This window comes from Rhizobium sp. NLR22b, assembly GCF_019685295.1.
Classification (GTDB): domain Bacteria; phylum Pseudomonadota; class Alphaproteobacteria; order Rhizobiales; family Rhizobiaceae; genus Rhizobium.
In genome coordinates this window covers 229,489-285,481 of the sequence record NZ_JABDWM010000003.1, presented here as the reverse complement: position 1 = coordinate 285,481, position 55,993 = coordinate 229,489, and the positions used below count along the sequence as shown (strand labels likewise).

General features: G+C 61.8%; 54 protein-coding genes, 1 other RNA gene and 1 pseudogene (2 of these 56 running past the window's edge). 35 read left to right on the top strand and 21 right to left on the bottom strand.

Annotated elements, in window-relative coordinates:
* The 6 genes from HJC00_RS07460 to HJC00_RS07435 form a co-directional block, all read left to right on the top strand.
* Positions 1 to 1,050, top strand: partial view of an NAD-dependent epimerase/dehydratase family protein gene (locus HJC00_RS07460; protein ID WP_210629936.1) — the 3' portion only. Its footprint begins 171 nt before the window's first position; only the last 1,050 of its 1,221 coding nucleotides appear in the window; its start codon lies off the left edge, out of view; the stop codon is at positions 1,048 to 1,050.
* A 202-nt stretch (positions 1,051 to 1,252) separates the two neighbouring features.
* Entirely contained in the window at positions 1,253 to 2,077 is an 825-nt protein-coding gene (locus HJC00_RS07455; protein ID WP_210629935.1) for a glycosyltransferase, read from the top strand.
* Entirely contained in the window at positions 2,074 to 2,970 is an 897-nt protein-coding gene (locus HJC00_RS07450) for an NAD(P)-dependent oxidoreductase (RefSeq protein ID WP_221163815.1), read from the top strand. Before HJC00_RS07455 ends, HJC00_RS07450 begins: the two co-directional genes overlap by 4 nt.
* A 155-nt stretch (positions 2,971 to 3,125) precedes the next feature.
* Complete coding sequence (locus HJC00_RS07445) at positions 3,126 to 3,713, top strand: 5-formyltetrahydrofolate cyclo-ligase (RefSeq protein WP_210629933.1); 588 nt, start codon at positions 3,126 to 3,128, stop codon at positions 3,711 to 3,713.
* A 3-nt stretch (positions 3,714 to 3,716) separates the two neighbouring features.
* Positions 3,717 to 4,541 (top strand): TIGR00282 family metallophosphoesterase, encoded by an 825-nt coding sequence (locus HJC00_RS07440; protein WP_088677967.1) that lies wholly within the window; start codon positions 3,717 to 3,719, stop codon positions 4,539 to 4,541.
* A 100-nt stretch (positions 4,542 to 4,641) separates the two neighbouring features.
* Positions 4,642 to 5,487 (top strand): MBL fold metallo-hydrolase, encoded by an 846-nt coding sequence (locus tag HJC00_RS07435; RefSeq protein WP_210629932.1) that lies wholly within the window; start codon positions 4,642 to 4,644, stop codon positions 5,485 to 5,487.
* A 37-nt stretch (positions 5,488 to 5,524) separates the two neighbouring features.
* Here HJC00_RS07435 and HJC00_RS07430 read toward each other — a convergent pair whose 3' ends face one another.
* Positions 5,525 to 6,028: a pyridoxamine 5'-phosphate oxidase family protein gene (locus HJC00_RS07430; protein WP_210629931.1), complete on the bottom strand. Its 504-nt coding sequence runs from the start codon at positions 6,026 to 6,028 to the stop codon at positions 5,525 to 5,527.
* Positions 6,029 to 6,169: 141 nt separating this feature from the next.
* Here HJC00_RS07430 and HJC00_RS07425 point away from each other — a divergent pair, with 141 nt between their 5' ends.
* Complete coding sequence (locus HJC00_RS07425) at positions 6,170 to 6,916, top strand: YebC/PmpR family DNA-binding transcriptional regulator (RefSeq protein ID WP_210629930.1); 747 nt, start codon at positions 6,170 to 6,172, stop codon at positions 6,914 to 6,916.
* A gap of 73 nt (positions 6,917 to 6,989) precedes the next feature.
* Here the strand turns inward: HJC00_RS07425 and HJC00_RS07420 are convergent, their stop codons facing one another.
* Both HJC00_RS07420 and HJC00_RS07415 read right to left on the bottom strand, forming a co-directional pair.
* On the bottom strand, positions 6,990 to 7,991 hold the full coding sequence (locus tag HJC00_RS07420; protein WP_210629929.1) for an LLM class flavin-dependent oxidoreductase: 1,002 nt from the start codon (positions 7,989 to 7,991) through the stop codon (positions 6,990 to 6,992).
* A 123-nt stretch (positions 7,992 to 8,114) separates the two neighbouring features.
* Entirely contained in the window at positions 8,115 to 10,430 is a 2,316-nt protein-coding gene (locus HJC00_RS07415) for a methyl-accepting chemotaxis protein (protein ID WP_221163814.1), read from the bottom strand.
* 242 nt (positions 10,431 to 10,672) lie between these two features.
* Between HJC00_RS07415 and ruvC the strand changes: the two genes are divergently transcribed.
* From ruvC to HJC00_RS07375, 8 genes and pseudogenes are all read left to right on the top strand, one after another.
* On the top strand, positions 10,673 to 11,182 hold the full coding sequence (gene ruvC, locus HJC00_RS07410; protein WP_221146455.1) for a crossover junction endodeoxyribonuclease RuvC: 510 nt from the start codon (positions 10,673 to 10,675) through the stop codon (positions 11,180 to 11,182).
* A 56-nt stretch (positions 11,183 to 11,238) separates the two neighbouring features.
* A complete protein-coding gene (locus HJC00_RS07405; RefSeq protein ID WP_184455063.1) occupies positions 11,239 to 11,490 on the top strand; it encodes an AbrB/MazE/SpoVT family DNA-binding domain-containing protein in 252 nt (83 codons plus the stop codon).
* Entirely contained in the window at positions 11,490 to 11,903 is a 414-nt protein-coding gene (locus HJC00_RS07400; protein WP_210629926.1) for a type II toxin-antitoxin system VapC family toxin, read from the top strand. Before HJC00_RS07405 ends, HJC00_RS07400 begins: the two co-directional genes overlap by 1 nt.
* Before the next feature lie 13 nt (positions 11,904 to 11,916).
* Positions 11,917 to 12,531: a Holliday junction branch migration protein RuvA gene (gene ruvA, locus HJC00_RS07395; protein WP_210629925.1), complete on the top strand. Its 615-nt coding sequence runs from the start codon at positions 11,917 to 11,919 to the stop codon at positions 12,529 to 12,531.
* Positions 12,532 to 12,613: 82 nt separating this feature from the next.
* Positions 12,614 to 13,654, top strand: a complete 1,041-nt coding sequence (gene ruvB, locus HJC00_RS07390; protein WP_184455061.1) for a Holliday junction branch migration DNA helicase RuvB — start codon at positions 12,614 to 12,616, stop codon at positions 13,652 to 13,654.
* Positions 13,655 to 14,557 (top strand): metallophosphoesterase, encoded by a 903-nt coding sequence (locus HJC00_RS07385; protein ID WP_210629924.1) that lies wholly within the window; start codon positions 13,655 to 13,657, stop codon positions 14,555 to 14,557.
* Positions 14,558 to 14,564: 7 nt separating this feature from the next.
* Positions 14,565 to 14,953 (top strand): annotated as a pseudogene (locus HJC00_RS07380) (DNA mismatch repair protein MutT).
* Between the two features lie 35 nt (positions 14,954 to 14,988).
* Entirely contained in the window at positions 14,989 to 15,552 is a 564-nt protein-coding gene (locus tag HJC00_RS07375; protein WP_210629923.1) for a DinB family protein, read from the top strand.
* Between the two features lie 77 nt (positions 15,553 to 15,629).
* On the opposite strand, the gene HJC00_RS07370 is transcribed toward HJC00_RS07375, so the two are convergent.
* The 5 genes from HJC00_RS07370 to HJC00_RS07350 form a co-directional block, all read right to left on the bottom strand.
* On the bottom strand, positions 15,630 to 17,012 hold the full coding sequence (locus HJC00_RS07370) for a virulence factor family protein (protein ID WP_221146454.1): 1,383 nt from the start codon (positions 17,010 to 17,012) through the stop codon (positions 15,630 to 15,632).
* Entirely contained in the window at positions 17,009 to 19,612 is a 2,604-nt protein-coding gene (gene mprF / locus HJC00_RS07365) for a bifunctional lysylphosphatidylglycerol flippase/synthetase MprF (protein ID WP_210629921.1), read from the bottom strand. Before mprF ends, HJC00_RS07370 begins: the two co-directional genes overlap by 4 nt.
* Before the next feature lie 223 nt (positions 19,613 to 19,835).
* On the bottom strand, positions 19,836 to 21,944 hold the full coding sequence (locus HJC00_RS07360) for a mechanosensitive ion channel family protein (RefSeq protein ID WP_221122997.1): 2,109 nt from the start codon (positions 21,942 to 21,944) through the stop codon (positions 19,836 to 19,838).
* A gap of 208 nt (positions 21,945 to 22,152) precedes the next feature.
* Positions 22,153 to 23,184: a phosphogluconate dehydrogenase (NAD(+)-dependent, decarboxylating) gene (gnd, locus tag HJC00_RS07355; RefSeq protein ID WP_210629920.1), complete on the bottom strand. Its 1,032-nt coding sequence runs from the start codon at positions 23,182 to 23,184 to the stop codon at positions 22,153 to 22,155.
* A gap of 114 nt (positions 23,185 to 23,298) precedes the next feature.
* Entirely contained in the window at positions 23,299 to 23,781 is a 483-nt protein-coding gene (locus HJC00_RS07350; protein WP_210629919.1) for an SRPBCC domain-containing protein, read from the bottom strand.
* Between the two features lie 55 nt (positions 23,782 to 23,836).
* Here HJC00_RS07350 and HJC00_RS07345 point away from each other — a divergent pair, with 55 nt between their 5' ends.
* The 4 genes from HJC00_RS07345 (at position 23,837) to HJC00_RS07330 (ending at position 27,541) form a co-directional block, all read left to right on the top strand.
* Positions 23,837 to 24,160, top strand: coding sequence for a helix-turn-helix transcriptional regulator (locus HJC00_RS07345; protein ID WP_210629918.1), 324 nt, complete (start codon positions 23,837 to 23,839; stop codon positions 24,158 to 24,160).
* A gap of 88 nt (positions 24,161 to 24,248) precedes the next feature.
* On the top strand, positions 24,249 to 24,785 hold the full coding sequence (locus HJC00_RS07340) for a helix-turn-helix transcriptional regulator (protein WP_210629917.1): 537 nt from the start codon (positions 24,249 to 24,251) through the stop codon (positions 24,783 to 24,785).
* A gap of 98 nt (positions 24,786 to 24,883) precedes the next feature.
* Positions 24,884 to 25,867, top strand: a complete 984-nt coding sequence (locus HJC00_RS07335; RefSeq protein ID WP_221122995.1) for an NAD(P)-dependent oxidoreductase — start codon at positions 24,884 to 24,886, stop codon at positions 25,865 to 25,867.
* A gap of 201 nt (positions 25,868 to 26,068) precedes the next feature.
* On the top strand, positions 26,069 to 27,541 hold the full coding sequence (locus tag HJC00_RS07330; RefSeq protein WP_210629915.1) for an esterase-like activity of phytase family protein: 1,473 nt from the start codon (positions 26,069 to 26,071) through the stop codon (positions 27,539 to 27,541).
* Between the two features lie 79 nt (positions 27,542 to 27,620).
* Here HJC00_RS07330 and ssrS read toward each other — a convergent pair.
* The 3 genes from ssrS to HJC00_RS07315 form a co-directional block, all read right to left on the bottom strand.
* Positions 27,621 to 27,779: non-coding RNA, 6S RNA (gene ssrS, locus HJC00_RS07325), on the bottom strand.
* A 69-nt stretch (positions 27,780 to 27,848) separates the two neighbouring features.
* The gene (locus tag HJC00_RS07320) at positions 27,849 to 28,226 is read right to left on the bottom strand and encodes a cell division protein ZapA (RefSeq protein WP_064811285.1); all 378 of its coding nucleotides are present in this window, start codon (positions 28,224 to 28,226) and stop codon (positions 27,849 to 27,851) included.
* A gap of 16 nt (positions 28,227 to 28,242) precedes the next feature.
* Positions 28,243 to 28,518 (bottom strand): DUF4164 domain-containing protein, encoded by a 276-nt coding sequence (locus HJC00_RS07315; protein WP_184455048.1) that lies wholly within the window; start codon positions 28,516 to 28,518, stop codon positions 28,243 to 28,245.
* A 333-nt stretch (positions 28,519 to 28,851) separates the two neighbouring features.
* On the opposite strand from HJC00_RS07315, the gene tkt reads away from it, so the two are divergent.
* From tkt to HJC00_RS07275, 8 genes are all read left to right on the top strand, one after another.
* The gene (tkt, locus tag HJC00_RS07310; protein WP_210629914.1) at positions 28,852 to 30,825 is read left to right on the top strand and encodes a transketolase; all 1,974 of its coding nucleotides are present in this window, start codon (positions 28,852 to 28,854) and stop codon (positions 30,823 to 30,825) included.
* Positions 30,826 to 30,908: 83 nt separating this feature from the next.
* Positions 30,909 to 31,919 (top strand): type I glyceraldehyde-3-phosphate dehydrogenase, encoded by a 1,011-nt coding sequence (gene gap / locus HJC00_RS07305; RefSeq protein WP_210629913.1) that lies wholly within the window; start codon positions 30,909 to 30,911, stop codon positions 31,917 to 31,919.
* A 127-nt stretch (positions 31,920 to 32,046) separates the two neighbouring features.
* Entirely contained in the window at positions 32,047 to 32,361 is a 315-nt protein-coding gene (locus HJC00_RS07300; protein WP_210629912.1) for a hypothetical protein, read from the top strand.
* Between the two features lie 143 nt (positions 32,362 to 32,504).
* Positions 32,505 to 32,681, top strand: coding sequence for a hypothetical protein (locus HJC00_RS07295; RefSeq protein ID WP_176439455.1), 177 nt, complete (start codon positions 32,505 to 32,507; stop codon positions 32,679 to 32,681).
* 326 nt (positions 32,682 to 33,007) lie between these two features.
* On the top strand, positions 33,008 to 34,882 hold the full coding sequence (locus HJC00_RS07290) for a potassium/proton antiporter (protein WP_210629911.1): 1,875 nt from the start codon (positions 33,008 to 33,010) through the stop codon (positions 34,880 to 34,882).
* A 70-nt stretch (positions 34,883 to 34,952) separates the two neighbouring features.
* Complete coding sequence (locus HJC00_RS07285; protein ID WP_210629910.1) at positions 34,953 to 36,155, top strand: phosphoglycerate kinase; 1,203 nt, start codon at positions 34,953 to 34,955, stop codon at positions 36,153 to 36,155.
* 223 nt (positions 36,156 to 36,378) lie between these two features.
* On the top strand, positions 36,379 to 37,404 hold the full coding sequence (locus HJC00_RS07280; RefSeq protein ID WP_210629909.1) for a class I fructose-bisphosphate aldolase: 1,026 nt from the start codon (positions 36,379 to 36,381) through the stop codon (positions 37,402 to 37,404).
* A gap of 364 nt (positions 37,405 to 37,768) precedes the next feature.
* Entirely contained in the window at positions 37,769 to 38,692 is a 924-nt protein-coding gene (locus HJC00_RS07275; protein WP_221163813.1) for a PhzF family phenazine biosynthesis protein, read from the top strand.
* 28 nt (positions 38,693 to 38,720) lie between these two features.
* Here HJC00_RS07275 and HJC00_RS07270 read toward each other — a convergent pair whose 3' ends face one another.
* Positions 38,721 to 38,885, bottom strand: a complete 165-nt coding sequence (locus HJC00_RS07270; RefSeq protein WP_210629907.1) for a hypothetical protein — start codon at positions 38,883 to 38,885, stop codon at positions 38,721 to 38,723.
* Between the two features lie 173 nt (positions 38,886 to 39,058).
* Here HJC00_RS07270 and HJC00_RS07265 point away from each other — a divergent pair, with 173 nt between their 5' ends.
* From HJC00_RS07265 to HJC00_RS07255, 3 genes are all read left to right on the top strand, one after another.
* Positions 39,059 to 40,339, top strand: a complete 1,281-nt coding sequence (locus HJC00_RS07265) for an MFS transporter (protein ID WP_221163812.1) — start codon at positions 39,059 to 39,061, stop codon at positions 40,337 to 40,339.
* 157 nt (positions 40,340 to 40,496) lie between these two features.
* Positions 40,497 to 40,688, top strand: a complete 192-nt coding sequence (locus HJC00_RS07260; RefSeq protein ID WP_003582172.1) for a DUF1192 domain-containing protein — start codon at positions 40,497 to 40,499, stop codon at positions 40,686 to 40,688.
* 391 nt (positions 40,689 to 41,079) lie between these two features.
* Entirely contained in the window at positions 41,080 to 41,595 is a 516-nt protein-coding gene (locus HJC00_RS07255; RefSeq protein ID WP_004679442.1) for a DUF1465 family protein, read from the top strand.
* 135 nt (positions 41,596 to 41,730) lie between these two features.
* Here HJC00_RS07255 and rpmE read toward each other — a convergent pair whose 3' ends face one another.
* Positions 41,731 to 41,952, bottom strand: a complete 222-nt coding sequence (gene rpmE / locus HJC00_RS07250; protein ID WP_009990270.1) for a 50S ribosomal protein L31 — start codon at positions 41,950 to 41,952, stop codon at positions 41,731 to 41,733.
* A gap of 192 nt (positions 41,953 to 42,144) precedes the next feature.
* Here rpmE and HJC00_RS07245 point away from each other — a divergent pair, with 192 nt between their 5' ends.
* The 5 genes from HJC00_RS07245 (at position 42,145) to HJC00_RS07225 (ending at position 47,245) form a co-directional block, all read left to right on the top strand.
* Positions 42,145 to 43,944, top strand: a complete 1,800-nt coding sequence (locus HJC00_RS07245; RefSeq protein ID WP_221122994.1) for an ABC transporter transmembrane domain-containing protein — start codon at positions 42,145 to 42,147, stop codon at positions 43,942 to 43,944.
* Positions 43,945 to 44,082: 138 nt separating this feature from the next.
* The gene (locus HJC00_RS07240) at positions 44,083 to 45,075 is read left to right on the top strand and encodes a tripartite tricarboxylate transporter substrate binding protein (RefSeq protein WP_221163811.1); all 993 of its coding nucleotides are present in this window, start codon (positions 44,083 to 44,085) and stop codon (positions 45,073 to 45,075) included.
* A 144-nt stretch (positions 45,076 to 45,219) separates the two neighbouring features.
* The gene (locus HJC00_RS07235; RefSeq protein ID WP_064694384.1) at positions 45,220 to 45,408 is read left to right on the top strand and encodes a YegP family protein; all 189 of its coding nucleotides are present in this window, start codon (positions 45,220 to 45,222) and stop codon (positions 45,406 to 45,408) included.
* Between the two features lie 247 nt (positions 45,409 to 45,655).
* A complete protein-coding gene (locus HJC00_RS07230) occupies positions 45,656 to 45,994 on the top strand; it encodes a YciI family protein (protein ID WP_221122993.1) in 339 nt (112 codons plus the stop codon).
* 6 nt (positions 45,995 to 46,000) lie between these two features.
* The gene (locus HJC00_RS07225) at positions 46,001 to 47,245 is read left to right on the top strand and encodes an RNA polymerase sigma factor (protein ID WP_221163810.1); all 1,245 of its coding nucleotides are present in this window, start codon (positions 46,001 to 46,003) and stop codon (positions 47,243 to 47,245) included.
* 6 nt (positions 47,246 to 47,251) lie between these two features.
* Here HJC00_RS07225 and HJC00_RS07220 read toward each other — a convergent pair whose 3' ends face one another.
* The 8 genes from HJC00_RS07220 to HJC00_RS07185 all read right to left on the bottom strand — a co-directional run.
* Positions 47,252 to 48,283 (bottom strand): peptidoglycan -binding protein, encoded by a 1,032-nt coding sequence (locus HJC00_RS07220; RefSeq protein ID WP_210629902.1) that lies wholly within the window; start codon positions 48,281 to 48,283, stop codon positions 47,252 to 47,254.
* Positions 48,284 to 48,286: 3 nt separating this feature from the next.
* Positions 48,287 to 49,390 (bottom strand): MotA/TolQ/ExbB proton channel family protein, encoded by a 1,104-nt coding sequence (locus HJC00_RS07215; protein WP_221146442.1) that lies wholly within the window; start codon positions 49,388 to 49,390, stop codon positions 48,287 to 48,289.
* A 112-nt stretch (positions 49,391 to 49,502) separates the two neighbouring features.
* Positions 49,503 to 50,303: an inositol monophosphatase family protein gene (locus HJC00_RS07210; protein ID WP_210629900.1), complete on the bottom strand. Its 801-nt coding sequence runs from the start codon at positions 50,301 to 50,303 to the stop codon at positions 49,503 to 49,505.
* A gap of 199 nt (positions 50,304 to 50,502) precedes the next feature.
* On the bottom strand, positions 50,503 to 51,600 hold the full coding sequence (locus HJC00_RS07205) for a chemotaxis response regulator protein-glutamate methylesterase (protein ID WP_210629899.1): 1,098 nt from the start codon (positions 51,598 to 51,600) through the stop codon (positions 50,503 to 50,505).
* A gap of 8 nt (positions 51,601 to 51,608) precedes the next feature.
* On the bottom strand, positions 51,609 to 52,466 hold the full coding sequence (locus HJC00_RS07200; protein WP_221163809.1) for a protein-glutamate O-methyltransferase CheR: 858 nt from the start codon (positions 52,464 to 52,466) through the stop codon (positions 51,609 to 51,611).
* A 29-nt stretch (positions 52,467 to 52,495) separates the two neighbouring features.
* On the bottom strand, positions 52,496 to 52,978 hold the full coding sequence (locus tag HJC00_RS07195) for a chemotaxis protein CheW (RefSeq protein ID WP_171049239.1): 483 nt from the start codon (positions 52,976 to 52,978) through the stop codon (positions 52,496 to 52,498).
* A complete protein-coding gene (locus tag HJC00_RS07190; protein ID WP_210629896.1) occupies positions 52,975 to 54,792 on the bottom strand; it encodes a methyl-accepting chemotaxis protein in 1,818 nt (605 codons plus the stop codon). Before HJC00_RS07190 ends, HJC00_RS07195 begins: the two co-directional genes overlap by 4 nt.
* Before the next feature lie 169 nt (positions 54,793 to 54,961).
* Positions 54,962 to 55,993: the 3' portion of a methyl-accepting chemotaxis protein gene (locus HJC00_RS07185; protein WP_221163808.1), read on the bottom strand. It continues 894 nt past the right edge of the window; 1,032 of the gene's 1,926 nt are visible here — the last part of the coding sequence; its start codon lies beyond the right edge, outside the window; the stop codon is at positions 54,962 to 54,964.

Sequence of the window (55,993 nt, the reverse complement as noted above, 5' to 3'; positions counted from 1 at the left end):
CGCATCTGGCATGCCGAAACCGGACGCCGTATCCACTTCAATCTGATCGATCTCGCCAAGGATTACGAACTTCTGAAGAAATGGCTTTCGGAACACCGGCCGGATGCCATCATCCATTTCGCCGAACAGCGCGCCGCGCCCTATTCGATGAAGAGCGACCGCCACAAGAACTACACGGTTAACAACAATGTCAGCGCCACGCATAACCTGCTGAACGCGCTGACCGAGCTCAATCTCGACGCCCACCTCATCCATCTCGGCACCATGGGCGTCTATGGCTACTCGACGGTCGGCGCGGCAATCCCTGAAGGCTACCTGCCGGTTGGCATCGAAACGCCGACGGGCGAGACGGTAAGCCAGGAAATTCTCTACCCTTCCAATCCGGGCTCGATCTACCACATGACCAAGTGCCTGGATCAGCTTCTGTTCCAGTTCTACGCCAGGAATGACGGCTTGCGAATCACCGACCTGCATCAGGGCATCGTCTGGGGAACGCATACCGAGCAGACGCGCCGCCACGCTCAGCTGATCAATCGTTTCGATTACGACGGCGATTACGGCACGGTGCTGAACCGTTTCCTCATTCAGGCAGCGATCGATTATCCGCTGACGGTGCATGGCACCGGCGGCCAGACCCGCGCCTTCATCCACATCCAGGATTCCGTGCGCTGCATCGAGCTGGCGCTGAAGAACCCGCCCGCCCGTGGCGCCCGCGTCGAGATCTTCAATCAAATGACGGAAACCCACCGGGTGCGCGACCTCGCCGAGATGATCGCCAGGATGAGCGGCGCCAAGATCGCCTGGCTGCCCAACCCGCGCAAGGAGGCCGCCGAAAACGAGCTGATCGTCCGGAACGAAAAGTTCCTCGACCTTGGCCTCGAACCGACCACGCTGGAAGCCGGGCTGCTGGGCGAAATCGTCGACGTGGCGAAGAAATTCGCCTATCGCGTCGACCGCTCCCGCGTGCCGGCCGTCTCCGCCTGGACCAGGGACATAGCCGCGACGATTGATCACGATCCGGAAGGCAAGCGGCTGAAGTCGGTATCGTGAGTGAGGGCTTACTATTGAAGCCCTGCCAGTCCCACGATCTCCCCCTCATTCCCTTCCTCGGGCTTAGCCCGAGGGACGTCACAGGAATCCAGCGCGCCCAGGTCATTGGGCGCAGGAGAGTCATTCACGGCGCGGACGCGCCGTGGCTGGATTCCTGTGACAGGCACAGGAACGAGGGCGTGGGTGGAAGCGGCCGACGCCGATGACTTCTACCTCGAAACTAGCCTACGTCACCCTCGTCACCAACGCCGACTATGCCATGGGCGCCACCGCCCTCGCCCGCTCCCTGCGCCGCACCGGCACCGGCGCCGATATCGTCGTCCTCCACACCGGCGGCGTTGACGCGGCCGCCCTCGCCCCGCTCAAGACCCTCGACTGTCGCCTGATCCAAGTCGAGCACCTGCCCCTCTCCGATACCTTCAACGAGCGCCACGCCCGTGGCCATCTCCATGCCGCGGCCCCCTTCACCAAAGGCCGCAAGCCGGACTTCCATTCGCCACTCGACAATTTCTGCAAGCTCAGGCTCTGGCAGCTGGTGGAATATGAGCGCTGCGTCTTCATCGACGCCGACGCCCTCGTGCTGAAGAACGTCGACAGGCTCTTCCTCTATCCGGAACTTTCTGCCGCTCCCAACGTCTATGAGAGCCTTGCCGATTTTCGCCGCATGAATTCCGGCGTCTTCGTCGCCACGCCCTCGCGTGAGACATTCCGGCACATGCTCGAACGCCTCGACAGGCCGGAGGCCTTCTGGCGACGCACCGATCAGACCTTTCTTGAGACGTTCTTCCCCGAATGGCACGGCCTGCCGGTTTATTTCAACATGCTGCAATATGTCTGGTTCACCATGCCGGAGCTTTGGGACTGGAAGAGCATTTCGATCCTGCACTACCAGTATGAGAAACCGTGGGAAAAGGATCATTCCAAGGCAAAACAGCTACAACCTTTAATCGATCTATGGCACCGTATACACGAGAGCGGCGATATGCCCGAGATCACGGCGCTGAGAAATCCGGAAGGGACGGCATGAAAGTATTGGTATCCGGGGGAACGGGTCTCGTCGGCCGGTACGTCGTCGAGGAGCTGCTGACCGCCGGCTATCACGTGATTGTCGGCGGGCGCCGGGCGCCGCTGCCGCGCTTCTTCTCCCGCCCGGTCGAATTCACAGCACTCCCCCTCGACCCCGAAAAGGATCAGATCGACGTCTTCGACGACGCTTATTTCTTCGTCCACGCCGCCTTCAGCCATGTTCCCGGCAAATATCGCGGCGGCGAGGGCGACGATCCCAAGAGCTTCCAGAGATTGAACCTCGACGGCACCGTCCGACTTTTCGAAGCGGCCAAACGCGCCGGCACGCGCCGTTGCGTCTTCCTGTCCAGCCGCGCTGCCTATGGCGACCACCCACCGGGAACCGAGCTTGTCGAAACGATGCTGCCAAAGCCGGAGACGCTCTACGGCCAGATCAAATTCGACGCCGAAGGTGCGCTTAGCCATCTCTTGACGCCGGGTTTTGCCGGCGTAAGCCTGAGGGCGACCGGTGTCTATGGCGATCTCACGCCGAACAAATGGGATGGTCTCATCGCCGATTATCTCGCCGGTCGGCCGGTTGCTGCGCGCGCCGGGACGGAGGTTCATGGCCGCGACATCGGCCGCGCGGTGCGACTGATGCTGGAGACGGAAAGCACCCGCATCTCGGGCGAGGTCTTTAACATATCGGACATATCGGTAGACACACGCGACATTCTTGCGCCTATCCGCCGTGAAACGGGCTGTCGTCACGCGTTGCCGCCTCCCGCCGACAAGGCTGCCCTTAATCCGATGAGCACTGCAAAAATCCGCGCTCTCGGCTGGATGCCAGGTGGAGCCCCCTTGTTCGAGGAAACGATGCGGCGGCTGGCGGCTGCCTTGCCGGTGTCGCCGTGACACGAATCTGCGCCGAGTCGATGGACATCCTCGTCTGACGATCGGCAACCGCAGACCGATACGACGTGAAACGGGCGCAGCCCTGTCGCAGCCGGCATTTGCATCGGGTCTCCGGCCGGTTATGCTCGGTCGAACCTCTCAATCCGGCAGATCGTATGACCGCAAAAGAACTGAAAGCGCAGCTGCGCAACGAACGCCTGGCCGCCCGCGATGCCGTCACTCCTGAAGAGCGCACCGCCAAAAGCCTCGCAATGGCCGATCACGCCGGCGAGGCGGTTGCTTTCGAGCCAGGCACCATCATCTCCGGCTTCCTGCCGATCCGATCGGAGGCCGATCTCAGGCCGCTGATGGCGCGCTTTGCAGCACGCGGTGCGCGGCTCTGCGTGCCGGCGATCCTCGACAAGCAGACCATCGTCTTTCGCGAACTGGCGGAAGACGCACCGCTTGTCGCGACCGGGTTCGGCACGGTCGGCCCCACCGAACACGCGGCCGTCCTCGATCCCGAGATCATGCTCGTGCCGCTTTCGGCCTTCGATGTCAGAGGCCATCGCATCGGCTACGGCGCCGGCTACTACGACCGCGCCATCAGCCGGCTAAGAGAGAAAGACCTGCATCCCAAGCTGATCGGCATTGCATTCGACTGCCAGGAAGTGGCACATGTGCCCGACGAGCCGCATGACATAAGCCTGGATGCCATCCTGACAGAAAGCGGCCTTCGCTTTTTTGCCTCTTGGATTGGATAGGGAATGCGGCTGCTTTTTTTGGGTGACATGGTCGGCAAGACGGGACGCACGGCGGTCTGGGACCGGCTACCCGGTCTGATCTCCGACCTCAGGCTCGATTTCGTCGTCGTCAACGGCGAGAATGCCGCCGGCGGTTTCGGCATCACCGAGGACATCTTTCTCGAAACGATCAATGCCGGCGCCGATGTGGTGACGACCGGCAATCACGTATGGGACCAGAAGGAGGCCGTCGCTTTTGCCGGGCGGCATGATCAGTTCCTGCGGCCGGCCAATTATCCGCAAGGCACACCCGGCCGCGGCTCCGGACTTTTCTATGCCAGGAACGGCGCGCGCGTGCTCGTTGCCAATGTCATGGGCCGGGTGTTCATGCATCCGGAGCTCGACGACCCCTTCAAATCGGCCGAAGTGATCCTCGACGCCTGCCCGCTGAAGGAGCAGGCCGATGCGATCATTTTCGATTTCCACGCGGAAGCGACCAGCGAGAAGCAATGTTTCGGACATTTCGTCGATGGCCGCGCCAGCTTCGTCGTCGGCACCCACACTCACGTGCCAACCGCCGACGCGCAGATCCTGAACGGCGGCACCGCCTATATGTCGGATGCCGGCATGTGCGGCGATTACGATTCCTCCCTCGGCATGGACAAGGAGGAGCCGCTCAACCGCTTCATCTCCAAGATGCCGAAGGGCCGCATGGAAGCGGCGAGCGGGCCGGCGACGATCTGCGGCGTCGGCGTGGAGATTTCCGATGCCACCGGACTGGCCGAAAAGATCGCGCCGCTGCGGCTCGGGCCGCGGCTGGCGGAGACGGTACCGGAGTTCTGGAGGTAATCCAGCCGCTCCAACACGCAATTGTGAGCATCGCTGCTCTGGACCGCTGCGACCTCATGACGCATCCTCCGCCGCTAAATGAAAGCGCCGGAGGGGTGGCATGAAGCCGCATTATCTTATCCTCGCTATCACATGCCTGGCGGCCTTCCCCGCATCAGATCCTGCCCAGGCACAGGAGCAGCGCCAGCGAGCCAGCCAGTGCCACGCGATCGCCGAGAAAATGCCCAATGTAACCTTCGCCAGTTTTTCTGGCGTCCCGGCGCTGGTGCCGGCCGTGTCCGAGGGCGAGGATGTTAGATTCACCTATCTCGGCCATTCCACCTTCGAAATCGAGACACCCGGCGGCATCATCATCGCGACGGATTATAATGGCTGGTACAGGCCGGCGACGACGCCCGATGTCGTCACGATGAACAAAGCTCATACGACCCACTTCACCCTAACGCCTGAGCCCGACATCAAGCATGTGCTCCACGGCTGGAGCGACGTGCCGGGCGAGAAGGCCAGCATCAATCTCGTCGTCGGCGATGCCTATATCCGCAATGTTACCACGGACATCCGCTTCAGCTACGGCCTCGGCGGCTCCCAGGCGGATGGAAACTCGATTTTCATCTTCGAAATTGCCGGTCTCTGCATCGGCCATCTCGGCCATCTGCACTACGAGCTGACGGATAGCCATTATACCGAAATCGGCCGCCTTGACGTCGTCATGGTGCCCGTCGACGGCGGCCTGACCATGGGCGCCGACAGCATGAGCCGCGTTATCAAGCGGCTGCGCTCGTCGCTGATCCTGCCGATGCACCGCCGTGGTCCGCCGGTCAATGCCTTCGTCTCCATGTTCGGAAAGGGCTTCGATATCACTTATGCGCCTGATGACAGCCTCACCGTCTCCATGCGCACGCTTCCCAAGAAGCCGCTGATCTATGTGATGAAAGGCGCGCAGTAAAAGCAAAAGCCCGGCGGGTCCCTCCAAACCTTGCTGATCAAGCAAATTGCAGGTGACGTTTGACGCCGACCTCGGGCATCTTGTCGTCATCGAGATTGGCCTTGGCGATCTCCCAACCGAATTTTAGCGTGCTGCCTGTCGAAACCCAGATCTCGGCATCATCGACATGCAGGGAAAGCATGGTAAGTTTCGGGTCCTTCTTGCCGCCGTCATACCATGCCGCCACCATCGAACTCCAATATTCCTCGATCTTGGAAGGGTCGGGGCGTACCTCGATGACGCCGGAAAGGCAGGCGTGATAGTCGTGATCCTTGCCGATGACGCAGAAATGCGCCCGACTGCCGGGTTTGATGGCGCGCACGATGTCGGCGTCGGTCTTGGTGTAGAACCAGATCGTGTTGGTGGTCGGATCGGCATGCGGCGCCATCGGCTGCATGTGCATATCAAGCCCGGAAATTCCGAGCATGCCGGCATGAACATCGTTGACCTGATCCCAAAGCTGACGAGCTGGTTGCTCCCGCGCCTCGCTGAGACTTGCCATGACCGTTCCTTTCCGTTGGGTGGAGTTCGGTTGAAACGTCATCCTCCTGCCTTTGTTCCGAACTGCTTTTTCCTTGAATGGGTGTCGTTTCGCTCTTATAAGGCGGCCCATTCCGAACAATGAGACGTGAACAGGGGTGCCATGGCTGGCCATTCACAGTTTAAAAACATCATGCACCGCAAGGGCCGTCAGGACGCCGTGCGGTCGAAAATGTTCTCCAAGCTTGCGCGCGAAATCACCGTGGCAGCCAAGGCCGGCCTGCCCGACCCGACGATGAACGCCCGTCTTCGCTTGGCGATCCAGAATGCCAAGGCCCAGTCCATGCCGAAGGACAATATCGACCGCGCCATCAAGAAGGCAGCCGGCGCCGACGGCGAAAACTATGATGAAGTCCGCTACGAAGGCTATGGTCCGGGCGGCACGGCGATCATCGTCGAGGCCCTGACTGACAACCGCAACCGCACTGCCTCCAACGTCCGCTCGATCTTTACCAAGGCCGGCGGCGCCCTCGGCGAAACCGGTTCCGTTTCCTTCTCGTTCGACCATGTCGGGGAAATCACCTATAAGCTTTCTGCTGGCGACGCCGACAAGGTGATGGAAGCCGCGATCGAAGCCGGCGCCGATGACGTCGAGACCGACGAGGAAGGCCATTACATTACCTGCGCTTTCGAAGCGCTTGGCGAAGTATCGAGAGCCCTGGAGGCTAGCCTCGGCGAAGCCGAAACCGTCAAGGCTGTCTGGCGCGCCCAGAACAACGTGCCGGTGGACGAGGAAAAAGCCCAGTCGCTGATGAAACTCATCGACTCGCTCGAAGACGACGATGACGTACAGAACGTCTATTCCAACTTCGAGGTCTCGGAAGAGGTTCTGGCGAAGCTTTCAGCCTGAACCTTGCAGCGATCGCCCATAAAAACCCGGCCGCGACGCCGGGTTTTTTGTCTCTCGGGCGCCGCTTACAATCCTACGCAGCGACCCGCATGAAATTTCCAAGACCTGCGAACAGTTCCACCGACTTCAGCCGCGCCTCGACATCATGGATCGGCATCGAGATGATCACCTCGTCGGCCGCCGTTTCCTTGAGAAACTCCGCCAGTTTCGCCTCAGTCGTCGCCGGCGACCCTACCACGGCGTAGCGCAGTGTGTGTTCGACGTTCATCTTCTCCATCGGCGACCAGAAGCTCTCCATATCGGTGACAGGGCGCGGGAAAGGACCGCGCACATTGCGCCGCAGGTTGACGAATTGCTGCTGGGCGGACGTGAAATGGTAGCGCGCCTCCTCGTCCGTCGCTGCCACCGCGCCCATGACGCCGACCATGACATAGGGCTTGTCGAGAGTCGCCGAGGGCTGGAAGCGCTCGCGGTAGATCGCGATGGCGTCGAGCAGCATGTCGGGGGCAAAATGCGAGGCGAAGGCGTAGGGAAGCCCAAGCATCGCCGCAAGTTGGGCGCTGTAGAGGCTGGAGCCGAGCAGCCAGATCGGCACATGCGAGCCATTGCCTGGAACCGCAAGGATCGCCTGATTCTCGAGCGGGGTACCGAGAAGCTGCTGCAATTCCACCACATCATTCGGGAAGCTGTTCGCGCCGGCTTCGAGGTTACGCCGCAGCGCCTGTGCCGTGCGCATGTCCGTCCCCGGAGCCCGTCCCAGGCCGAGATCGATGCGGCCGGGAAAAAGCGCCTCCAGTGTGCCGAACTGCTCGGCGATGACAAGCGGCGAGTGATTGGGCAGCATGATGCCGCCGGAACCGATGCGGATGCGTTTTGTCGCAGCCCCGACATGCCCGATGACAACGGCGGTCGCCGCACTGGCAATGGCAGGCATGCCGTGATGCTCGGCGAGCCAGAAGCGCTTGTAGCCGAATTCTTCAGCCTTCTGAGCCATTCGCGCCGAGCTTTCGAGCGACTGGCGCACGGTGCTGCCTTCGGCAACGGGAGAAAGGTCGAGTATGGAGAAGGGAACCATGGAAACCTGCCGGGCTGTTGAACGATGCCGTCTATGTAGGTTGGCGCCTGACCCATTCCAAACCGTGCACGCAAACAAAAGGGCCGCGCGATGGCGGCCCTTGTCGAATAGCGAAAGCACATCTCAGCGGTGACGACGCAACACATGCACCTCGGCACTTGGCCTGTGTTGCCCCTGCGGCAGCGTGAAATTGCCGAGCTGGCGGTCCATTTCCAGAGCTTCCGTCGCCAGCCGGTGGATCGCCGCCGTCGTCTCCTCGACCATCGAGGCGTTCTGCTGCGTCATCGCGTCGAGTTCGGCCACGGCGCTGTTGATCTCACGCAACGTACTGGCTTCCTCACGGGTCGACTCCATGATCTCGTTGATCTGCCCGTTTATCGCCTCGACATGGGCGCCGATGCCGGTCAGGGCAACGCCGGCCCTTTCCACAAGTGCAACGCCGCTTTCGACCTCATGCGTCGATTTCTGCAGCAGGCTGGAGATTTCCTTGGCCGCGCTCGATGAGCGCTGGGCGAGCTCCCGGACTTCCATGGCGACGACGGCGAAGCCCTTGCCCGATTCACCGGCGCGTGCCGCCTCGACGCCGGCGTTGAGCGCCAGGAGATTGGTCTGAAAGGCGATGTCGTCAATGACCGATATGATCGTGTTGATCTGGCGCGAGGAGGTCTGGATCGCCTCCATCGCCGCGATCGTCTCGCGCATGATCTGGCTGGAGCCGGTCGTCTCCTTTTTGGCGTCGCGCGCGATGCGCTCGGCCTGTTCTGCCCGCTCGATCTGGCGGCGAACGGACTGGGTGATGGCGCTGATCGCATTCGCCGTCTCGGTGATCGAGCCGGCCTGACGCTCGGTGCGCCCGGCAAGCTCGTCGGCGCCGGTGCGCATCTCCTCGGAGCCGGCGCGTACCGCCATCGAGTTACCGCCAATCGCCGTCATGGTTTCGCTGAGCGTGGCGAGTGCCTCGTTGAAATTGATGCGCAGGCTTTCGAGTTCGTTCGGGAAGCGCGTATCGATCTGATAGGCGAGATCGCCGCTCGCCAGATGATGCAACCCCTCGTCAATCGCCTCGACCACCTGCTGCAGCGTCCTCGCTTCGGCCTCGCGATGGGCGAGGTTCTGCTGACGGTCGTGCTCGGCCTGCAGGCGCGTCTCTTCGCTGGCGGCTTCGAGTGCGCGGCTTTCGATCAGCGATTGGCGGAAGCGGGCAAGTGCGTTGGCCATCGTGCCGATCTCATCCTTGCGGTTCAGGCTGCCGATCTCGCTGTCGAGCTTGCCGTCGGCGACGTCGCGAGTCACACCGGCAAGCCGCGCCAGCGGCGAAAACAGGAAATTGGTGACGAGCCCGGTCGCGATGGCCATGACGACGAGCACGCCGATGCCGATCATCGTCAGCAAAGTGGCGATCTCGATCGAGCCGGCATTGAGCTCGCTGAGCAGGACGCTCTCGACCACGAGGAAGCGGTCGCCGCGATAGTCGATGCCACGGACATAGGCGCGGGCCGCGCCATCCGCCCGGTCGAAATCAGCCACGATCATCGCGGAGCTAGCAAGCGCGTCCTTGATGAAAGTGAAGGGGGTGGCATCGAGGGTCGCAAGCTTCCCCCCGGCATCGAGGGCGATAGCGGAGCCATCGCTGGAGACGATCGCAGCCCGCGCGGTGCTGCCCTGCACGATGCCCTTGGCAAGAATGCTCGAGATGATGTCGTCGCGCACCTTGAACAGGATGATGCCCTTGGCGGCCCCGAGCTTGACGATGGGCACGGCATAGAAGATCGCGGGTTTACCGCTTGCCGCATCGACACGAAGGCCGGAGAAGCCCGTCGGCGCGGCGTCATCCGTCGCCTTGGCGGTATTCTCGACCGCCTTGACGAATGCGATGCCGGCGCCGGTTGTCTTCCAGGCGTCCGACTTCAGATTCTCCGCGAAGTCGTCGTCCTTTTTGTAGGAATAGAGCACGCTACCGTCGAGATCGGCGATCAGCAGATCGCTGAAAGCGGTGTTTTCGAGGTCGCGGGCAACTTCGCCCTGCGTCTGCTCATGGTTTGAATAATAGAACCCGCTCGGCCCTTCCGGCTTCATCAGCTTCTCGCGCTGGTCGGCCGGGTTGGGATTGCCCGTGATGAAAACCTTCTTCAGCTCGGCGCGAGCATCCCCCGAAGTCTTCTGGATTGTCTTCCAGCCGCTCTTCAAGCTGGTGATCGACATCTGCAGCGCCTCGATGCGCGCGATGGAATTGGCCTGGTTCTCAAGCTGCGCCAGTTGGTCCTGCAACATGTCGCCACGGAAGATCAGCACGCTTTCCTTGGCCTTCAGCGCCTGCTCGTCGGATATGCGGCTGCTGGCGAAATAGGCAAGCACGTCGATGACCGCGATCGACAGCACGGTCAGCAGGATGAAAGTGGCAATGACCTTGAAGGACAGGGACTGAAATCTCTGAGCCATATACAATGAACCCTTCTGAACGGCGCCTGCCAGCCTGGGCACGCGGTGCATCCCCGGCCGGCTGACCTGTCAACAGAACATCGGGGACTTATTCTTGTGGAACGAAGCCCCTCGCACATTCGATGAACTAGAATTCAGGCATCTCTTTTAATTCGCGGTAAATGCGCGCTCTAAAACCTCAGGTGTTTTCGGTTTGTTCACATATCGATGGCACTTATTTCGCAATCGCTATAGGTTGAACCATGCAAAATACGATTCGCATCATTGGCATTGATCCCGGCCTCCGCCGCACAGGCTGGGGAATCATCGACACTTTAGGCAATTCCCTGAAATTCGTGGCATCGGGAACGGTGACCTCCGATGGCGACATGGACCTCGCCTCCCGCCTCTGCCAGCTGCATGACGGGCTCGCCGATATCGTCCACGCTCACAGGCCCGATGAAGCCGCCGTCGAACAGACCTTCGTCAACAAGGACGCCGTGGCGACCCTGAAGCTCGGCCAGGCCCGCGGCATCGCCATGCTGGTACCTGCACGCGCGGGACTGCCGGTCTCTGAATATGCGCCCAACGCCGTGAAGAAGGCGGTCATCGGCGTCGGGCACGGAGAAAAGCAGCAGATTCACATGATGCTGAAGATTCTGATGCCGAAGGCCGAATTCAAGGGCGATGACGCCGCCGACGCCTTGGCGATCGCCATTTGCCATGCCCACAATCGCGGCGGCCACCGGATGCGCCAAGCGTTGGCAGGATAACGCGTTCTTGACATGTTCCTGCGGTAAGGATAATTCTTACTTTGAAGGAGCCTCTGATGCGTGTCACATCCAAAGGTCAGGTCACTATTCCCCGCGATCTCAGGGAGCTTGCCGGCATCGAGACCAACAGCGAGGTCATTTTCTCGATTGAGGGCGGCAAGCTCGTTCTCTCGCCGAAGAACGGCAAGCAGGAAGTCGAGGATAGAGGTCGGCTGGACCGTTTCATCGAGACGATCCGTCGTCTGGAGGGAACCGGCGATCAGGAAATCGATGCCGAAGATCTCATGTCGATGACGCGTGATCGCTGATGGCGACGCTTGTCGACACGAACGTCCTCGTCGATCTGGCCATGATCAGCTCGGACTGGCACGATTGGTCGCGCCGGAAGATACTCGATATCTTCAGAGATGGACCGGTCCTTATAAATCCGATCATCTATTCCGAATTTTCCGTTCGGTATGACGATGTGGATGAAGTCGATCGCCTGCTTCCGCAGGATGAATTCCGCCGCGAGAACCTGCCGTGGCCGGCCGCATTTGCCGCGGCTCAAGCCTTCCGGCTTTACCGCCGCGCGGGCGGAGGACGCGAACGGATATTGTCGGATTTCCTCATCGGCGCGCATGCGGCGATAAGGGGCTACAGAATTTTGACCCGCGATGCCGGCGGTTATCGTTCCTATTTTCCTTCCGTTGAACTCATTACGCCCGAAACGCACCCTTGAAAGACCGCGACTCATGATCGGCAAGCTGAAAGGCACCATAGACGAGATCGGCGAAGATTATGTGCTCGTTGATGTGCACGGCGTCTGTTACGTCGCTTATTGCTCGGCCCGCACTTTGTCAAAGCTCGGATCGGCGGGCGAAGCCTGCGTGCTCTTCATCGAAACCTATGTGCGCGAGGATCAACTGAAACTCTTCGGCTTCATGACCGCATTGGAGCGGGAATGGTTCAACCTGCTGCAGAGCGTTCAGGGCGTCGGCGCCAAGGTGGCGCTCGCCGTGCTCTCGACGCTGACGCCGGGCGAGCTTGCCAATGCGATCGCCCTGCAGGACCGCGCCGCCGTCTCGCGCGCACCGGGCGTCGGCCCGAAAGTGGCGATGCGCCTCGTGACCGAACTCAAGAACCGCGCACCGGCCCATGCCGGCGAGGCAATCAACATCGGCCTCAAGCAAGAACTCGGCGAAGGCGTCGCCGCCGCACCAGTTGCCGATGCAGTGTCCGCGCTGACCAACCTCGGCTACAGCAGAGACCAGGCGGCAAATGCCGTTGCCGCGGCGATGAAGACGGCCGGCGACGGCGCCGATAGCGCCAAGCTGATAAGGCTCGGATTGAAAGAGCTGGCACGGTGAAAACCGGAAAACCAATGAATGGGTGTCGAGGCACCCGACGTTTGGTGTATTGCTGTAACAGGTTTCAAAACGGAATGAGAGCATGAGTGAGCCCGCCCGCCTGATATCGCCGGAAAAGCGGGGCGAAGATCTTGATGTGACGCTGCGCCCGCAATCGCTGGACGAATTCACCGGCCAGGCGGAGGCGCGCGCCAATCTCAAGATCTTCATCGAGGCGGCGAAGAACCGCGGCGAGGCGCTGGATCACGTGCTCTTCGTCGGGCCTCCCGGCCTCGGCAAGACGACGCTGGCGCAGATCATGGCGAAGGAGCTCGGCGTCAACTTCCGCTCAACCTCAGGCCCTGTCATCGCCAAGGCCGGCGATCTCGCCGCGCTCCTCACCAATCTCGAGGAGCGCGACGTGCTCTTCATCGATGAGATCCACCGCCTCAATCCGGCCGTCGAGGAAATCCTCTATCCCGCCATGGAGGATTACCAGCTCGACCTCATCATCGGGGAAGGCCCTGCCGCGCGCTCGGTGAAGATCGACCTCTCGAAATTCACGCTTGTCGCCGCCACCACCCGCCTCGGCCTGCTGACGACGCCGCTGCGCGATCGTTTCGGCATCCCGGTGCGGCTCAGCTTCTATACCGTCGAGGAACTGGAACTGATCGTGCGCCGCGGCGCACGGCTGATGAACCTGCCGATGACCGAAGAGGGCGCCCGCGAGATCGCCAGGCGCGCCCGCGGCACGCCGCGCATCGCCGGCCGGCTGCTGCGGCGCGTGCGTGATTTCGCCGAGGTGGCACGGGCCGAGGCCGTCACCCGCGAGATCGCCGACGAAGCGCTGACCCGCCTGCTGGTCGACAATGTCGGCTTCGATCAACTCGACAAACGCTACCTCAACATGATCGCCGTCAATTTCGGCGGCGGCCCGGTCGGCATCGAAACCATCGCCGCCGGCCTTTCCGAGCCGCGCGACGCGATCGAGGATATCATCGAGCCCTATATGATCCAGCAGGGTTTCATTCAGCGCACGCCGCGCGGCCGTGTTCTCACCGCAATCGCGTGGAAACATCTGGGAATGCAACCGCCCAAGGAAATGGAGGCTGCGCAGTTCCGGCTGTTCCAGGAGGACGACTGAGTGATCACCCGCCGCGGATTTTTCAAGGTTCTTGGCGGCGGTTTCGCAGGCGTCATGGCGCTCGGCGGTTATGCCTTTGCCTATGAACCGCTGGCGCGGTTCGGCATCGCCCGTTACCGGCTGACGCCGCCGGGATGGACACCGGGACTGAAGCTCCGCGTCGTCGCGCTCGCCGATATCCATGCCTGCGAACCCTGGATGTCGGCAAGCCGCATTGCCGCGATCTGCCGCCGGGCCAATGAACTCGAAGCCGACGTGACCGTTCTGCTCGGCGACTATGCCTCCGGCATGAACATGGTGACGCAATATGTGCATTCGAGCCAATGGTCGAAGGCGCTCGCCACCCTGCAGGCCCCGCTCGGCGTCCATGCGATCATGGGCAACCACGACTGGTGGGAGGACAGGACGGCCCAGAAGAACGGCGGAATGGAAACCTTCGGCCATCGGGCGCTCGCCGATGTCGGAATCCCGGTCTATGGCAACCGCGCCGTTCGGCTCGAAAAGGACGGCCGCGGCTTCTGGCTCGCAGGCCTCGAAGATCAGCTGGCGCTGCTGCCCGGCAGGAAGTGGGACCGCACGCACATGCTCGGCCTCGACGACCTCGATGGAACGATGGCACAGATTAGCGACGATGCACCGGTTATCCTGCTCGCCCATGAGCCCGACATCTTTCCGCGCGTGCCCGAGCGCGTCTCGCTGACGCTGTCGGGCCACACCCATGGCGGACAGATCCGCTTCCTCGGCCGATCGCCGATCGTCCCCTCGCGCTACGGCAATCGCTACGCCTATGGCCATATTGTCGAGGAGGGGCGTAACATCATCGTCTCCGGCGGCCTCGGCTGTTCCATTGCACCGGTGCGCTTCGGCGTGCCGCCGGAAATCGTCGTGATCGATCTCGGATAAGCACGACATGAGCAAGCGCACTCCTATCCGCCTGACTCAGGGCGCTGCGCGTTTCAACTATCGCATTGCCGGCCTCGGCTTTCGCGATGGGCATGTGCTTGTTCATCGCGCCGTGCACGAGCCCTTCTGGGTCTTTCCTGGCGGTCGGGCGGAAATCGGCGGGACGTCGGAGGAAACGCTGATTGGAAATTCCGCCGGAATTTCCCCTTTCAGCCATATGAAATCATCCATCGCGTCGAAGATGGCGACAACCATCTCGAATTCAAATGGGTGCCGACAACGCGCGCGGCCCTGACCGCGCTCGACATCCCGCCCTATTTCATCGCTGATGAAATCGAGAACCTGCCCGGGCTACAATGTCATCTCGCCTGGCGCGACGGTAATCTCGATGACTGAAAACACTCCGGAATGCTGGAAGAGGAAAGCCGCCGATGTCGACCTTCGATCCCGCCAGGGCCTTTCGCAAGCTTGCCTATAACAACGCCCTTGCCAATCACCGGCTGCTTCACGCCTGCGCGGCATTGAAGCCCGGCGAATTCGAAGCGCCGCGCACGAGCTTCTTTCCGTCGATCAAGGAGACGCTGAATCACATCATCACGGTCGACTGGTTCTATGTCGACGGCATGGAAGGCGGCACGCTCGGCTTCCAGGCCTTCGAGGTGGACGAACCCTTCGATGACGTCGAGTCACTGATGCAAGCACAGGCAAAGGTCGATCAGCGCCTGATCGACCTTTGCGAAGCCCTGACGCCGGAAAGGCTGATCTCAATCGTAAATCTCCATCGCGGCAATCGTATTCAGCAGGAGCGGATGGACGACGTGCTCGCCCATCTTTTCCAGCATCAGACCCATCATCGCGGCCAGGTCCATGCGATGCTTGCCGGCACCAGCATTGCCCCGCCGCAGCTCGACGAATTCATCGTCGCCGACGACGCGCGGTTTCGCGGCAAGGAACTCGCCGAACTCGGCTGGCGCGAAGAAAAGCTGATGCATTAAACGCATAACCCGAAATCGAAATCGATTTTGGTTATGCGCCAATCGAACTGTCAAAGCATACCGCAAGGCAGCAGCGCTTAATCCTGCAGACGTCTCTTCAGCGCGTCGATGATCGTCTTGGTGAGAAGGTCGTAATTTTCGTCGAAGTGATGGTCGCCGGGCAGTTCAACGACTTCAGCACCACCATCCTTCAACGCCGGACAGGCGACATCGTCGTCATCGTCCTTGCCATAGACGCACTGCACGAGCTTCGGGTCGACGTTCTTCAGATCGGCGACGGGATCGCCCCCCGCCCCTTCCGTCTTCTGACCGAGCCAACCAAGAACGGAGATGACGTAGTCCACTTGGTGCGAGAGCGACAGCAGCGACAACTGCACCACCGAGGACTTCTCGGCCGGTTTGAGCAACTGATAGGTTGCGGGTACGACATCCGCGCCGAAAGAGTAGCCGACGAGCAGAACATGCTTCACCTTCCACTGCTTACGATAGAAATCGATGATCTTTGAAAGATCGCTGGCCGTCTCCTCCGGCTTGCGCTCCGACCAGAAATAATGAAGTGAATCAACGCCTACGACGGGAATGCCTTCCTTCTGCAGCGTGCCGCCGACCTCCTTGTCGATGTCGCGCCAACCGCCGTCACCGGAATAGATCACCGCCATCGTATCGAAGGCAGGCGTTGCCTCGAGCACCGCCAGCGGCAGGCCAAGCGGATTGCCGAAGGCGCCGGAAGCGGTGACGAGGTCGTCGAGCGTATCGCCGAATACCGTCTGTGCATCGTCTGTGGAATCGCGGATCTCGATCTCGGAATGGGCTTTCTGCAGCGCCTCGGCATGCGCCCGGCCGTCCTTGTCAGCCTTAGGCGTGAAGACTGATATGATCGGATCCGGCAGGGCGCCGTCGCTGAGGCCATAGACCGTGCGTTGGCCGATCACCTTCTTGGAAGCCGGCGTGCAAAGCTCCTTGGTCAGCGGAATGCCGGCCAGCGGATCGACCGCAAGCGTCTGACCGATCGTCGCATCCGGTGTCTGAGCCGCGATCGCCAGCGCCAGGGCCCCGCCCTCGCCGATGCCGGCGACGATCGGCAAATGATAGGCATTGTTGCCGGTCGCGCGCTGCACCTGCTGGCTCAGCGATTCAATATCCGAGACCATGTAGATGCAGCCGTCGTTGAGGCTGACGTCGTAGCGGCTGAGCGCCTGGATATAAGAGGGAAACTCGACGCCGATGACGACAGCGCCTTCGGCGACCAGCCTGTCAGCCTCGGCCTTCTCATAATCGCCCCAGCCGGCGGCATCCGAGATCAGCATCACGGTGCCCTTCACCTCCCCTTCCGGCAGGAAGATGTGCGGCGATGGGATGAGGCCGCTTTCGAATCTTTGCGTGGTTTCCTCGGCGGCATTAGCCGGTGCGGCCGCGAGCATGCAGACGCATGCCGTGGCAAGAAGGATTGTCCTGATCATTTTCTCACTACCCCTTTCAATCCGCCCCCGATCAGAAATGTCGCGTCCATCAACGCGATCATCGGATTGCCTCCTCCGGAAACCGCAAGATAGCGCGGTTGCCAGTGCGGATGAAACTTGGATTTGAATGCCCGAAGGCCTTTGAAGTTATAGAAGCGTTCGCCGTGTTCGAAGACGGTGCTGCCGATACGGTCCCAGACGGGTGCCGCTTCGCGTTTCGACATGCCGGAGAGAGGCGCCATGCCGAGATTGAAGTGCGTGAAACCTTGGTTACGCAGATATTCCATGATCTGCACGAAGAGAAAGTCCATTGAGCCCTTCGGCGCGTCCGGCGAGAAGCGCATGAGATCGATCGTGCTCTCCTCGCGGGATTCGGTGACGAGGATATTGGCGAAGGCGACGATCTTGCCATCCTTCTTGAGGATGCCGACCGGTTGCGAGGAAACGTAATCGGGATCGAAGGAACCGAGGGAGAAGCCCTTTTCCTTGGCATTGTGATGTTCCAGCCAGGCCTTGGAAACGGCGGCGAGATCATCGATAATCCCGCTCACGTCCTCGGGTTCGACCACCGCGAATTCCAGCCCGTCGCGCTGGGCTCGGCTCGCCGTCTGGCGAAGGTTCGCCCATTTGCCGCCTTTCATTTCGAAGGTCCGGAGGTCGGCCACCGCCAGTTCGCCGAGCTTGAAGGCGCGGAGGCCGGCATCGGCGCAATGGGAAAGCAGCGCCGGCGAGATCTGGTAGAAGACGGCGCGGCAGCCGGCGGCCCGCGCCGCTTCGACGAAGCGCCAGACGAGTTCCTGCACGGCACGATGATCGCCAACCGGGTCGAACAGCGCGATCCATGAACGGCCCTGCCGGCCGTACATGATGAAGGCGTCACCTTTTTCCGAAAACATGATGCTCTTGTCGCCCATGCGCACCAGATTGGCATCGGCATTGCCCTGCTTCCTGACGATCTCGATGGCACGCGTCAGCGCCTCCTCCGTCGCCGGCTCCGGCTGGAAAGTCGCCGGTCGGAGCAGGCTGAAAATGGCGATCGCCGAGGAGATGATGGTGATGCCGAGCAGGGCGCGCAGTCCCCGCGGCGCCTCGGCGGTGAATTCGAACTGCCACCAGAGTTCGTTGCTGTATTCGACATCGCGATAGACGAAGAGCAGGATGACGATGGCGCCGACGACGATGACCGCGATCGCCATCAGCCAGGACGCCGTCATCGCCTGGTTGAGCAGCGACGCATGCCGGGTGAAGAGCCGCCGGCTGACGAAGAGCCCGAAGATGAGAAACGCGAGAAAGGCAGCTTCGACAAGGGCGATCGCCTTCAGAAGCGACAGGGTCAATGCGGCAACGGCCGAGAATACGGCCACCCACCACGCGCCGTCGAGCCTCTGACCGAGGCCGCGCGCCGCGACCACCAGCGCAAGCCCGAGCAGGCTGGAGAGGAAGTGCGCGCCTTCGACCAGCGGCAGCGGCAGATAGTTGGAGAGGAATTCCAGATTCTGGTCCGGCGTCGGCGTGACGCTCGAAAACACCAGCATCACGCCGAGCAGCAGCGCCAGGGTCGACAGCAGCTGCGGCATCAGCCGTCCGCCGATACGGCGGACACTGGAGGCGGCCGGGTGGTCGACAAAACGGCGCAACTCCGCCGCCGAGACCGCGAGCACGGCGATCAACAGCGGCAATACATGGTAGATCAGCCGGTAGAGCACCAGCGATCCCAGCACCGCGTCGATATTCACCGCGCTGCCGAGCGAAGCGATGATCACGGTCTCGAAGACGCCGAGCCCGGCCGGAACGTGGCTGAGCACCCCGAGACCGACGGCGATCGCATAGACGGCGAGGAAGACCGGCCAGCCGATAGCCGTCTGCGGCAAGAGCACGTAGAGCACCGACGCGGAGGCGGCAATATCAAAGGCGGTAACGAGGAATTGGCGCGACCAGGTGCGCGAGTCCGGCAGGCGGATCGCCACGGCGCCGAAATCGAGCACACGACCCTCGCGGCCGATAATCATTACAGCCCCGAGAATGGCGATGATCGAGCCGGCAACCAGCCGGAGCAGGAACGGACTGACACCGATCAGCGGACCGATCTCGCTGGCGATGATGATGAGGGCGATCGATGCGACGGCCGCGAGCCCGAGGCCGAAGGAGAGCGTGACGAAGGCGATGATCCGGCCAATGTCCTCGGGTGAGAGCCCCAGACGCGTATAGGCGCGGTAGCGGATTGCGCCACCCGACAGCGCACCGAAGCCGGCGGTGTTGCCGACCGCATAGGCGCTGAATGCCGTCAGCGCCACATGCGGAAAGGGAAGCTTCTTGCCGATATATTCGATCGCATTGAGATCGTAGAAGACCAGCGAGAGGAAACTCAGCGCCGTAAAGAACAGAGCAAGCAGGATCGCGCTCGGCCTGGTCGCCGCCAGCGCTGCGACGACATCGTCATAGCGCACCTCGTTCGTGAGCTGCATGATCGCATAACCGACGAGACAGAAGACGATGAGCGTCGCGGCTGCCGTAAGCGGCGTCCTGTAACGTCTGAAAAGCGTGCGAAAAGAAAAACCGTCCGTCGCTTCCATCTCTTCCAAATTGCCGTGATCCGACATCTCGTACCTGCGCAGCTTCCAATTCGGCGGGAATCATTTTTCGAAGACGTAACATGACGGGCATATAAGCTCTATGAAGCCATGCCGACGCTACCCAACCCCGCCGCCTGCGCCTCAATCATCCTCAATTGGGGCGAATTTGCGCAGGAATACGTGATGGCACATTGCATTTTCGTAAGCTTGCGAATGCCTTGCAGCGATAATGAGGTTCAGGTGGCGGCATTCATGCAGCCGGTTCGCCGTTGGCTCGCATATGGGAGGCATAACGCGCGACGGCAGCCCCCAAATCGGCCTCGCGATCGCCCGCCACCTGCACCGTCGGCACGGCGAACTCGATGCCGTTTTCCTTGAAGGCGTTGCGGATCATCGCCAGTGCATTGCGTCGGATAACAAACTGTTCGCCGGGCTTCGTCATCATTGACAGGCGGATCTCGATCGCGAATTCGCCGAACTGCTCGACACCCTTCATCTTCAGCGTCTCGATGATGTGCGGGCCGAATTCGGGGTTCTCGAGCAGTGTCTGGCCGATCTGCTTGATCACCTTCTTGGCCTTGACGAGATCAGTGTCGTATTTGACGTTGAGGCTGATCTTGTCGATCGTCCAGTCGCGATTCAAGTTCTTCACCGCGCCGAGTTCACCGAACGGCACTGTTGTCAGCGGTCCGCGATGATGCCTGAGCTTCACCGATCGCAGGCTGAAGGCTTCGACGACGCCCTTGTGGCTGCCGCTTTCGATATATTCGCCGACACGGAAAGCATCGTCCCAGAGGTAGAACATGCCGCTGATGACGTCCTTGACGATCGTCTGGGCGCCGAAACCGACGGCAACGCCGACAACGCCGGCTCCGGCAATCAGGGGCCCGATCTCGATGCCGAGCCCGGAGAGCACCATCAGAACCGCGATGACGGCGATGACCACGGCAAGGATATTGCGGAAGATCGGCAGCAGCGTCTGGATCCGCGCGTGTTTGGCCTTCTCCTCGTCCGTCGCGGTACCGTCCAGAGGTGAATCGAGCAGCTTGCCGTCAATATAGGCTTTGACGACGTGCCAGAGCAGATCCGCCGCAAGCAGGATGACAATGCCGCCGATGACCCCGCGCGCAATCTTGTCGACCATCTTGTCGCCGGCGGCCATTGTATCGGCCCCGACGCCAAGCAGTCGACCAAGCCAGATTGCCGCGATTGCGATGATCAGCGCCCGAACGCCGCGGTCGAGCAACACGGTGGCGATGCGGCGCGTGGCAAGGAAACTCGCCTCGGTCTGCCGCAGCGATTTCACCGCGATCGTCGCGACGGCGAGTACCCGCGGCAGCATCAACACATAGATGCCGAGCCAGAGCAGCCAGTTGAAGCCGGTGACCCAGAGGCCCCAGAGCAGAAGAAAATATACGGTGAGCGCCCAGGAAATTTCGTGACCACGCTTCTCGTCCTTATGAGGCCGCGACCAGACCGCCTCGATCGCGATCAGCAGCAGCCCAATGCCGAGCATGTAACCCACGAACAGGCGGGCACTCGGGGAAAGGCCGAGCGGCTCCATCGACTGAATGGCCGCCCAGCCGAAGATAAAGTAGATGATGAAGGTTGCAGAGCGGCGATACCAGAAGAGTGCGATGGCACGGCCCGGCATGGTCGGCGCGGGGATGCCCTGCCGCTCTTCCTCGGCCCGCGCCAGTGCGATGAGATCGACCAGCACACCGCCGAGGCAGATCGTGAAGCGCTGGACGATCAGTGCGACGACGCAGACGATGGCGATGCTCTGGCTGATCGGCGGCCAGTAGAGGCTGAGCAGCGTCAGCACCGTCGCCGCCGCGAAGATCAGCGCCGGGATGACACGCGGCGCCAGATGCATGCCTGCCATCGCAGCCAGACGGCGACGGCGGCGACGGAAGGCATAGCGGGCAATGCTTTCGATGATCGCGCCCAGCAGAAAGATCGCCAGGAATTGGCCGGCCATACGCATTCGGCCGGTGGCCGCGATTTCGCCGAAAAGCAGCGAGAATGCATTGTTGATCTGCAAGGGCAGCGTCATCGCGGCATCGGAAACCATCGAGACATGACGACGGGCATGCTGCAGCAAACCCGACAGGATAGACATCTGGTTTTCCACCGCTGTATCGCCCGCAGACGTCGCCGCCATCTGGGCCGACATCCATTGCTTGACCTCGGGCGTCTGCATGAGCTGCATCATCTCACGCACTTGGGCCGGCGGAGCGGCCGCGGCCTGCGCTTGTGCCGGCTGCGTCTGGGCAAAGCTGGGCGAAGCCGCGGAAAGAAGCACAATGAATATGCCCGATATGGCGGCCTTCAAGCCTCCTGCCCTGTCACGCTTCACGACCGCCCTCCAATCAAGTGTCGCGCTTGCACAAAACAAGGCTGACATCTTGCATTGGATACTCGCGACTGCTGCCGCCAGCAAGCGGCAGGAAAGCCATACCGATGGCCAGGAAAGACCGCTGGCGCCGCCTACCGAGGCCGGCCGTCAAGCCCGCCATTTACGGGTGACGGTCGCCTTCTGCTCAGTGAAGGGAGTGACCTGGCCTTCAGGATTTCGGCGCCGGCTTTTCCACGTGGCCGCCGAAACCCGCGCGCATTGCCGACAGCACCTTGTTGGCGAACTCGTCATTGTCGCGCGAGGAGAAGCGGCCGTAGAGCGCCGCACTCAGCACCGGTGTCGGCACGCTTTCGTCGATTGCCGCCATGATCGTCCAGCGGCCCTCGCCGCTGTCCGAGACGCGGCCGGCATATTTCGAAAGTGCGGGGTCGACATGCAGGGCATCGGCGGTGAGATCGAGCAGCCAGGAGGTGATGACGCTGCCGCGGCGCCAGACTTCCGCGACATCCGGCAGATTGAAGTCGTATTGAAAATGTTCGGGATGGGCGAGCGGCGCGGTTTCCGCATCGGCATCGTGCGAGGCGGCGCCAATATTGGCGTGTTTCAGAATGTTGAGGCCCTCGGAATAGGCAGCCATCAGGCCGTATTCGATGCCATTATGCACCATCTTGACGAAATGTCCGGCGCCGTGCGGGCCGCAATGCAGATAACCCTGCTCCGCCGTGCTGGCCGCCGCCGCTTCGGCGGTGCGGTTTGGCGATGCTTCCGTCTTGCCGACGCCGGGGGCGAGCGTCGCAAAGATCGGAGACAGATGTTGGACGGTACCCTTCTCGCCACCGATCATCAGGCAATAGCCGCGCTCCAGGCCGAAGACGCCGCCGCTGGTGCCGACATCGACATAATGGATGCCTTTGGTGATGAGTTCGGCGCCACGGCGGATGTCATCGTGGTAATAGGAATTGCCGCCGTCGATGACGATATCGCCGTTCTGAAGCAGCGGCACCAGGCTGGCCAGCACCTTGTCGACGATCGCCGCCGGCAGCATCAGCCAGATCGCACGCGGATGCGTGAGCTTGGAGACGAATTCCTCCATCGAAGCGCTGCCGGTCGCGCCGAGACCTGCGAGCTCAGCAACGCTTTCCGGCCTGGTGTCGTAGACGACGCATTCGTGACCGCCCCGCATCAGGCGCTGGACCATATAATTGCCCATTCGGCCCAAACCGACCATACCAAGCTGCATAATGAATCTCCTGGAAACCGAGATGAAGTATCGACTCCGGAAACTAGCACCCGCAGTGTGACAGGCAAGCAAAGTCTGGCGATGGGCCGCCGATCTCCTTCGAGACAGGCCTCGTCAAACATCCGGGGCGCTGGCCGGCTCGCCTTTCATCTCGCTGAGATACATGCCCTCGCGCAGATTGATGCCGTATTCGACGAAGGCCTTCATGCTGCAAAGCATCTGTGTCCAGCCTTCGCAGTTGAGATAGGTGCCGCGCCGGCCGGCCTCGTCCTCGCGCCAGCCGTTCTCGGCAATCGTCACCAGCGTGCCGCCATCCTCCAGCGTCTTGAAATTCATTTCCACCAGCGTCTTATACCTTGTCTTGTCCTCGGCAGTGCCGCCGTCCCAGCGAAGCACGATGCGGCTTTCCGGCACAAGCTCGACAACCTCGACCGGCGCATCCTTCCACCAGGTTACTGTCGTGCCTTGAACGAGCGGGGCGCTCGCCCCGCCGATCGTGGTGAAATAGCTGCTGAGTTTCTTCGGGTTGACGACGGCATCGAACACTTCGGCAACAGGACGGCCGATCCGGCCGGAAACGCGGATTCCGAGAGACATTGCACTTCTCCTCTTCTCCATTGTGCCTGAGGCCATTATGTTATAAAAATATAACATGTCAAGCGAATCAACCGACGACCCTGTCTTCAAGGCACTGGCGCATCATCGCCGCCGCGAAATCCTCGACCTGCTCAAGGAGGCCCCCCGCACAACGGGCGCGCTCTGCGAGATGTTTTCCGGGATGGACCGCTGCACGGTGATGCAGCATCTGAAGGTGCTTGAGGAAGCGGGGCTGATCGTCGCCAGAAAGGAGGGCCGCGAACGCTGGAACCACCTGAACAGTCTGCCGATCAAACACATCTACGACCGTTGGATCAGCGCCTATGCAGGTCATGCCCTGTCGATCCTTGATCGGCTGAGAAGCGACCTCGAAGGCTAGCCGGAACAATGACCGGCGTGAGGATCGGCTTGCCCTCCGGCCCGCCGAACTCCTATCCTGGCAAAAGAAGCGTGGGAGCTCAGGACAAATGACGATATCAGGAGCCGGCATACGCCGCATGCGGTTGCTGCGCAGCATGAAGCAGCAACACCTCGCGGAACTCCTCGGCGTCAACCAGGCGACCGTTTCGCGCTGGGAGCGCGGCCAGCTTGATCCCTCGCCCAACCAAGCCGTCAAGCTGGAACGGATTTTCGCCACGCCGCAACATGCTGCGGCCGATGCGGCCTTAAAGCGGCTGGTCGAGGATTCCGTCCGGTCTGTGCATCTGATCTGCGATAGCACGCATCGGCTTCTGTCTGCTTCCCGACCGCGGCAGGCGGAATGGCGTGCACCGCTCGGCGCTTTTCTCGGCCGCTCTCTTTTTTCCTACGCCTCCGCCGAGATCGCCGCCGCCGAACTGTCTCTGGAGGAGCGCGGCTGGCATGAGGACAGGCTGCTATCGTTGACCTTCGATACCGGCGCCAACGGCAATGTGCGCCTGCCGATTACCCCGGGCCGCGTCACTTGGGAGCGGATCAGGCTTTCCGATGGCACCGCTGGCCGCCTCGTCACCACAATCCGCTGAGCCTGCAGCCTTCCTGCATGCCCATGCATAATTTATGCGTTGTCCCACGACACCGGTCTTTATAGCGTCCGCCGCCAACGCAGTCAGGAGACGACGCGATGACGATATTGGTGACGGGAAGCGCCGGCCACCTCGGCGAGGCGCTGATGCGCAGCTTGAGAGCTCAGAGCCGGTGGGCGCGCGGCATCGACATCAAGCCTTCGGCTTTTACCGATATGGTCGGCTCCATCGGTGACCGCGGCTTTATCAGGCGAGCGATGTCGGGCATCAGCCAAGTCATCCATGCCGCCACGCTCCACAAGCCGCATGTGGCGACCCACGGCAATCGCGATTTCCTCGACACCAATGTCGGCGGCACGCTGAACCTGCTCGAAGAGGCGACTGCCGCGGGCGTTGCAAGCTTCGTCTTCACCAGCACCACCAGCGCTTTCGGCGCGGCGTTGACGCCGGCGGCCGGCGAGCCCGCAGCGTGGGTCACCGAGGACGTGCTTCCTGTCGCGAAGAATATCTACGGCGTGACAAAGCTCGCTGCCGAAGGAATTTCGGAACTCTTCGCCCGCAAATCCCGCCTGCCTGTCGTCATCCTCAGGACGTCGCGCTTCTTTCCCGAAAGTGATGATGATCCCGAGATTCGCAACAGCTATTCGGCGGGAAATGCGCAGGCCAACGAGCTGCTTCATCGCCGCGTCGATATCAGCGACGTGGTCGACGCCCATTTTCTGGCGCTCGAAAAGGCGCCGGCAATCGGCTTCGGCCGCTATATCATCTCGGCCACGACGCCCTTTCTACCGGGCGATCGCGCAGAGCTCAGGCGTGATGCGCCTGCTGTCGTCGAGCGGCTGTTTCCAGGTGCAAACACGCTTTACGCCGAACGCGGCTGGAAAATGTTCCCGACGCTCGATCGCGTCTACGTCAACGAACGCGCAAGGCGCGAACTTGGCTGGCGGCCGCGCTATGATTTCCGCTTCGTGCTCGATTGCCTGCGCGAGTGTCGCGAGTGGCGAAGCCCGTTGGCGATCGATGTCGGCTCCAAGGGCTACCACGAGGAAGTATTCGCCGAAGGACCCTATCCGGTCGATTAGGGCAATGAGCTGATTGCAGGCTCCGAGGGTGTCATCCAGTTATCACGATCCCATCCTAGACGTTTAGCCGGGATAGGGGCGAAATCCGGGTGTGTTCGGTTCTGAGGAATCGATCCCAAAGCCGAGGAATGTCATTCGAAACGGTGTCCAGCTTGCGGGCGGGAACCGTTGCAGGAACGCTTTTGACCGAGAGGCTATTTCATGAAGAACGTCAGATCATATGCATCGCGGCTGTTCGCCGCAGTTTTCGCAGCATCCGCCGCCATTCCCGCCTTGGCAAGGTCGGAGAATTCCGCCACTTTCGTCAATAAGGGCCTGGTCGGCGTCGGCCGCATTCCAGCCAACCAGCGCGACAAATTCGGTGAAACCTTCGGCTCCGGCTCCGGGATGGCGATCGACCCCGCCGCCTGGACTCGGGATGGCGCCAGCTATAGGGGCACGCTCTACCTGCTGCCCGACCGCGGTTACAATGCCGCCGGCACTGTCGACTACCGCCCGCGCCTGAACACCCTTTCGATCATTCTGACCCCGACAGCGCCAGGCGCGACCCCCGAGGCCGGCAATGAGCAATCGGGCGTCGAGGCGAAACTCGTCGAGTCCATGCTCTTTGTTGACGACAAGGGCGCGGACACGACCGGTCTCGACCCGGAATCCGGCGTCCGCGCCGCTGCCGGCAACTTCCCGCCGCTGCCGCAGGCGGCGAACGGCAAGATCGCCCTCGACGATGAGGCGATCATCCGCATGGCCGACGGCACTATGTTCGTCAGCGACGAATACGGCCCCTATATCTATCGCTTCTCCGCCGATGGCCACTTGCTTTCAGCCACCCAGCCGCCCAAGGCGCTTCTGCCGATGCGCAAGGGCGCGCTGAGCTTCGCTTCAAACAATCCCGGTCCCGGCGGGTCCGCTCCCGATCCGAAGGACCCCGAAACCGGCCGCCAGAACAACCAGGGCCTCGAAGGCATGGCAATGACGCCCGACGGCAAGTTTATCGTTGCCGTACTGCAGTCGGCGGCCCGCCAGGACGGCGGCGATTCCGGCTCGACCCGCCAGAATACCCGCGCCATGATCTATGACGCCGCCGATCCCGATCATCTGAAGCTGGTGCACGAATATGTCGTGCCGCTGCCGATCTTCAAGGACGCTAAGGGCAAGACGACGATCGCCGCCGAGAGCGAGATCGTCGCCCTTTCCGACAAGACCTTCCTGATGCTTGCCCGTGACAGCGGCAACGGCCAGGGCGTGAAGGGCGACACGTCTCTGTATCGCAAGATCGACATCGTCGACCTATCCGCCGCAACCGATATCGCCGGCAGCGATTTCGACGCCGGCAAGGCGGCTGCACCGAAAGGTGTCCTCGACCCGTCGCTCACACCGGCTACGCTGACACCGTTCATCGACCTCAACGACGAGGCCGAGCTTGGCCGCTTCGGCCTGCACAACGGTGCGCCGAACGACAGGAACGATCTATCGGAAAAATGGGAAGCGATGGGTCTGGCAAGTGTCCTCGACACGAAGCTGCCGGACGATTACTTCCTGTTCGTCGCCAACGACAACGACTTCTTGACGCAGGATGGCTTCCAGGTTGGCGCAGCCTATAAGGCTGACGGCGGCGCCGATGTCGACACCATGTTCCAGGTCTTCCAGGTGACGCTTCCCGGCTTGAAGAAGTAACTGCGCGCCACGAGGGGCGGACGCGCAAGCCGCGTTCGCCCTATACACCCGGCTTCGTCTTCAACGATGAAAGGAAAAGGTGCGATCCACGACGACCGATGGATGTTTACGATCCTGGGCGCCTACAAACGTAGGTGGGCACCGTGTGTCCAGGCCCACGAGCCCGGACAGGGACAGCTCCCTTTGGATCGAGTATGGCCCCAGGGATTGTGGTTCCTGTCGAGAGGCGCAGACCGCATCGCGATATATAAGGCCGTTTGCATCGACGCGCCAGTGGCGACGGCCAGCCGTTTTTATTTAATTGACATCAATTGAGTTCGGGTGCGGCCCGGCCATTCAGCTTGTCGGTGATGCCGCGAATACGGCTCGAAACCTCGCCGAGCGCTGCCGCCAACGTTTCCTCGGTGCGGGCGGTCGCGGCAAGCACGGTGTCGCGGTTGCCGCGCAGCGACTCGAGCTCGGTTTCCAGCCCGGCGATGCGGCGCGTCAGCTCGGCAATCTCGTCCATGATCATGATGCCGGCCATGACGGTGATCCTGAGATCGCCGATCTCTCCGAACTGGCCCTTGAGATGGCCGACATAGCGGTCGAAACGCGTGGCGAGATCGGTCAGATGATCCTCCTGCCCCTCCTCGCAGGCCATGCGATAGGCCTTGCCGTCGATCGTTACCGTCACCTGCGCCATATCAAATTCTCTCTCATCAGCGGTCCAGAACCGCGCGGATCGTCTCCATGGCCGTCACCAGCCGCCGCGATACCTCACGATTGACCTCTTCCAGCCGGTTGGCGCGAAATTCGGCCTGGTCGAGCTCCTGGGCCAGACGGGAGCGGTCGGCATGCACACGTCGCACCTCGCCCTCGATCTCCCCCTGCTCGCGCTGCCGCTCGACACGCATGTCGACGGCGTTTTCGAGGCTCGAAATCGCCTGTCTCAATTCGTCGAGCGCTGCTTCCATGGTTTTGCCTGTGGGCATCATGCCTTTCCGATTCCCGTGCAGGACCTGCGAATCGGCCACATCTGCCGATCTTGTGATTTCAAGAGGATATGCAGCTCGCCAACGGCCCGTCAATAAATCCCGTCACCCGGCAGCCTGCCTATCTGTGGATGAACGTTTTGGACAGGCCCGCCGCGCCAGTTTGGTCTTTTGTATAGTCGAGCGATCAAATGTCAAAAAATTGCCGCAGGCCGCTGGGATTTGCCCCGCCATTTATTGACTCGCCAGCCCCAACTGCTATGTGTCAGCCGCTTTCACTCGATGGTCTTGGAGGCTCGAGGCCATCCCCCGACACCCGGAGCTTGCAGAAAAGCTATGACCTCTCTCCAACAAAACGACCGGATGGCGAACGCGATCCGTTTCCTCGCCATGGACGCCGTTGAAAAGGCGAATTCCGGCCACCCTGGTATGCCGATGGGCATGGCTGACGTGGCGACGGTCCTGTTCACCAAATATCTGCGCTTCGACCCCAAGAAGCCGCATTGGCCGAACCGCGACCGCTTCGTGCTGTCGGCCGGCCATGGCTCGATGCTGCTCTATTCGCTGCTGTATCTGACCGGTTATCCCGATATGACGATCGAGGACCTGAAGCAGTTCCGTCAGGTCGGCTCCAAGACCGCCGGCCACCCTGAATACGGCCACGCAACCGGCATCGAGACCACCACCGGCCCGCTAGGTCAGGGTATCGCCAATGCGGTCGGCATGGCGATCGCCGAACGCAAGCTGCGCGAGGAATTCGGTGCGGACCTCCAGGACCACTACACCTATGTCATCAATGGCGACGGCTGCCTGATGGAAGGCATCAGCCATGAAGCCATCGCCCTTGCCGGCCACCTGAAGCTCAACAAGCTGATCCTTTTCTGGGATAACAACTCGATCACCATCGACGGCGCCGTTTCGCTGTCGGATTCGACGGATCAGATTGCCCGCTTCAAGGCCGTTCACTGGAACACGATTGAGATCGATGGCCACGATCAGGCCGCCATCGCCGATGCGATCGAAGCCGCCCACAAGTCTGATCGCCCGACCTTCATCGCCTGCAAGACGGTGATCGGCTTCGGCGCCCCGAACAAGGCCGGCAGCCACAAGGTTCACGGCAGCCCGCTCGGCGCCGACGAGATCGCCGCCACCCGTAAGGCGCTGAACTGGGATTACGAGCCCTTCGTCGTTCCCTCGGATATTCTCGATGCATGGCGCGCAGCCGGCACCCGCTCCGAAGATATCGTCAGAGCCTGGGAGGAAACCCTTGCCAAGTCTGCTGCCAAGGCCGAGTTCACTCGGCGTTTTTCAGGCGATCTGCCTGAAGGCTTCGACAAGGCGATCGATGATTACAAGAAGAAGCTCGCCGAGACCAAGCCGACGGTTGCGACACGCAAGGCATCCGAAGACGCACTCGAAATAATCAACGGTTTCGTGCCGGAAACGCTCGGCGGCTCTGCCGACCTGACCCCGTCGAACAATACCAAGACCAGCCAGATGATCTCCATCACCCCGACGGATTTCAAGGGCCGCTACATGCACTGGGGCATCCGAGAGCACGGCATGGCATCTGCCATGAACGGCATCTCGCTGCACGGCGGCCTCATCCCCTATGGCGGCGGCTTCATGATCTTCTCGGATTATTGCCGCCCGCCGATCCGCCTCTCGGCTCTGATGGGCATTCGTGTCATCCACGTCCTGACGCATGATTCGATCGGCGTTGGCGAAGATGGCCCGACACATCAACCGGTCGAGCAGATCGCCGGCCTGCGCGCCGTCCCGAACCTGCAGGTCTTCCGCCCGGCCGACGCCGTCGAAACGGCGGAATGCTGGCAGATTGCCATGAAGAGTACAAATCGTCCGTCTGCCCTGGCTCTCACCCGCCAGAACCTGACCACCGTCCGCACCGAGTATAATGCGAAGAACCTCTGCGAACTCGGCGCCTATACGCTCTCCGGCAATGCCGATGCCAGGGTGACGATCTTCGCTTCGGGCTCCGAGGTCGAAATCGCCGTTGCCGCCCGCGCAACTCTGGAAGCCAGGGGCGTTTCGGTGCGTGTCGTATCGGTGCCCTGCACCGAACTGTTCTTCGAGCAGCCGGAGGCCTACCGCAGGGACGTGCTCGGCAACTCGCCGGTCAAGATCGCCGTCGAAGCCGCCGTCCGCGAAGGCTGGGACGCCTTTATCGGACCGGAAGGCAGCTTCATCGGCATGAAGGGCTTTGGCGCGTCCGGCCCGGTCAAGGACGTCTACAAGCATTTCGGCATCACCGCCGACGCCGTCGTTGCGGCTGCCGAAGCAAAGCTTTAAAGAGGGCGCCTTGAGGCGCTCTCCATCTCCTCAATTCCAGGCCGCCCGCCTATCGGGCCCTATTCTATCGGGAGTGAATGAACATGACAGTCAAGGTTGCCATCAATGGTTTCGGTCGCATCGGCCGTAACGTCCTCCGCGCTATCGTCGAATCCGGCCGCACCGATATCGAGGTCGTCGCCATCAACGACCTCGGCCCGGTCGAGACCAATGCCCATCTCCTGCGTTACGACTCGATCCACGGCAAGTTCCCGGCCGAAGTGAAGGTCGAAGGCGACACGATCATCGTTGGCGGCGGCAAGCCGATCAAGGTCACCGCGATCAAGGACCCGGCAACGCTACCACACCGCGAGCTCGGCGTTGACATCGCCATGGAATGCACCGGCATCTTCACCGCCCGCGACAAGGCCGCTGCCCATCTGACGGCCGGCGCCAAGCGGGTTATCGTCTCGGCTCCCGCCGACGGCGCTGACCTGACGGTCGTGTTCGGCGTCAACCATGACCAGCTCACCAAGGAGCACATGGTCATCTCCAACGCCTCCTGCACCACCAACTGCTTGGTGCCGGTCGTCAAGGTTCTCGACGACGCCGTCGGCATCGACCACGGCTTTATGACGACGATCCACTCCTACACCGGCGACCAGCCGACGCTCGACACAATGCATAAGGATCTGTATCGCGCCCGCGCTGCCGCTCTCTCCATGATCCCGACCTCGACGGGCGCCGCCAAGGCCGTCGGCCTCGTGCTGCCCCACCTCAAGGGCAAGCTCGACGGCACCTCGATCCGCGTTCCCACGCCGAACGTCTCGGTCGTCGACTTCAAGTTCGTTTCCAAGAAGGGCACGACGGTCGGCGAGATCAACGAAGCCATCAAGGCTGCCTCCAACGGCAAGCTGAAGGGCATCCTCGGCTACACCGACGAGCCGCTCGTCTCCCGCGACTTCAACCACGACAGCCACTCCTCGATCTTCGCAACCGATCAGACCAAGGTCATGGAAGGCAATTTCGTGCGCGTCCTGTCCTGGTACGACAACGAGTGGGGCTTCTCCAGCCGCATGTCGGACACGGCCGTGGCCTTCGCCAAGCTCATCTGAGGGCTCGACCACCGAATATCGCAGGCGGCCCGGGAAACCGGGCCGTTTTGTTATAGGCGTCTGAAGCCGGTCGTGGCATTGTTGACAACCCGGAGCACCGTCGCACCGGGAAGATAAAGAGGGATGGATGGATTACTTTACCGTTGAAATCGCCGGCCGCGCCATCGCCAGCTTTCGCTCGAAGAACCATGAGGAAGCGACGCATTTCTTCGAGGCGGAAGATTTTCGCGACGACCTGACCATTCTCGAGTCCGAAGGCAAGCCGCTTTGGGACCGCAAGGCGACGCTCAGCCTGCGCAAGGCGACGGCTGAGGAAGCCAGCGAAGTCGAGCACGCCTATGAATTCGACGACGATCCCGAACGGACCATCGACGACGAGTTCGTGGTTTTCCTGGTCCCGGTCGAAGACCTGACTGACGAGGGCGAGGACACCGAAAACTGACAGTGAAAGCCATTTCGAATCGACGGGTTCGGTGCAGCCGCAAGGACGGAATCACGGTTGGCAATCCGCTGGCCAAGCGTGATAAACTGAGGAAATGCAATAAAGCTGCACAATGGCTGAGATGATCCAAGTGGAGGCGATAAATGGCAGAGGCGCAAAAACGCTTGTCCCAAACCACCCTCAAGCGGCGGCAGCGGTTTCATCCCAAGCGGGACGTCAAACCCGCCGTGTTGGCAAAGGCTAATCGTCTGGCCATTCGGGTTGCAGCGTTCATCGGTCTTTCGTTCCTCGCCGTCATCATACTTCAGGCAGTGTTCTGACGGGCCGCATGTAGGAATATGTCTATCCTGCTGCGGTTTGCGAATACCCGCAGAAAAATCGATTTTCCTGCCGTTCGCCCTGCTCTTGCCTGATTTTCTTATACATTCTTTGTAGAGAGTTTCTCCCGTAGCATTTCCGTGTCGGTGGCCGTCCGGCAGCCGTTCAGCAGCATGATGCAGCACGAGACGAGGTTAAGCCGCAAGGCCTACCCTTCTCTGTCGTTTTGCCGTTTACTGATGAATCGACGCGCGTGGTGGAGGGTTGGAATAGACGGATCGGCCAGGGGTGGCCGCATCCGCAAGGCAGTCGATGAAAAGGGGTGGGCATGGAAGCGTTCTATATCGTGGTGCTGGTCGCGACGGCGCTCGTGCTTCTTGCCGCTTTTTCAAGCCTGCTCGCCTTCCGCTTCGGCGCCCCGCTGCTGCTGCTCTTCCTGATGATCGGCCTCGCCGCCGGCGTCGACGGCCTCGGCATCGAATTCAGCAACAATTATCTGGCCTACATCCTCGGCTCCATTGCCCTTGCCGTCATCCTGTTCGATTCCGGCTTCGGCACGCCGATGCAGGCCTTCCGGCTGGCAGCCGTTCCCTCCCTCACGCTCGCCTCGGTCGGCGTGCTGATCACCGCCTCGCTCTTTGCCGTCGCCGCCATGTGGCTGCTGGACTTCACCTGGCTCGAAGGCCTGCTGCTCGGCTCGATCGTCGCCTCGACGGATGCCGCCGCCGTCTTCTTCCTGCTGCGCATCGGCGGCATCAACATCCGCGATAAGGTGCGCTCGACGCTGGAAGTCGAATCCGGCACCAACGATCCGATGGCGATCTTCCTCACCATCGCCCTTGTAGAGGTCCTGGCGAGCGGCGAGCGTTATGCTGGCATCAATATCGGCATGTTCGCCATGTTCGTGCAGCAGATGGGGCTCGGCGTCATCCTCGGCCTGCTGGGCGGCATGATGATCGTGCTGATCGTCAGCAGGCTCGACACCGATCGCGGCCTGACGCCGATCTTCGTGCTGGCGCTTGCCCTTCTCGTCTTCTCCTTTGCCGGCACGGTCGGGGGCAGCGGCTTTCTCGCCGTCTATGTCGCCGGCATCTATGCCGGAAATCGCAAGATGCAGGCGATCGGCACCATCAAACGCTTCCAGGACGGCATGACCTGGCTGGCGCAGATCATCATGTTTCTGGTGCTCGGCCTGCTCGCGACACCGTCGCAATTCCCCGTCATCATCGTGCCAGCGATCCTGCTTGCCCTCTTCCTGATCTTCGTCGCCCGGCCGCTGGCGATCTGGCTGTCGCTGCTCCCATTCGATTACACCCAGCAGGAAATCGGCTTCGTCGCCTGGGTCGGTCTGCGCGGCGCCGTCTCCATCCTGCTTGCCATCATGCCGATCCTCGGCCGGCTGGAAAACGGCCAGATCTTTTTCAACACCGCCTTCATTATCGTGCTGGTCTCCCTGCTGGTGCAGGGCTGGACGATCAAACCCGTCGCCAAGAAGCTCGGCCTGATCATTCCGCCACGCATCGGCGCCGTCGATAAGGTCGAGGTCGACCTGCCGGGTGCCGCCAACCACGAACTGCTCTCCTATCGCGTGATCAAGGATAGTCCGGTGCTGCGCGGCGAGCGCATTCCGCGCTGGGCAACCCCCTCGCTCGTCATCCGCGACGGTAAATCGATGCGCTACCAGTATGCCGGGCGGCTGCGCGAAAACGATCTAGTCTATCTCTTCATCGTGCCGAGTTATTCCCGGCTGCTCGACCGGCTCTTCGCCAGTCGTGCGCCGGTGGACGAGGATGATGCCGAATTCTTCGGCGCCTTCGCGCTCTCACCCGCCCGTCCCGCGGCCGATCTCGATGCCGCCTACGGGCCCGGCCTGCTCAACGAATCCGAGAAAGGCCTGACGATCGCCGAACTGATGCGGCAGCGCCTCGGCGGCAAGGCCGATTATGCCGATCGCGTCCGTCTCGGGTCGATCATCCTCATCGTCCGTGATCTCGACGAGCACGACCACGTCACCTCCGTCGGCATGTCGCTCGAAGCGGTCGAACCGGCCACAACGCTGCCGATCTTCATCAATCTCAAGGACATTATCCAGCGCATCCGCGACAGGTTGAACGGACGTCGCAACCGCGAAGCGGCGGCCTCCGAAACCATGCCGAAAGCATCGGCCGGAGGCGACGAAGCCAGGCGCGAAAACGGCCGTTGAACGCCTTGCGTCTCGAATGATCCTTGCTATGGTCGGCGCGACTTCCGCCAACCAAGACTGGATCTTCCCCATGCCTTCTTTCAAGACCCTTGACGATCTCTCCGACATCAGCGGCAAGCGCGTGCTCATCCGCGTCGACCTCAACGTCCCGGTCAAGGACGGCAAGGTCACCGATACGACGCGCATCGAGCGTGTGACGCCGACGATCCTCGAACTATCGGGCAAGGGCGCCAAAGTGATCCTGCTTGCCCATTTCGGCCGGCCGAAGGACGGTCCGTCGCCGGATCTGTCGCTGTCGCTGATCGCCCCTTCCGTCGAGGAGGTGCTCGATCATGCGGTGCTGACGGCCTCCGACTGTATCGGCGAGGCCGCCGCCTCCGCCGTAGCCGGAATGAATAATGGCGATATTCTGCTGCTGGAAAACACCCGCTTTCACAAGGGCGAGGAAAAGAACGATCCCGACTTCACCAAGGCGCTCGCCGCCAACGGCGATATCTATGTCAACGACGCCTTCTCCGCCGCCCACCGCGCCCATGCTTCCACCGAAGGCCTTGCCCACCACCTGCCGGCCTATGCCGGCCGCACCATGCAGGCCGAGCTGGAAGCGCTGGAAAAAGGTCTCGGTAATCCTGCCCGTCCCGTCGTCGCCATCGTCGGCGGCGCCAAGGTCTCGACCAAGATTGACCTTTTGATGAATCTTGTGAAGAAGGTCGATGCACTCGTCATCGGCGGCGGCATGGCCAATACTTTCATCGCCGCGCGTGGCACCAGTGTCGGCAAGTCGCTCTGCGAGCATGATCTTGCTGAAACCGCCAAGCAGATCATGATCGAGGCCGCGACATCAGGCTGCGCCATCATCCTGCCGGAAGACGGCGTCGTCGCCCGCGAGTTCAAGGCGGGCGCCGCCAATGAGACGGTCGATATCAACGCCATTCCCGCCGATGCCATGGTGCTCGACGTCGGGCCGAAATCCATTCAGGCCATCAATGCCTGGATCGAGCGTGCCTCGACGCTCGTCTGGAACGGTCCGCTCGGCGCCTTCGAGATCGAGCCCTTCGATACCGCAACGGTAGCTGCCGCGAAATACGCCGCCGAGCGCACAGCGACCGGCAAGCTGACCTCCGTTGCCGGCGGCGGCGACACCGTCTCAGCACTGAACCATGCCGGCGTTGCCGACGACTTCACCTATGTCTCCACTGCCGGCGGCGCTTTTCTCGAATGGATGGAAGGCAAGGAGTTGCCCGGCGTCGCCGTCCTCAATGCCGGCAAATGACTGCTAAGCGGATTTGACAGGTTTTATATGGGTATAGACCGCGGCGGCGAGTAGCCTTGCGCGGTCTTTTGCTCAAGCGCCGGAAAAAATCCCAGTTTTTCAAACGATTGAAACGATTTCAATCGTTTCAACGATTTAGCCTTCCATTTTCCTCCCTATAAACTTCTGTTATCGCCGTCCTATATTCTTAAACCGCCGATGTTTCATGCTGTGGAGAGAACGAATGAGCGAACGACTGGAAGACATTGCAGTGCAGATGGTTGCAGGCGGCCGGGGACTGCTTGCGGCCGATGAATCGACCTCCACCATCAAGAAGCGTTTCGACACGATCAATCTCGAATCGACCGAAATCAGCCGTCGCGATTACCGCGAAATGCTCTTCCGCTCCGACGAGGCGATGAAGAAGTATATTTCCGGCGTCATCCTCTACGAAGAGACGCTTTTCCAGAAGGCCGCCGACGGCACGCCTTTCGTCGACATCATCCGCGCCGCTGGTTCAATTCCCGGCATCAAGGTCGATACCGGCGCCAAGCCGATGGCCAAATTTCCAGGCGAAACCATCACCGAAGGCCTCGATGGCCTCGGCGAACGTCTGGCTCGATATTATGAAGCCGGCGCCCGTTTCGCCAAGTGGCGCGGCGTCATCGCGATCTCCTCGACGCTGCCGACCCGCGGCTCGGTTCGCGCCAACGCTCAGGCGCTTGCCCGCTACGCGGCCCTCTGCCAGGAAGCCAAAATCGTTCCGATCGTCGAGCCGGAATGCCTAATGGACGGCAAGCCGGGCGACCATAATATCGACCGCTGCGCCGAAGTCACCGAATCCACCCTGCGCATCGTTTTTGAGGAGCTGGCCGATGCCCGCGTCAGCCTCGAAGGCATGATCCTGAAGCCGAACATGGTCATCGACGGCAAGAACGCCCGCAAGGCCTCGGTCGCCGAAGTCGCCGAACGCACCGTGCAGGTGCTGAAGCGCACGGTTCCCTCTGCGGTTCCCGGCATCGCCTTCCTCTCCGGCGGCCAGTCGACCGAAGAGGCGACCGCGCACCTTTCGGCGATCAATGCCACGGCCGGCCTGCCCTGGTTCGTCACCTTCTCCTACGGTCGCGCCCTGCAGGACAGCGCGCTCAAGGCCTGGAACGGCAAGCCGGAAAACGTCGCCGCCGGCCAGCGTGAATTCACCCACCGCGCCGAGATGAACAGCCTCGCCGCCAAGGGCAGCTGGAAGAAAGACCTGGAAAAGGCGGCCTGAGTTTTAGCATCTGGGATTCGGGCAAGGGCAGCACATCAACGTTGCTGCTCGTGCCTAATCCCCTCGCCTCCCTCATTCCTGTACTTGTCACAGGAATCCAGTGCTCCCAAGTCTTTGGGCGCGGAAGACTCTTTCCCTTGAGATATTGATTCATTCACGGCGCAGACGCGCCGTGGCTGGATTCCTGTGACGAGCACAGGAATGAGGGAGTTCGGAGAGGCCTCGCACTCCCCATCCGACGAATCTGCGTAAAAATCAGCGCAACGCGATAGACAGCCCTCAGCATTGTCTCGGCGACAAGAAACCGCTTCGTCCCGCGAAAAATCGTGATTATTCATAACGGCCCGCTGCAAGAGGAGCCGCTATGGACACCATTTCCTACGTCACCGTCGATGTCTTCACGTCCACCCGTTTCGAGGGCAATCCGCTTGCCGTCATATCGGATGCCCGCGGTCTGAGCGATGCGGCGATGCAGAGGATCGCCACCGAGTTCAACTATTCCGAAGTGACCTTCGTCCTGCCACCTGAAGACCCCGAGAATTCCGCCCGCGTGCGCATCTTCACCCCGACGATGGAGATCCCCTTTGCCGGCCATCCGAATGTCGGCACTGCCTATGTGCTCGGCCAGCAGGCGGAGATCTTCGGTAAGCCGGTCGGCGAGAAGCTGCGCTTCGAGGAAGAAGCCGGCATCGTCGAGGTCGACCTGAGACGCAGCGGCGGAAAGGTCGCGGCCGCCGCCATCCGCGCACCGCAGCCACTGACGGTCGGCGATACCATTGCCGAAGAAATCATCGCCCGCTGCATCGGGCTCGAACCCGGCGCCATCGTCAAAACCGCCCACGCCCCGGTCTTTGCCTCGGTCGGCCTGAACTTCGCCATTGCCGAGTTGAACGGGCTCAAGGCGCTCTCCGCCGCCCGTCCGAATCTTACCGGCTTCCAGGCCGCTGCCGGCCGGCAGACGACGAGCGGCCACGACTTCTCCCTCTTCGTCTATGCCAGGACACCCGAAAATCCGTGGGCTATCCGCGCCCGCATGTTCGCGCCGCTGGACAACGTGCCTGAGGACCCCGCGACCGGCAGCGCTTCGGCCGCTCTCGGCGCCTATCTCGTCACGCTGACGCCGGAGGCCGATATGAACGTCCGCATCACCATCGAACAGGGCATTGAAATGGGGCGGCGCAGCGTCATCACCCTCGACGTGGCAAAATCCGGCGGTATCGTCACCGATGTCATCATCTCGGGAAGCTGTGTTGCCGTAATGCGCGGCGAAACCATCCTGCAGGACTGACGGCCACATCGAGGCTTGAATCCGAAGCTTACATCACGAAGTCGCGCGACAGCAGCGCCATTGCCCATATGGCGAAGGCGATCAGCGCGATTTTCCAGAAATCCATCCGCCGCCTGAGGCCAGGAAGCTCGAGCGGCTTGATCACCTGTATCGCCATGGCAAGGATGAGCAGCAAGGCTATCAACTTTGTCATGCTTTATTTTTTCCGTTTTTCGGAATGTCACAGGACGGACATTTTTCCGCGCGAACAAGAGGTTCACACACGCCGTAAAGGCATTCCGGGGCACAATCAATCATCTTGAGGCTGGGCAGGCGCAGGTCTTGCCTTATGTCCGTTCATAATCGCTTGAGACCGAGTCTGGGGAAATGAAGAGAAATCTGCTGTCCGTCGCCGCGCTGCTCTTTGGCACGCTCTTCCTTTTCATGGGCAATGGTTTGCAGGGTATCCTGCTTCCCGTGCGCGGCAATCTCGAAGGCTACGCCACGACGACGCTGGGCCTGCTTGGTACCTCGTGGGCTGGCGGCTTCGTCATCGGCTGCCTGGTGGCGCCGAAACTGGTGCGCCGCGTCGGCCATGTCAGAGCCTTCTCCGGCTTCATCTCGATCATCGCCATTATCGCGTTGGTCAGCGGCATAATCATCGATCCGTTCTGGTGGGTGATCCTGCGCGCGGTGACCGGCTTCTCCACCGCCGGCACGTCGATGATCATCGAAAGCTGGCTGAACGAGCGCGCCAGCAACGAGAGCCGCGGTGCGATCTTCTCGCTCTATATCGGCATCACCCTGCTCGGTGTCGTCGGCGGCCAGATGATGATCCCGCTCGAGGATGTACGCACGCCTGTGCTGTTCATGATCTGCGGCATCTTTTATTGCATCGCCATGCTGCCGACGACGCTATCGACCGCGGCGTCACCGCAGCCGCTGAAGGCCGTGCGCCTCGACCTGCCGGCGCTATACCGCAATTCGCCCGTTTCCTGCCTCGGCATTCTGCTCGTCGGCATTGCCAACGGCGCTTACGGCACGCTGGGGGCCGTCTTCGGCGCCGGCGCCGGCCTTTCCGACACCAGTATCGCCATCATGATGAGCGCCACCATCTTCGCCGGCGCCATGATGCAGCTCCCGGCCGGCCGGCTTTCTGATCGCATCGACCGACGCTACGTGCTCGCCGCCTTGTCGGCCATTGCCGCGATCGCCGGCTTGCTCATCTTTCTGCTTCACCCGACATCACCGGGCTTGCTGATCGGGCTCGTTGTCCTTTACGGCGCGGTTGCCAATACGCTCTACCCGATCGCTGTCGCTCACGCGAACGACTTCGCGGCGTCGGAGGATTTCGTCAAAGTCTCCGGCGGCCTGCTGCTGCTCTACGGCATCGGCACAGTCATCGGCCCGACGCTCGGCGGCCCCGTCATGTCGGCAATCACCCCGCACGCGCTTTTCCTGGTCACCGCCGTCGCCCATGTGTTGATCACCGTTTATGCGATTATCAGAAGCCGCATCCGCGCCGCCGTCCCGGCCAGCGACCGCGACGCCTATACGACGATCCCGACCGGCACGTCGCCGATGCTGACACCCCAGAGCATGTCGCTGGCCGATCGTGGCACCGGCAAATCTCCCGAAAGCAGCGATCCTGCTGTAAAATTCGGTTAGGTCTTCCTGCAAACCGCACTGCGGTTTTCTCCGTGGTTCGCGAAAAACGAAAAATGGGGAGGCGAGACTGGATTTGGGCCGGATCGGCCTAAATTCCGATTCCGTATCGGCCGCATTTTTCGGCATTATGCTGCCGGCAGCAAAAGGAGGAGAACCGATGAGCTTTATCGATGACGACCGGCCGCAGAAGAAAACCGCCCACGAGATCGGCGCCGATCTCTCCATGCTTTCGGTGGATGAGCTGAAGGCGCGAGTGGAATTGCTGAAAACCGAGATCGCCCGGCTCGAAGCCGAAGCCGCCCGCAAGGCGTCCGGGCGACAGGCCGCCGAAAGCTTCTTCCGTTCGTGAACCGCTAAAAGCCTCCAAAAACAAGGCCATAGGCAGGAAAAATGAGCCAACCTCAAGTCTTCATTCGGCACAATGTTAATAAATTATTAAGCTTTATAACGTATTACTGTACTCATCCAGGCTTTCTCTGGATCTCAGACAGTTTTCCAAGCGGTGAATTGGTCTGATTTTTCTCCCTGTTTTACCTTGAGAGCCGCTTTTGCGGCTCTTCTTTTTGCTGCGGCCGGCGCATTTCCATGAAACTGTGGAGATTAACCCTTTCTTAAGAAACGGCTTGCGCATTTGCGCTAATGATACCATCTTAAAGTCATAAAGACCGGACGCGGAAACTTTTCCGTTAAGCCCGGCGTTACCTGACCATAAGTAGCTGCGTGCAACAGGGACTATTGCGATGTCGGAAGTTGGATTGAACACGATCAGTTTTGCGGGCCGCGCGGCTGCATCCTCACAGTTCAAGGCACTCTATGCCGAAGGCATGTCACTGGTCGAAGAGACCGCCGCCTATCTCGATGGCCAAGGCCGCGCAGCCTCCAAGGTTCTGCCGCGCATGGCATCCGTCCTCTACGCCGCGGAATCGATGCGGCTGACCACCCGCCTGATGCAGATGGCCTCGTGGCTGCTGCTGCAGCGCGCCGTCAACAATGGTGAGATGTCGCGTGACCAGGTGCTGGCCGAGAAGAACAAGGTCCGCCTCGACGGCTTCAACGTCGACCGCGCGGCACCCGGCTGGGGCGACCTGCCGGAATCCTTCCGCGACCTCGTCGAGCGCTCCTTGCGCCTGCAGAACCGCATCGCGCTGCTGGATCGCGAAATCTATCGTCCGGCTGAAGCCGTGATCGTTCATGACAATCAGAACAGCGTCCAGGCGCAGCTTTCCCTGCTGCAGACCGCCTTCGGCAACAACTGACCGAACCTGCTAAATTCATTTGGGCCGGCTGCGCAGTGCGCGGCCGGTTTTTTGTTGCCGCTGCGCACCGTTCTGCAAACGCAAAAAAGCCCGGCAGAACCGGGCTCCTTGCGAAACGTCGTCAAGCAGAAGCGATTAGAGACCGAGGCCGCCGAAACGCTTATTGAACTTGGAAACGCGGCCACCGCGGTCCATGAGCTGCTGGTTGCCGCCCGTCCAGGCCGGATGCGACTTGGAATCGATTTCGAGGTTCATGACAGCGCCTTCCGAACCCCAGGTCGAGCGGGTTTCGTATTCGGTGCCATCGGTCATGACTACCTTGATCGTGTGATAGTCGGGATGGATGCCTGCCTTCATAACAATCTTCCTGCGATACCGGAGTTCAATTTGCCGCATGCAGTTGCGGCCACCGAACCGATTGAATAAATGAAGCCGCAGTCGTGATGGCTACGGCTTCCCATTAGGATGCGGTGCCTATACATGAAGGACGCCGGGATAACAAGAGCCAACAGGCCGCATTGCGTGGTCCTGCGGGCGAATGGAGACGATTTGGCAGATCAGGCACAGGCTGAGGAAAACAAGAGACGGTCGCTGCGGCCGCTCGGCAGGCTGACGCCTTATGTCATGCGCTATCGCGGGCTGGTGGCTGGCGCGCTGATTTCGTTGGCGCTTGCCGCCATGACCTCGCTGGCCCTGCCGCTCGCCGTGCGCCGCATGATCGATCATGGCTTCAACCAGTCTGACGGCAGCTTCATCAACAGCTACTTCGCCATGCTGATGGTCATGGCCATCGTGCTCGCGGTCGCCAGCGCGCTGCGCTATTATTTCGTTATCACCATCGGCGAACGCATCGTCGCCGATCTTCGCCGCGACGTCTTTAGCCATGTGACGCGGCTGTCTCCCTCCTTCTTTGACGTCAACCAGTCCGGCGAGATCGTCTCGCGTCTGACCGCCGATACGACGCAGATCAAGTCCGCCGTCGGCGCCACCGCCTCGGTGGCGCTCAGGAACCTCATTCTCTGTCTCGGCGCCATGGGCATGATGGTCGTCACCTCGCCGAAACTTTCGAGCCTCGTCATCGGAGCGATCCCGCTGATCGTCTTCCCACTCGTCGCCTTTGGCCGCTCGGTGCGCAGGCGATCTCGCGCCGCTCAGGATACGCTTGCCGAAGCGTCCGCCTTCGCCAATGAGACGATCGCCGCGACCCGTACGGTACAGGCCTTCAACGGCGAGGATGCCGCGGCGACGCGATACGCCGGCGCCGTCGAATCCGCCTACGAAGCCGCCCGCGCCGCCATCCGCTCACGCGCACTCTTGACGGGCATCGCCATCACCCTAATCTTCGGCAGCGTCGTCGCCGTACTCTGGGTCGGCGCCCACAGCGTGCTGGCCGGCACGCTGTCTGCCGGCACGCTCGGCCAGTTCCTGCTCTACGCCGTGATCTCCGCGGGATCGCTCGGCGCGCTGTCGGAGGTCTGGGGCGAACTCTCGCAGGCGGCCGGCGCCGCCGACCGGTTGACCGAACTTCTTGACGAGGTGTCGCCGATATCAGCCCCCACCAACCCCGAGGCCCTCCCTTCGCCGAGCCGCGGCCGCGTCGAGTTTTCCGACGTGCATTTCGCCTATCCCTCGCGCCCCGGAAAATCGGCCCTACATGGCTTGAGCTTCGCCGTTGCTCCAGGCGAAACCGTCGCCATCGTCGGCCCCTCCGGCGCCGGCAAAAGCACAGTCTTTTCGTTGCTGCTGCGCTTCTACGATCCGCAGCAGGGCAGCGTGGCGATTGACGGTGTCGATGCCCGGCTGACGACGCCCGACGAGTTGCGCCAGCGCATCGCCATCGTGCCGCAGGACGTCACGATCTTCGCCGCATCGATCCATGACAACATCGCCTTCGGCCGCCCTGGTGCATCGCGTGAGGAAGTCCGCGCTGCAGCGCTTGCCTCCCAGGCCGACGAATTCATCGCCCGACTGGAGAACGGCTATGAGACGGAGGTCGGCGAACGTGGCGTCACCCTCTCCGGCGGCCAGCGACAGCGCATCGCCATTGCCCGCGCCATTCTGAAGAACGCGCCCGTGCTGCTGCTCGACGAGGCGACCTCCGCGCTTGACGCCGAAAGCGAGACCCTGGTGCAGAAGGCGCTCGACGGCTTAATGGATGGCCGCACGACGCTCGTCATCGCCCATCGCCTGGCAACCGTGCTGAAGGCCGACCGCATCCTCGTCATGGATCAGGGGCGCGTCGTCGAGGAAGGCACGCATCAAACTCTGATCCGCCACGGGGGCATCTATGCCCGCCTCGCCCGGCTGCAATTCGACGCCGCCAAGGAGGATGTGCTCGCGGCCAAATAGCCGGCAGGCGCCCTTGGCCGCACGCTACTAAAGTCGGACTTCGCTGCGCCTTCCCGCGGTTGTCTTTCCCGCCCCCTGCCCTACCCTCTTCATGCCCCTGGGTGGGGATTGCTGTTGAATTCATGGGAGGAGATAGGAATGGCGCTTTCCAACATCACGCGACGCACGGGCCTCGCGCTCGCTCTTGGCCTCACTGCAATGCTGGCGCCTGGCAGGCCTGCCGTTGCCACGGATTTTCCCGATCGCGCGATCACCATGGTCGTGCCTTTCGCCGCCGGCGGCTCAACCGATGTCGTCGCGCGCATCGTCGCGCAGAAGATGTCGGAGGATCTCGGCCAGCAGGTGATCGTCCAGAACGTCGCAGGCGCCGGCGGTAACCTCGGCGCCGGCAACGTCGCCCGCGCTGAGCCCGACGGCTACACCATTCTGATGGGCACGGTCGCGACCCACGCCCTCAACCCGCTGATCCTCAAATCGACCCCCTACGATCCCGAGAAGGATTTCGCGCCGGTCTCGCTGCTCGTCGTCGTGCCGAACGTGCTGGTCGTCAATCCGGAATTGCCGGCAAAGACGGTGCAGGAGCTGATCGCGCTCTTGAAGGCCGAGCCCGATAAATACAGTTACGCCTCGTCGGGCAACGGCACGCCGCTGCATCTTTCCGGCGAACTTTTCAAGTCGATGGCCGGCGTCAGCATGCAGCACATCCCGTACAAGGGCGCGGGGCCTGCATTGAACGACGTCATCGGCAACCAGGTGCCGATCATGTTCGATAACCTGCCCTCATCGTCCAGCCATATCAAGGCAGGCACGCTGCGGGCGCTGGCGGTGACGACGGCCGAGCGCGCACCCTCCTTCCCCGACGTGCCGACGATCGCCGAGTCAGGCATTCCAGGCTATGAGACCTATACTTGGAACGCGCTCTTCGCTCCGGCAAAAACGCCGAGCGAGGCGGTCACGCGCCTCAACGCCTCGGCCAGAAAGGCGCTCACTGACCCCGCCGTTGCCGAACGGATGAAGGAGTTCAGCGCCACCATCGTCGGCTCGACACCGGAAGAACTCGCCGTCCATGTAAAATCCGAGCTCGCCAAATGGGGGCCGGTCGTCAAGGGCGCGAACATTCAGATGGAGTGATGCGAAGACGTTCGTCTGTCTCCCGTGCCTGCGTCCGATGGAAACGACCGCACTACGATTCTCATTAAGGTAGTGGAAAAGCTCGCCATTTTGATCTAGCCTCCTCGACGCTGATCGTGCAATTCAGCGTTTCGGGAGACATCCATGTACAAATTCGAAGTCTACAAGGATAAATCAGGCGAATTCCGTTTCCGCTTCAAGGCATCGAACGGGGAAACAATGTTCAGTTCCGAGGGCTACAAGGCGAAAGCGTCCGCCCTGAACGCCATCGAATCCATCAAGAAGAATACCTCCGGCGCCGAGATCGTCGACCAGACGAAGGCCGAAGCCTGAGCGGCATGGCCGGGCGGCATCGATGCCGCCCTGCTTTTTTTGCGCCCTCGAGCGGCGCGGGTGTCTTTGAGACCGGCGCGCCTGCTGGTGATTTCCGGCGCTGTTTTTCAAATATTTCTTCAGAGCCATGTCGAAACGACCGGCGATCGCGCCTCATTGTCTTGGAACGGCTGAGCCGCTCCACCAGGCTAGACCGGCTTTCGTCGGCGGCCTGGATCAAAGCCAACAACGAGATCAGGAGTTTTCCATGCAATATGCCCTCATCATTCGCGAAGCGCCGGAGGATTTCGCCCGCCGTAGCGATCCAGCCTATCGCGATGGCTGGGTCGCCTACACGCAGGCGCTTGTCCAGGCGGGGATCATGACCGGCGGCGCCGGGCTGACAGCGCCCGAGACCGGGACGGTCATACGCCGCAAAGGCGAGGATCACGATGTCCAGGACGGTCCCTATCCGGAAGGCAAGGAACAACTGGGCGGCTTCTATCTGATCGAGGTTCCCGATTTGGACGCCGCGCTCGAATGGGCGACGCGCATTCCGATTTCCGACAAGGGTTCCGTCGAAGTGCGCCCTCGCCTGCAGATGTGAGGAAGGATGTCACCCGATGCAGGACGCGCCGCCGAGCAGGTGGCGCGACAGTCCTATGGCAAGCTGATCGCCTTTCTTGCCGCCCGTTCGCGCGACGTGCCGGCGGCAGAGGACTCATTGTCGGAAGCACTGGCGTCAGCCCTGCGGGTCTGGCCGGAGCGCGGCGTTCCTGCCAATCCGGAAGCCTGGCTGCTGGTGGCCGCCCGCCGCAACCTGATGCAGGCGGCCCGCCACCGCGCCGTCGAGGCCAACGCACAAACGACGATATCGGTCGCCCTGGAGGAAGCCGAAGAACGGATGAACGAAGCCGGCAATTCCGTCTTTCCCGATGAACGGCTGAAGCTGCTCTTCGCCTGCGCCCATCCTGCCATCGACAGCTCGGTGCATACGGCGCTGATGCTGCAGACGATTCTCGGCATCGAAGCGAGGACCATCGCGCGGGCCTTCGTCGTGTCACCGGAAGCTATGAGCCAGCGGCTGGTGCGGGCCAAGGTGAAGATCCGCGAGGCCGGCATTCCCTTCACCATACCGCCTCGGCCCGCGCTGCCTGGTCGGCTTGCCGCCGTGCTTTCGGCGATCTACGCCGCCTACGGCCTCGGATGGGACGGTCTCGATGGCGAGGAAGCGCACCATTCGCTTGCCGGCGAAGCGATCTGGCTCGGCCGGGCGCTTCTGACGGTGCTGCCGGATGAGCCGGAAGCGATCGGCCTCGTCTCGCTGATGCTTTACTGCGAAGCCCGCCGCAGCGCCCGTCGTGACCGCGCCGGTCGCTATGTGCCGCTGGACGAGCAGGACCCGGCCAGCTGGGACGCCACCATGATCGCGGAGGCGGACGCGCTGCTGCGCAACGCAGGGGGCCTCAACCGTTTCGGCCCCTATCAGTGTCAGGCGGCGATTCAATCGGTACATACGGCGCGCCGCCTCTCGGGGACGACCGACTGGCAGGCACTGACGACGCTCTATGCCGCGTTGCTGACGATGAAGCCGACGCTCGGCGCGCGCGTCGCCCAAGCGGCGGTGATTGGCCGGGCTTTAAGCCCCGCCGAGGGCCTGACCCTGCTCGACAAGGTTGATCCCCGCGCGATTGCAGCCTATCAGCCCTACTGGGCTGTACGTGCTTTTCTTCTGGCGCGAGCCGGCAACGATGCTGCCGCGGCCGACGCCTACATGACGGCGCTCGGCCTCAGCGACAGCCCCTCGGTCCGCGCCTTTCTTGCCGACCGGCTCGCCGAAGCGCGGCGGACAACATGAAGCTGATCATTTCTCGGTCAGCTTCAGCTCGATGCGGCGGTTGGTGGCGCGCGCATCCGGCGTATCGCCCGGCGCGATCGGTTGGAACTCACCGAAGCCGGCGGCGACGAGTCGGTCGGCAGGGACGCCCTGGCCAATCAGGAACTTGACGACCGAAATGGCGCGCTCTGAGGAGAGTTCCCAGTTGTCGCGATAGCGGCCGGTCCCGGCAAGCGGCACATTATCGGTATGGCCGTCGACACGCAGCACCCAGTTGATCTCCGGGGGAATTTCCTTGGCGAGATCAAGGAGAGCGGCGGCGAGCTTCGCCATTTCCGTCTGCCCGTCCGGATTGAGATCCGCGCCGCCCGAGGGAAACAGCACTTCCGACTGGAAGACGAACCGGTCGCCGACGATGCGGATATTCTCGCGATCCGATAGGATTTCGCGCAACCGGCCGAAGAAGTCGGAACGGTAACGGTTCAGTTCCTGCACGCGCGCCGCCAGCGCCACGTTGAGGCGACTGCCGAGATCGGCGATCTTGGTCTGCGAGACCCGGTCCTTCTCCTCGGATGCCTGCAGTGCCGCTTCGACCGCGGCGATTTGGCTGCGAAGTGCGGCAATCTGCTGATTCAAGAGTTCGACCTGGCTCAGCGCCCGTTCGCTCACCTGCTTCTGCTCGTCGAGCTCCTGCGTCATTGCGCCGATCCGCTTCTGAGCCGCATCCTGGCCGCCCGAGCCGGCGTTCAGCAACGCCTGAAGCCGCGACCGGTCGCTTTCGGCAGTCGCGAGCGAGGCTTGTAGGTTGGCGACTGAATCCTGGAGATCCTGATTGCTGCCCTTTTCGAGCGCCAGAAGCTGCGTCAGCTCGTTGATCTGGCTATTGAGACGATTGAGCACCTCGTCGCGCCCGGTGATTTCGCGGCTGAGGATGAACTGCCCGACGACGAAGACCGTCAGCAGGAACATGATCGAAATGAGCAGCGTCGACAACGCATCGACGAAGCCCGGCCAGTAATCCACCGTGCGTTCGCGGCGGCGGTTGCGGGCAAGTGCCATGGCTTATTTGCCCTCGCTCTTTTCTGCATGGCTCGTGCGCTCGCGCAGGCGCTCGGCCCGCTCGCCGCCCCGCTCCTGCAGGCCGATGCGCTCGGCCAGCCGATCGAGCGTGCGGCGCATGGCTTTCGCCTCGTCCTGCTGCGCCTCGATCCAGTCACGCAGCATCTGCTGCTCGTTGCGCATATTCTTGACCAGACCCTGAATGCCTTCGGCAAGGCTTGCCATGGCGGCGACAGAGCGCTGGTTTCCGACACCGCCTTCTTCGGAGACCTTGCGCAGATACTCGGAGAGTGCGCGCATGTCGTCCGAGGAAGACCCGGCAACGGCATCGAGCGCCGGCGCAAGATCGGAGCCGACATCGGTGACCGAGGAGAGCCAGTTTTCCAGTTCCGTGTAGAAGCGATTCTGCGCGCGACCGGCCTGTAGGTCGAGGAAGCCGAGAATGAGCGAACCGGAAAGGCCGAGCAGCGACGACGAGAAGGCCTGCCCCATGCCTGAAAGCGGCGTCGACAGCCCCTCCTTCAGTGCAGAGAGCACGTCCGCCGTGCCGTTCGAACCGGCATCGAGTGACTGGATAACGGTGCTGATCGAGCCGATCGTGCCAATGAGACCCCAGAACGTGCCGAGCAGGCCAAGGAAGACCAGGAGGCCGATCAGGTAGCGCGAAACGTCACGCGATTCGTCGAGGCGGGTGGCGATCGAATCGAGAATCGAACGCAGCGCGGTCGTCGACAGCGCCACCGACGCCTTGCGGCTGCCGATCAGCGCCCGCATCGGCGCAAGCAGCCGTGGGTTACGGTTGACCTTATCCGCGCTGCCGGCAGCGCGGAAGGAATTGAACCAGCGCACTTCGGGGCGAAGCGCCAGCACGTGATTGAAAACAAGGACGATTCCGACTGCGAGAACGCCGAGGATCAGGCCGTTGAGGCCCGGATTGTGCATGAAGGCGGTCTGCGTCTGCCGAAAGAGGATCGCGGCAATGAACCCGACAATGACGAGAAAAAGCAGCATCGTCCAGAGGAAGGGCATGGGGCTCGAGAGCCTGTAGGTATAACCGCCGGCCGTCTTTTCGGTGGAGCCGATCTCCGCCACATTCACATTTTCCATAGGTTCAGCAGCCTCCGAACTCATTGCTGGCGGAGACTAGAGCAACATTGTGCCGAATTGAAGTATGCCGGGGCGAAAACCGTGACTTTACAACAGCCGGTTTTTCATGCGCTCACTTGGCGGGAATCGGCCGCTTGATGACCTCGATCAACGCCTTATGGATGTGTTCGTTGCCGGCGACGATCGCACCGCCCTCCAGAATGGCCGCTCCGCCATCCCAATCGGTGGCGAAGCCGCCGGCTTCACGGATGAGCAGGATACCGGCCGCCATGTCCCAGGGTGCAAGCTCCGCCTCCCAGAAGCCGTCGAAACGTCCGGCGGCGACATGGGCGAGATCGAGGGTCGGCGCGCCCAGGCGGCGGATGCCGGCCACTTCGCCCATCACGTGGCGCAGTTCGACCAGGAACTTGCCGTGATTGCGCTTGCCGAGCGCGGGCACACCGCAGCCGATGACGCAATCCGACAGCACGCGGCGCGCAGCGACGCGCAGGCGCCGGTCGTTGAGGAAGGCGCCGCCGCCGCGCTCGGCGGTATAGAGCTCGTCGGTCGCAGGATTGAAGACGACGGCGGCCACGATCTCGCCGTTGCGTTCGAGTGCGATCGAGACGGCGAAGGCCGGGATGCCGTGGAGGAAGTTCGTCGTGCCGTCGAGCGGATCGACGATCCAGCGATGTGCTCCGTCGGTGCCCTTGATCTCTTCGGTTTCCTCGCCGAGAAAGCCATAGGTCGGCCGCGCCTTTAGCAGCTCTTCCCTGACGATCTTCTCGGCCTTGCGGTCGGCAGCGGAAACGAAATCGCCCGGTCCCTTCACCGAAACCTGCAGGTTCTGCACTTCGCCGAAATCACGCCCCAGCGATTTTCCTGCCTTGAGGGCAGCCTGAACCATGACATTGAGAAGAGCTGAACGGGCCATCGGCGCATTTCCTTGGGACTGATACGGGACGCGCGCTGCCAGGGGCGGGAAATGTCCCTGAACATGCATGACAGGCAGCGCTGCAAAGATTGGCGGCCTCAAGACCACAAAATCGCGGAAATTTCAAGGGGAGGCACACATGGCTGCCCGCAGGCCTGAAAAGCGCCGCCTTATTTTCCATCGGAACCCGGAACCGGCCTTAGAACTTCTGCTGCGTTATCAGGACTTCGCGGGCGATCTGATCGAGCGGCAGAATGCGGTCGACCCCGCCTTTGGCAATCGCCTCCTTCGGCATGCCGAAGACAACGGAGCTCGCCTCGTCCTGCGCCACCGTGTAGGCGCCGGCTTCATGCATCTCCAACATGCCGCGCGCACCGTCGTCGCCCATGCCCGTCATAATGATCCCCATGGCGTTCGAGCCGGCCGAACGCGCCGCCGAACGGAAGAGCACGTCGACGGAAGGCCGGTGGCGGGAAACCAACGGCCCGCTCTTCACACTGACATGATAGCGCGCACCCTGGCGTTCGAGCAGCATGTGCCTGTCACCAGGCGCGATCAGCACATGGCCGCGCAGCACCGGATCGCCGTCGGCGGCCTCCTTGACCTCGACCTCGCAGAGCCCGTTCAGACGTTTGGCGAAGGCGGCAGTGAATTTCTCCGGCATATGCTGGACGATCACCATGCCGGGCGCATTGGCCGGCAGTTCCTCCAGGAATTCGCGCAGCGCCTCGGTGCCGCCGGTGGAGGCACCCACGCAGACAACCATCTCCGTCGTCTTCGCCATCGCCCGCCCCGTCGGCGGCGGCAGCATGGCATCCGCCGTCAGCTTCTTGGCCGGCCCCTCGGCGGAAGCGGAACGAATGGTTCCCGCGGCGCGGCGCACGGTCGAAAGCCGCGCCTGCGAAGCGCTCTTGACAACTTCGCGAATCCGCATGGCGTCATCGGCAAGGCTGTCGGCGGCGCCGATCTTCGATTTCAGGATGACGTCGACGGCGCCCGCCTCCAAAGCCTGAATCAACGTTTCCGAACCCGCCTCCGTCAGCGACGAGCACATCACGACCGGGATCGGCCGCTGTGCCATCAGCTTGCGCAGGAAGGTGATGCCGTCCATGCGCGGCATCTCCACGTCGAGCGTGATGACATCGGGGATCTCGTCCAGCAGCCTGCGCGCCGCGACGAAGGGATCAGACGCCACCGCCATGATCTCGATGTCGGGATCCTGCTCAAGCACATGGGCCAGCGTCTGTCGGACGCTGGCGGAATCGTCGATAATGAGAACGCGGATTTTCTTGCGCATAACCGCCTCTAGATACGCTGAAACACCGTGTTCGAAACCTGTTTCAGCGGCAGGTCGAAACCGGTGATCGACTCGGAGTGGCCGATGAACATGTAGCCGCCCTTCGCCAGGCAATTGCAGAGGCGGTTGAGCACGCCCGCCTGCGTCTGCTTGTCGAAGTAGATCAGCACGTTGCGGCAGAAGATGATGTTCATCAAGTCGCCGACCGGATATTTGTCGTCCATCAGGTTCATCCGTGCAAACCCCACCCTGCTGCGCAGTTTAGGGCTTATGCGCACCTCCTTGCGGCCCGGCTGCTTGGCGACCAGCACATATTTGCGCTGCAGGTCGCGCGGCACGGGTGCGATCAGGTCTTCCGGATAGATGCCCCGGCGCGCCGTCTGCAGCACGTCGGTGGAAAGATCGGTGGCAAGCACGCTATAGGAAACGTCATTGCGGCCTTCCGCGAATTCAGCCAGCACCATCGCCATCGTATAGGGTTCGGCCCCCGTCGAACAGGCCGAGCTCCAGGTACGAATGGTGCGCACGCCGCTATTGGCGATCGCCGGCAGCGCCACGCTCTGCAGGTAATCGAAATGCTTGGCTTCCCGGAAGAAGTCGGTCTTGTTGGTCGTCACCACGTCGATCAGGTAGACGGTTTCCTGGGCAAGCCCATCATGATTGAACAGGAAGTCGCAATAATCGTCGAAGGTCGAATGATTGGTCGCACGAAGGCGGCGTCTCAGCCGCCCTTCGAGCATCGTCAGCTTGGTCGGCGGCATCTTGATGCCGCTATAGTCGTAGATGAACCGGGCAAGCTTTTCGAAATTCCGCTTGCTGATCCGGTCCCCCGGCAATTGGGTTTCCACCGCTGCTGCCATACTCATGGAACGCATTACTCCGGGTTGACGCGCGATCATGCCGCCGATTGCAGTGCAGAAGCATCCTCGCGCGACAAGAGACGTGCGAGATCGATGATGACGACAAAGCCGTTTTCACGGCGAACGACGCCGGCGATATAGTCCGAGCGCCAGCGCACACCGATGTCAGGCGCCGCCTCGATCTGGTCACGCCGGAACGGTGTAACTTCGAAGACGCGGTCGGCGACGAGGCCGAGCGTTAGCAGCCGGCTTTCCATCGGCACGTCGAGCACGAGCACCCGCGTATGTGGCGTCGGCACCGTCTTCGTCATGCCGAGCTTCAATCGAAGATCGATGGTCGGCACGCCCTGCCCACGCACGTCGCGCAGGCCGAGCAGATAGTCGGGACCATTCGGAATCTTGAACGCTTCCGCATAGTCGAGGATTTCCCGCACGACCTCGACCGGCACGGCAAAAATTTCCTCACCGAGGCTGAAGGTCACGAATTGCGCTTCCAGAGATGTCGTTGCCATGATCATGCACTTTCCTTGAATTCGGCGTCGCCATCATCGGGACCGCCCATGGAGAGATCGAGTGCGAAACCTTTCACCCGCGCCTGCTGGCCGGCGACACTGCCGGCCGCCGGTTTCTTGATCGCCGGCTTGCGGGCGGCGCTGGGAGCCGGGCTGCGGGCCGTCATCTTGACGGCCGGCGCGCGTGACAGGCGGTTGCCTGCCGTATCGACCCTGAAGAAGGCAATCGAGGTCTGCAGTTCTTCCGCCTGGGAGGCAAGTTCTTCCGAGGTCGCCGACATCTGTTCGGAGGCGCCGGCATTCTGCTGAGTCACCTTGTCGAGCTGTTGGATCGCCTCGTTGATCTGGGCCGCACCGACATCCTGCTCGCGGCAGGCCGCGCTGATTTCGGCAACGAGTTCCGCCGTCTTGCGGATGTCGGGCACCAGGCGGCCGAGCATGTCGCCGGCTTCTTGGGCGGCCTTGACCGTATCGCCCGACATGGCGCTGATTTCGGCCGCGGCCGACTGGCTGCGTTCGGCAAGCTTGCGCACTTCCGACGCGACCACTGCAAAGCCCTTGCCGTGTTCGCCGGCACGCGCCGCCTCCACAGCGGCATTGAGAGCGAGAAGATCCGTCTGACGAGCGATTTCCTGAACGATGCTGATCTTCTCGGCAATAGTCCGCATCGCCTGCACGGCACGCGTCACCGCATCACCGCTCGCTTCCGCGTCCTTGGCCGACTGCCGCGCGATCTTCTCCGTTTGGGCGGCATTGTCGGCGTTCTGCTTGATATTGGCGGCCATCTCCTCCATCGAGGCCGACGCCTCTTCGGCCGAAGCCGCCTGTTCGCTCGCGCCCTGCGACACCTGTTCGGAACTTGCCGAAAGCTGCTGGCTGCCGGACGAGACGTTCTCGGCTGCCGAGATCGCGTCGGCGACGACGCCGCGCAGCCGCTCGACCATCTGTTCGAGCGCAATGCCGAGCGTATCCTTCTCTGAAAGGGGCTTCGGGGATACCATGAGGTCGCCGTTCGAAATCTGGTTGGCGATCGTCGCGGTGTTGCGCAGATTTGCCGTCATCCTGCTCATCGAATCGACGAGATCGCGGATTTCGTCATTGCTCTTATGCTCTATCTTCTGCTCGAGATCCCCGATGCTGACCGCGTCGGCGAGGTTGACGGCGCGCTTGAGGCCGCGGGAGATGTTAAGCAGGATCCAGATCGCGGCCGCCGACGAGACAAAGATCAAACCCACCGTCATCATGACAAGCAGATTACGGGATTGGGCATACTGCTCGTTGGTGGCCGCATCCGTTTCCGCGAGATTGGCTGTCACGGTGTCGTTCAGCTTGGTGAGAATACCGAGCAGCTGGGCCGTCGCCTGCTGCCCTTCGCCCATTGAGATGACGCCGGCTTGAGCATTTGATTCCGTCGTATTCTCGGTGGCGAGACCGGCGATGCGATCCTGCAACGTGGTCCATTTACTATAGAGATCACCGAACTTGGCCATCTCCTTCTTGATCTCCGCATCGTTCGAGGCGGCAAGACGGCCCTGCAGTGTCTTGATGACTTCGTGCTGTTGCGCAATTTCCTCGACATAGCCTGTAATCTTGACCGGATCCGTATTGATGATCGCGTCCTTTTCGGCGCGGATAGAGCGCATGACGGCATCGGAAAGATCGCCAGAATCGCGCAGGTTGGCGACCGGACCGGCGACCATGATCGATATCTCACTGTTCAACGCCGAAAGAGTATAGATCGCAAGACCCGCCATGCCGCACGTGAGTAGAACGATGAAACCGAATACCAAGCTTAGTTTGAGTTTGATTGTGAAGCGCATTTCAAGCCCTCGTTAGTACCGCAGCGGGTATTCCGCGAAATCGCACATAGTGCCGTCGTGAAAACGCTTCATGCGTTGCCGGCAGAGCCGGCATGACCAAGTGCGTCCATGCACCGGTTCGATGCTGGGGCCGCTGTCGCCGCGGCCCCAGTCCTGTGTCCGAAGAGCACTACGCGCTCTCGCGGAATTCTTCGTCCGCAATATCTGGTCCGCCCATCGACATGTCGAGAGCAAACCCCTTCGCACGAGCCTGTTGGGCGGCCACGCTGCCGGCAGCCGGTTTCTTGGCCGCAGGCTTGCGCGCAGCGGTGGGAGCTGCACCCCGTACCGTCATCTTGACGGCCGGCGCGCGGGACTGGCGGTTGCCTGCCGTATCGACCTTGAAGAAGGCGATCGACGTCTGCAGTTCTTCCGCCTGCGCGGCGAGCTCCTCTGAAGTTGCAGACATCTGTTCGGAGGCGCCGGCGTTCTGCTGCGTGACCTTGTCGAGCTGCTGGATCGCCTCGTTGATCTGGGCCGCACCGATATCCTGTTCACGGCAGGCAGCACTGATCTCGGAAACGAGTTCCGCCGTCTTGCGGATGTCGGGCACCAGGCGGCCCAGCATTTCGCCGGCCTCCTGAGCGGCTGTCACGGTATCGCTCGACATGGCGCTGATTTCGGCGGCGGCCGACTGGCTGCGTTCGGCAAGCTTGCGCACCTCCGAGGCCACCACCGCAAAACCCTTGCCGTGTTCGCCGGCGCGTGCTGCTTCCACCGCCGCATTAAGGGCAAGCAGATCGGTCTGACGGGCGATTTCCTGCACGATGCCGATCTTCTGGGCGATCGTGCGCATGGCGTCGACGGCGCGCGTCACCGCCTCGCCGCTGGCTTCCGCATCCTTTGCAGACTGCCGGGCGATCTTTTCCGTCTGCGCGGCATTGTCGGCATTCTGCTTGATGTTCGAGGCCATCTCTTCCATCGAGGCCGACGCCTCTTCGGCCGACGCGGCCTGCTCGGTGGCGCCTTGCGACACCTGTTCGGAACTTGCCGAAAGCTCCTGGCTGCCGGCCGAAACATTTTCGGCGGCCGAAATCGCGTCTGCGACCACGCCGCGCAACCGCTCAACCATCTGCTCCAGCGCAAGGCCCAGTGCATCCTTGTCGGAGAGCGGCTTCGGAGACACAGTGAGATCGCCATTGGCGATCTGGTTGGCAATCCC

What these genes read in the sequence shown, in the direction of transcription:
- HJC00_RS07295 (WP_176439455.1), top strand. Translation starts at nt 32,505, where the DNA reads ATGGCAGAGGCGCAAAAACGCTTGTCCCAAACCACCCTCAAGCGGCGG.
- HJC00_RS07235 (WP_064694384.1), top strand. Translation starts at nt 45,220, where the DNA reads ATGTACAAATTCGAAGTCTACAAGGATAAATCAGGCGAATTCCGTTTC.
- HJC00_RS07340 (WP_210629917.1), top strand. Translation starts at nt 24,249, where the DNA reads ATGACGATATCAGGAGCCGGCATACGCCGCATGCGGTTGCTGCGCAGC.
- HJC00_RS07425 (WP_210629930.1), top strand. Translation starts at nt 6,170, where the DNA reads ATGGCTGGCCATTCACAGTTTAAAAACATCATGCACCGCAAGGGCCGT.
- HJC00_RS07260 (WP_003582172.1), top strand. Translation starts at nt 40,497, where the DNA reads ATGAGCTTTATCGATGACGACCGGCCGCAGAAGAAAACCGCCCACGAG.
- HJC00_RS07440 (WP_088677967.1), top strand. Translation starts at nt 3,717, where the DNA reads ATGCGGCTGCTTTTTTTGGGTGACATGGTCGGCAAGACGGGACGCACG.
- HJC00_RS07210 (WP_210629900.1), bottom strand. Translation starts at nt 50,303, where the DNA reads ATGGCCCGTTCAGCTCTTCTCAATGTCATGGTTCAGGCTGCCCTCAAG.
- HJC00_RS07370 (WP_221146454.1), bottom strand. Translation starts at nt 17,012, where the DNA reads ATGATCAGGACAATCCTTCTTGCCACGGCATGCGTCTGCATGCTCGCG.
- HJC00_RS07405 (WP_184455063.1), top strand. Translation starts at nt 11,239, where the DNA reads ATGCGTGTCACATCCAAAGGTCAGGTCACTATTCCCCGCGATCTCAGG.
- HJC00_RS07330 (WP_210629915.1), top strand. Translation starts at nt 26,069, where the DNA reads ATGAAGAACGTCAGATCATATGCATCGCGGCTGTTCGCCGCAGTTTTC.
- HJC00_RS07345 (WP_210629918.1), top strand. Translation starts at nt 23,837, where the DNA reads ATGTCAAGCGAATCAACCGACGACCCTGTCTTCAAGGCACTGGCGCAT.
- HJC00_RS07275 (WP_221163813.1), top strand. Translation starts at nt 37,769, where the DNA reads ATGGACACCATTTCCTACGTCACCGTCGATGTCTTCACGTCCACCCGT.
- HJC00_RS07280 (WP_210629909.1), top strand. Translation starts at nt 36,379, where the DNA reads ATGAGCGAACGACTGGAAGACATTGCAGTGCAGATGGTTGCAGGCGGC.
- HJC00_RS07215 (WP_221146442.1), bottom strand. Translation starts at nt 49,390, where the DNA reads ATGGAAAATGTGAATGTGGCGGAGATCGGCTCCACCGAAAAGACGGCC.
- HJC00_RS07400 (WP_210629926.1), top strand. Translation starts at nt 11,490, where the DNA reads ATGGCGACGCTTGTCGACACGAACGTCCTCGTCGATCTGGCCATGATC.
- HJC00_RS07450 (WP_221163815.1), top strand. Translation starts at nt 2,074, where the DNA reads ATGAAAGTATTGGTATCCGGGGGAACGGGTCTCGTCGGCCGGTACGTC.
- HJC00_RS07205 (WP_210629899.1), bottom strand. Translation starts at nt 51,600, where the DNA reads ATGCGCAAGAAAATCCGCGTTCTCATTATCGACGATTCCGCCAGCGTC.
- HJC00_RS07290 (WP_210629911.1), top strand. Translation starts at nt 33,008, where the DNA reads ATGGAAGCGTTCTATATCGTGGTGCTGGTCGCGACGGCGCTCGTGCTT.
- HJC00_RS07415 (WP_221163814.1), bottom strand. Translation starts at nt 10,430, where the DNA reads ATGGCTCAGAGATTTCAGTCCCTGTCCTTCAAGGTCATTGCCACTTTC.
- HJC00_RS07200 (WP_221163809.1), bottom strand. Translation starts at nt 52,466, where the DNA reads ATGAGTATGGCAGCAGCGGTGGAAACCCAATTGCCGGGGGACCGGATC.
- HJC00_RS07255 (WP_004679442.1), top strand. Translation starts at nt 41,080, where the DNA reads ATGTCGGAAGTTGGATTGAACACGATCAGTTTTGCGGGCCGCGCGGCT.
- tkt (WP_210629914.1), top strand. Translation starts at nt 28,852, where the DNA reads ATGACCTCTCTCCAACAAAACGACCGGATGGCGAACGCGATCCGTTTC.
- ruvC (WP_221146455.1), top strand. Translation starts at nt 10,673, where the DNA reads ATGCAAAATACGATTCGCATCATTGGCATTGATCCCGGCCTCCGCCGC.
- HJC00_RS07320 (WP_064811285.1), bottom strand. Translation starts at nt 28,226, where the DNA reads ATGGCGCAGGTGACGGTAACGATCGACGGCAAGGCCTATCGCATGGCC.
- HJC00_RS07270 (WP_210629907.1), bottom strand. Translation starts at nt 38,885, where the DNA reads ATGACAAAGTTGATAGCCTTGCTGCTCATCCTTGCCATGGCGATACAG.
- HJC00_RS07350 (WP_210629919.1), bottom strand. Translation starts at nt 23,781, where the DNA reads ATGTCTCTCGGAATCCGCGTTTCCGGCCGGATCGGCCGTCCTGTTGCC.
- HJC00_RS07435 (WP_210629932.1), top strand. Translation starts at nt 4,642, where the DNA reads ATGAAGCCGCATTATCTTATCCTCGCTATCACATGCCTGGCGGCCTTC.
- HJC00_RS07195 (WP_171049239.1), bottom strand. Translation starts at nt 52,978, where the DNA reads ATGATCATGGCAACGACATCTCTGGAAGCGCAATTCGTGACCTTCAGC.
- ruvB (WP_184455061.1), top strand. Translation starts at nt 12,614, where the DNA reads ATGAGTGAGCCCGCCCGCCTGATATCGCCGGAAAAGCGGGGCGAAGAT.
- gap (WP_210629913.1), top strand. Translation starts at nt 30,909, where the DNA reads ATGACAGTCAAGGTTGCCATCAATGGTTTCGGTCGCATCGGCCGTAAC.
- HJC00_RS07455 (WP_210629935.1), top strand. Translation starts at nt 1,253, where the DNA reads ATGACTTCTACCTCGAAACTAGCCTACGTCACCCTCGTCACCAACGCC.
- HJC00_RS07315 (WP_184455048.1), bottom strand. Translation starts at nt 28,518, where the DNA reads ATGATGCCCACAGGCAAAACCATGGAAGCAGCGCTCGACGAATTGAGA.
- HJC00_RS07240 (WP_221163811.1), top strand. Translation starts at nt 44,083, where the DNA reads ATGGCGCTTTCCAACATCACGCGACGCACGGGCCTCGCGCTCGCTCTT.
- HJC00_RS07430 (WP_210629931.1), bottom strand. Translation starts at nt 6,028, where the DNA reads ATGGCAAGTCTCAGCGAGGCGCGGGAGCAACCAGCTCGTCAGCTTTGG.
- HJC00_RS07220 (WP_210629902.1), bottom strand. Translation starts at nt 48,283, where the DNA reads ATGGCACTTGCCCGCAACCGCCGCCGCGAACGCACGGTGGATTACTGG.
- HJC00_RS07265 (WP_221163812.1), top strand. Translation starts at nt 39,059, where the DNA reads ATGAAGAGAAATCTGCTGTCCGTCGCCGCGCTGCTCTTTGGCACGCTC.
- HJC00_RS07420 (WP_210629929.1), bottom strand. Translation starts at nt 7,991, where the DNA reads ATGGTTCCCTTCTCCATACTCGACCTTTCTCCCGTTGCCGAAGGCAGC.
- gnd (WP_210629920.1), bottom strand. Translation starts at nt 23,184, where the DNA reads ATGCAGCTTGGTATGGTCGGTTTGGGCCGAATGGGCAATTATATGGTC.
- HJC00_RS07225 (WP_221163810.1), top strand. Translation starts at nt 46,001, where the DNA reads ATGTCACCCGATGCAGGACGCGCCGCCGAGCAGGTGGCGCGACAGTCC.
- HJC00_RS07445 (WP_210629933.1), top strand. Translation starts at nt 3,126, where the DNA reads ATGACCGCAAAAGAACTGAAAGCGCAGCTGCGCAACGAACGCCTGGCC.
- HJC00_RS07375 (WP_210629923.1), top strand. Translation starts at nt 14,989, where the DNA reads ATGTCGACCTTCGATCCCGCCAGGGCCTTTCGCAAGCTTGCCTATAAC.
- HJC00_RS07190 (WP_210629896.1), bottom strand. Translation starts at nt 54,792, where the DNA reads ATGCGCTTCACAATCAAACTCAAACTAAGCTTGGTATTCGGTTTCATC.
- HJC00_RS07300 (WP_210629912.1), top strand. Translation starts at nt 32,047, where the DNA reads ATGGATTACTTTACCGTTGAAATCGCCGGCCGCGCCATCGCCAGCTTT.
- HJC00_RS07335 (WP_221122995.1), top strand. Translation starts at nt 24,884, where the DNA reads ATGACGATATTGGTGACGGGAAGCGCCGGCCACCTCGGCGAGGCGCTG.
- HJC00_RS07285 (WP_210629910.1), top strand. Translation starts at nt 34,953, where the DNA reads ATGCCTTCTTTCAAGACCCTTGACGATCTCTCCGACATCAGCGGCAAG.
- ruvA (WP_210629925.1), top strand. Translation starts at nt 11,917, where the DNA reads ATGATCGGCAAGCTGAAAGGCACCATAGACGAGATCGGCGAAGATTAT.
- mprF (WP_210629921.1), bottom strand. Translation starts at nt 19,612, where the DNA reads ATGTCGGATCACGGCAATTTGGAAGAGATGGAAGCGACGGACGGTTTT.
- HJC00_RS07230 (WP_221122993.1), top strand. Translation starts at nt 45,656, where the DNA reads ATGCAATATGCCCTCATCATTCGCGAAGCGCCGGAGGATTTCGCCCGC.
- rpmE (WP_009990270.1), bottom strand. Translation starts at nt 41,952, where the DNA reads ATGAAGGCAGGCATCCATCCCGACTATCACACGATCAAGGTAGTCATG.